General features: G+C 69.5%; 45 protein-coding genes and 1 riboswitch (2 of these 46 only partly in view). Of the genes, 34 read left to right on the forward strand and 11 right to left on the reverse strand.

Features of this window, described 5'->3' with window-relative positions:
- From ABZS61_RS28335 to ABZS61_RS28355, 5 genes are all read left to right on the forward strand, one after another.
- A protein-coding gene (locus ABZS61_RS28335; RefSeq protein ID WP_356427147.1) for a diaminobutyrate--2-oxoglutarate transaminase family protein crosses the window boundary here: on the forward strand, positions 1–1,033 show its 3' portion. It extends 368 nt beyond the left edge of the window; the window shows 1,033 of its 1,401 coding nt (coding positions 369–1,401); its start codon lies off the left edge, out of view; the stop codon is at positions 1,031–1,033.
- A 29-nt stretch (positions 1,034–1,062) separates the two neighbouring features.
- Positions 1,063–3,057: an IucA/IucC family protein gene (locus tag ABZS61_RS28340; RefSeq protein ID WP_356427150.1), complete on the forward strand. Its 1,995-nt coding sequence runs from the start codon at positions 1,063–1,065 to the stop codon at positions 3,055–3,057.
- Between the two features lie 94 nt (positions 3,058–3,151).
- Positions 3,152–3,826, forward strand: coding sequence for a GNAT family N-acetyltransferase (locus ABZS61_RS28345; RefSeq protein WP_356427340.1), 675 nt, complete (start codon positions 3,152–3,154; stop codon positions 3,824–3,826).
- Between the two features lie 60 nt (positions 3,827–3,886).
- Positions 3,887–5,743 carry an IucA/IucC family siderophore biosynthesis protein gene (locus ABZS61_RS28350; RefSeq protein WP_356427153.1) on the forward strand — a complete coding sequence of 619 codons (1,857 nt, stop codon included), beginning with the start codon at positions 3,887–3,889 and terminating at the stop codon, positions 5,741–5,743.
- Positions 5,744–5,793: 50 nt separating this feature from the next.
- On the forward strand, positions 5,794–7,761 hold the full coding sequence (locus ABZS61_RS28355) for an ATP-dependent DNA helicase (RefSeq protein WP_356427155.1): 1,968 nt from the start codon (positions 5,794–5,796) through the stop codon (positions 7,759–7,761).
- A 62-nt stretch (positions 7,762–7,823) separates the two neighbouring features.
- Here ABZS61_RS28355 and lexA read toward each other — a convergent pair whose 3' ends face one another.
- On the reverse strand, positions 7,824–8,621 hold the full coding sequence (gene lexA, locus ABZS61_RS28360) for a transcriptional repressor LexA (RefSeq protein WP_356427158.1): 798 nt from the start codon (positions 8,619–8,621) through the stop codon (positions 7,824–7,826).
- Positions 8,622–9,190: 569 nt separating this feature from the next.
- On the opposite strand from lexA, the gene nrdR reads away from it, so the two are divergent.
- Complete coding sequence (nrdR, locus tag ABZS61_RS28365; RefSeq protein WP_356427162.1) at positions 9,191–9,706, forward strand: transcriptional regulator NrdR; 516 nt, start codon at positions 9,191–9,193, stop codon at positions 9,704–9,706.
- Positions 9,707–9,863: 157 nt separating this feature from the next.
- Positions 9,864–12,773, forward strand: a complete 2,910-nt coding sequence (locus tag ABZS61_RS28370) for a vitamin B12-dependent ribonucleotide reductase (RefSeq protein ID WP_356427165.1) — start codon at positions 9,864–9,866, stop codon at positions 12,771–12,773.
- A 305-nt stretch (positions 12,774–13,078) separates the two neighbouring features.
- Here the strand turns inward: ABZS61_RS28370 and ABZS61_RS28375 are convergent, their stop codons facing one another.
- The gene (locus tag ABZS61_RS28375; RefSeq protein WP_356427168.1) at positions 13,079–13,615 is read right to left on the reverse strand and encodes a TerD family protein; all 537 of its coding nucleotides are present in this window, start codon (positions 13,613–13,615) and stop codon (positions 13,079–13,081) included.
- A 201-nt stretch (positions 13,616–13,816) separates the two neighbouring features.
- Between ABZS61_RS28375 and ABZS61_RS28380 the strand changes: the two genes are divergently transcribed.
- The 4 genes from ABZS61_RS28380 to ABZS61_RS28395 all read left to right on the forward strand — a co-directional run bounded on the left by ABZS61_RS28380 (position 13,817) and on the right by ABZS61_RS28395 (position 18,070).
- On the forward strand, positions 13,817–14,422 hold the full coding sequence (locus tag ABZS61_RS28380) for a YdbC family protein (RefSeq protein ID WP_356427171.1): 606 nt from the start codon (positions 13,817–13,819) through the stop codon (positions 14,420–14,422).
- 96 nt (positions 14,423–14,518) lie between these two features.
- Complete coding sequence (locus tag ABZS61_RS28385) at positions 14,519–15,178, forward strand: histidine phosphatase family protein (protein ID WP_356427174.1); 660 nt, start codon at positions 14,519–14,521, stop codon at positions 15,176–15,178.
- Between the two features lie 12 nt (positions 15,179–15,190).
- The gene (locus ABZS61_RS28390) at positions 15,191–16,099 is read left to right on the forward strand and encodes an ADP-ribosylglycohydrolase family protein (RefSeq protein WP_356427177.1); all 909 of its coding nucleotides are present in this window, start codon (positions 15,191–15,193) and stop codon (positions 16,097–16,099) included.
- A gap of 192 nt (positions 16,100–16,291) precedes the next feature.
- Positions 16,292–18,070, forward strand: a complete 1,779-nt coding sequence (locus tag ABZS61_RS28395; RefSeq protein ID WP_356427180.1) for a DUF4153 domain-containing protein — start codon at positions 16,292–16,294, stop codon at positions 18,068–18,070.
- A 99-nt stretch (positions 18,071–18,169) separates the two neighbouring features.
- Here ABZS61_RS28395 and ABZS61_RS28400 read toward each other — a convergent pair whose 3' ends face one another.
- On the reverse strand, positions 18,170–19,723 hold the full coding sequence (locus ABZS61_RS28400; RefSeq protein WP_356427183.1) for an MFS transporter: 1,554 nt from the start codon (positions 19,721–19,723) through the stop codon (positions 18,170–18,172).
- 195 nt (positions 19,724–19,918) lie between these two features.
- Here ABZS61_RS28400 and ABZS61_RS28405 point away from each other — a divergent pair, with 195 nt between their 5' ends.
- From ABZS61_RS28405 to ABZS61_RS28415, 3 genes are all read left to right on the forward strand, one after another.
- Positions 19,919–20,536, forward strand: coding sequence for a TetR/AcrR family transcriptional regulator (locus ABZS61_RS28405; RefSeq protein ID WP_356427186.1), 618 nt, complete (start codon positions 19,919–19,921; stop codon positions 20,534–20,536).
- A 126-nt stretch (positions 20,537–20,662) separates the two neighbouring features.
- Complete coding sequence (locus ABZS61_RS28410; RefSeq protein ID WP_356427190.1) at positions 20,663–21,373, forward strand: ribonuclease HII; 711 nt, start codon at positions 20,663–20,665, stop codon at positions 21,371–21,373.
- A 55-nt stretch (positions 21,374–21,428) separates the two neighbouring features.
- Complete coding sequence (locus ABZS61_RS28415) at positions 21,429–22,088, forward strand: hypothetical protein (protein WP_356427193.1); 660 nt, start codon at positions 21,429–21,431, stop codon at positions 22,086–22,088.
- Between the two features lie 60 nt (positions 22,089–22,148).
- On the opposite strand, the gene ABZS61_RS28420 is transcribed toward ABZS61_RS28415, so the two are convergent.
- Together ABZS61_RS28420 and ABZS61_RS28425 are read right to left on the reverse strand one after the other, a co-directional pair.
- Entirely contained in the window at positions 22,149–22,790 is a 642-nt protein-coding gene (locus tag ABZS61_RS28420) for a hypothetical protein (protein WP_356427196.1), read from the reverse strand.
- 216 nt (positions 22,791–23,006) lie between these two features.
- Positions 23,007–25,178: a RecQ family ATP-dependent DNA helicase gene (locus ABZS61_RS28425; protein WP_356427199.1), complete on the reverse strand. Its 2,172-nt coding sequence runs from the start codon at positions 25,176–25,178 to the stop codon at positions 23,007–23,009.
- Positions 25,179–25,288: 110 nt separating this feature from the next.
- Here ABZS61_RS28425 and ABZS61_RS28430 point away from each other — a divergent pair, with 110 nt between their 5' ends.
- From ABZS61_RS28430 to ABZS61_RS28455, 6 genes are all read left to right on the forward strand, one after another.
- A complete protein-coding gene (locus tag ABZS61_RS28430; RefSeq protein WP_356427202.1) occupies positions 25,289–26,626 on the forward strand; it encodes a DUF4192 domain-containing protein in 1,338 nt (445 codons plus the stop codon).
- Between the two features lie 192 nt (positions 26,627–26,818).
- Complete coding sequence (locus ABZS61_RS28435; RefSeq protein WP_356427205.1) at positions 26,819–27,583, forward strand: NUDIX domain-containing protein; 765 nt, start codon at positions 26,819–26,821, stop codon at positions 27,581–27,583.
- 136 nt (positions 27,584–27,719) lie between these two features.
- Positions 27,720–29,468, forward strand: coding sequence for an ATP-binding cassette domain-containing protein (locus tag ABZS61_RS28440; protein ID WP_356427208.1), 1,749 nt, complete (start codon positions 27,720–27,722; stop codon positions 29,466–29,468).
- 181 nt (positions 29,469–29,649) lie between these two features.
- Positions 29,650–30,516 carry a FadR/GntR family transcriptional regulator gene (locus tag ABZS61_RS28445; protein WP_356427343.1) on the forward strand — a complete coding sequence of 289 codons (867 nt, stop codon included), beginning with the start codon at positions 29,650–29,652 and terminating at the stop codon, positions 30,514–30,516.
- Between the two features lie 323 nt (positions 30,517–30,839).
- Positions 30,840–32,384, forward strand: coding sequence for an RNA polymerase sigma factor (locus ABZS61_RS28450; RefSeq protein ID WP_356427211.1), 1,545 nt, complete (start codon positions 30,840–30,842; stop codon positions 32,382–32,384).
- A 132-nt stretch (positions 32,385–32,516) separates the two neighbouring features.
- Positions 32,517–33,350, forward strand: a complete 834-nt coding sequence (locus ABZS61_RS28455) for a serine protease (protein ID WP_356427214.1) — start codon at positions 32,517–32,519, stop codon at positions 33,348–33,350.
- Positions 33,351–33,456: 106 nt separating this feature from the next.
- On the opposite strand, the gene ABZS61_RS28460 is transcribed toward ABZS61_RS28455, so the two are convergent.
- Complete coding sequence (locus ABZS61_RS28460) at positions 33,457–33,690, reverse strand: hypothetical protein (protein ID WP_014153643.1); 234 nt, start codon at positions 33,688–33,690, stop codon at positions 33,457–33,459.
- Positions 33,691–34,122: 432 nt separating this feature from the next.
- Between ABZS61_RS28460 and ABZS61_RS28465 the strand changes: the two genes are divergently transcribed.
- From ABZS61_RS28465 to ABZS61_RS28490, 6 genes are all read left to right on the forward strand, one after another.
- The gene (locus ABZS61_RS28465) at positions 34,123–36,249 is read left to right on the forward strand and encodes a DNA topoisomerase IV subunit B (RefSeq protein WP_356427217.1); all 2,127 of its coding nucleotides are present in this window, start codon (positions 34,123–34,125) and stop codon (positions 36,247–36,249) included.
- A gap of 138 nt (positions 36,250–36,387) precedes the next feature.
- Entirely contained in the window at positions 36,388–36,915 is a 528-nt protein-coding gene (locus ABZS61_RS28470; RefSeq protein WP_356427220.1) for a DUF1453 domain-containing protein, read from the forward strand.
- Positions 36,912–38,075: a histidine kinase gene (locus tag ABZS61_RS28475; RefSeq protein WP_356427223.1), complete on the forward strand. Its 1,164-nt coding sequence runs from the start codon at positions 36,912–36,914 to the stop codon at positions 38,073–38,075. The genes ABZS61_RS28470 and ABZS61_RS28475 overlap by 4 nt, the downstream gene beginning before the upstream one ends.
- Complete coding sequence (locus tag ABZS61_RS28480; RefSeq protein WP_356427226.1) at positions 38,072–38,740, forward strand: response regulator transcription factor; 669 nt, start codon at positions 38,072–38,074, stop codon at positions 38,738–38,740. The genes ABZS61_RS28475 and ABZS61_RS28480 overlap by 4 nt, the downstream gene beginning before the upstream one ends.
- A 98-nt stretch (positions 38,741–38,838) precedes the next feature.
- Positions 38,839–39,315, forward strand: a complete 477-nt coding sequence (locus ABZS61_RS28485; protein WP_356427229.1) for a DUF485 domain-containing protein — start codon at positions 38,839–38,841, stop codon at positions 39,313–39,315.
- Positions 39,312–40,904, forward strand: coding sequence for a cation acetate symporter (locus ABZS61_RS28490; protein WP_356427232.1), 1,593 nt, complete (start codon positions 39,312–39,314; stop codon positions 40,902–40,904). The genes ABZS61_RS28485 and ABZS61_RS28490 overlap by 4 nt, the downstream gene beginning before the upstream one ends.
- 25 nt (positions 40,905–40,929) lie before the next feature.
- On the opposite strand, the gene ABZS61_RS28495 is transcribed toward ABZS61_RS28490, so the two are convergent.
- Both ABZS61_RS28495 and ABZS61_RS28500 read right to left on the reverse strand, forming a co-directional pair.
- Positions 40,930–41,607, reverse strand: a complete 678-nt coding sequence (locus ABZS61_RS28495; RefSeq protein WP_356427235.1) for a response regulator — start codon at positions 41,605–41,607, stop codon at positions 40,930–40,932.
- Entirely contained in the window at positions 41,604–43,277 is a 1,674-nt protein-coding gene (locus tag ABZS61_RS28500) for a sensor histidine kinase (RefSeq protein WP_356427238.1), read from the reverse strand. The genes ABZS61_RS28495 and ABZS61_RS28500 overlap by 4 nt, the downstream gene beginning before the upstream one ends.
- A gap of 198 nt (positions 43,278–43,475) precedes the next feature.
- On the opposite strand from ABZS61_RS28500, the gene ABZS61_RS28505 reads away from it, so the two are divergent.
- A complete protein-coding gene (locus tag ABZS61_RS28505; protein ID WP_356427242.1) occupies positions 43,476–44,495 on the forward strand; it encodes a LacI family DNA-binding transcriptional regulator in 1,020 nt (339 codons plus the stop codon).
- Between the two features lie 6 nt (positions 44,496–44,501).
- Here ABZS61_RS28505 and ABZS61_RS28510 read toward each other — a convergent pair whose 3' ends face one another.
- Positions 44,502–45,890, reverse strand: a complete 1,389-nt coding sequence (locus ABZS61_RS28510; protein WP_356427245.1) for a citrate synthase — start codon at positions 45,888–45,890, stop codon at positions 44,502–44,504.
- A gap of 132 nt (positions 45,891–46,022) precedes the next feature.
- Here ABZS61_RS28510 and ABZS61_RS28515 point away from each other — a divergent pair, with 132 nt between their 5' ends.
- Positions 46,023–47,186: a citrate synthase/methylcitrate synthase gene (locus tag ABZS61_RS28515; RefSeq protein WP_356427248.1), complete on the forward strand. Its 1,164-nt coding sequence runs from the start codon at positions 46,023–46,025 to the stop codon at positions 47,184–47,186.
- Positions 47,187–47,208: 22 nt separating this feature from the next.
- Positions 47,209–48,273: a GTP-binding protein gene (locus tag ABZS61_RS28520; RefSeq protein WP_356427251.1), complete on the forward strand. Its 1,065-nt coding sequence runs from the start codon at positions 47,209–47,211 to the stop codon at positions 48,271–48,273.
- Between the two features lie 28 nt (positions 48,274–48,301).
- Here the strand turns inward: ABZS61_RS28520 and ABZS61_RS28525 are convergent, their stop codons facing one another.
- Positions 48,302–50,752 (reverse strand): DNA topoisomerase IV subunit A, encoded by a 2,451-nt coding sequence (locus ABZS61_RS28525; protein ID WP_351170594.1) that lies wholly within the window; start codon positions 50,750–50,752, stop codon positions 48,302–48,304.
- A gap of 248 nt (positions 50,753–51,000) precedes the next feature.
- Between ABZS61_RS28525 and ABZS61_RS28530 the strand changes: the two genes are divergently transcribed.
- The 4 genes from ABZS61_RS28530 to ABZS61_RS28545 all read left to right on the forward strand — a co-directional run bounded on the left by ABZS61_RS28530 (position 51,001) and on the right by ABZS61_RS28545 (position 55,863).
- A complete protein-coding gene (locus ABZS61_RS28530) occupies positions 51,001–52,365 on the forward strand; it encodes a pitrilysin family protein (RefSeq protein ID WP_356427255.1) in 1,365 nt (454 codons plus the stop codon).
- A gap of 26 nt (positions 52,366–52,391) precedes the next feature.
- Entirely contained in the window at positions 52,392–53,774 is a 1,383-nt protein-coding gene (locus ABZS61_RS28535) for a pitrilysin family protein (RefSeq protein ID WP_356427346.1), read from the forward strand.
- A gap of 192 nt (positions 53,775–53,966) precedes the next feature.
- A riboswitch (cyclic di-AMP (ydaO/yuaA leader) is annotated at positions 53,967–54,134 on the forward strand.
- A gap of 12 nt (positions 54,135–54,146) precedes the next feature.
- On the forward strand, positions 54,147–54,935 hold the full coding sequence (locus ABZS61_RS28540) for a M23 family metallopeptidase (RefSeq protein WP_356427258.1): 789 nt from the start codon (positions 54,147–54,149) through the stop codon (positions 54,933–54,935).
- A gap of 223 nt (positions 54,936–55,158) precedes the next feature.
- Positions 55,159–55,863, forward strand: coding sequence for a GntR family transcriptional regulator (locus ABZS61_RS28545; protein WP_356427261.1), 705 nt, complete (start codon positions 55,159–55,161; stop codon positions 55,861–55,863).
- Positions 55,864–56,033: 170 nt separating this feature from the next.
- On the opposite strand, the gene ABZS61_RS28550 is transcribed toward ABZS61_RS28545, so the two are convergent.
- The gene (locus ABZS61_RS28550) at positions 56,034–56,315 is read right to left on the reverse strand and encodes an HPr family phosphocarrier protein (RefSeq protein ID WP_329206688.1); all 282 of its coding nucleotides are present in this window, start codon (positions 56,313–56,315) and stop codon (positions 56,034–56,036) included.
- Positions 56,316–56,476: 161 nt separating this feature from the next.
- Between ABZS61_RS28550 and ABZS61_RS28555 the strand changes: the two genes are divergently transcribed.
- A protein-coding gene (locus tag ABZS61_RS28555) for a GNAT family N-acetyltransferase (RefSeq protein WP_356427265.1) crosses the window boundary here: on the forward strand, positions 56,477–57,671 show its start. Its footprint extends 1,808 nt past the window's final position; the window shows 1,195 of its 3,003 coding nt (coding positions 1–1,195); its start codon is at positions 56,477–56,479; its stop codon lies off the right edge, out of view.

The following is a 57,671-nucleotide window of genomic DNA, read 5'->3' on the forward strand; positions in this document are numbered from 1 at the left end:
CGGCCCCGCGGGAACGGACGCGGTGGAGGCGGCGTTCAAGCTCGTGCGTGCCGCGACGGGACGCAGCGAACTCCTCGCCTTCACCGGCGCGTACCACGGGATGACGGCCGGCGCTCTGGCAGCGTCGGGCGGAGCCCCGGACGTACGAGTGACGCGGCTGCCCTTCCCGCAGGACTACCGCTGCCCCTTCGGAGAGGGAGGGGAACGGGGCGCGGACATCGCCGCTCGCTGGACCGAGAGCCTCCTGGACGATCCCAAGGGCGGTGTTCCCGCTCCTGCCGGAATGATCCTGGAACCCGTCCAGGGCGAGGGCGGAGTGAATCCGGCTCCCGACGGCTGGCTGCGCCGGATGCGGGAGATCACCGAGTCCCGCTCCATCCCGCTCATCGCGGACGAGGTACAGACCGGCGTCGGCAGGACCGGGACCTTCTGGGCGGTCGAGCACAGCGGCATCGTGCCCGACGTGATGGTGCTCTCCAAGGCCATCGGAGGCTCGCTGCCGCTCGCCGTGATCGTCTACCGCTCCGAACTCGACGTCTGGCAGCCGGGCGCCCACGCGGGTACCTTCCGGGGCAACCAGCTCGCCATGGCCGCAGGCGCCGCCACCCTCGCCCACGTACGGGAGAACGGGCTCGCCGAGCGTGCCGCGACGCTCGGGGCGCGCATGCTCGCCAGCCTCCGGGCGCTGAGCGCGGATCACCCCAACATCGGTGACGTCCGAGGCCGTGGGCTGATGATCGGGATCGAGCTCGTCGACCCCGAAGCCGCACCTCTCGCCCGCACCGCGGAGATCGGTTCGCCCCCGATCCCGCCCCCGCCGGACCCGGCACTCGCCGCCGCGGTCCAGCAGGAATGCCTGCACCGGGGCCTCATCGTCGAACTCGGTGGGCGCCACGATGCCGTGGTCCGACTCCTTCCTCCGCTCACCCTCACCGACGAACAGGCAACGGCCGTGGTCGACCGCCTCGCCGACGCGCTGAGGGCCGCAGAGCGCTCGCCGTACCGTCGGGCCGCTGCCGGGCCGACCCGCTGATCCCGGACCCCTCACCAAGGAAGACCGCCGTGAACCCCACCCCTGCGCCCGAGGCCGACGGCCCTCCCACCAGCCAGCAGCGAGGACAGAACCTGCCGGACGGCCCTCTCGCCTTCGAATCGACGAGCGTGCCCAGGCAGAAGGTCGGGCCACACGGAACCCGGCACACTCCGGCCGCCGGCACCGCAGGCACGCTCCCGGAAGACCTCCCCGACGCCCCGGACGCCCTGACCCGGCCTGATGCGTCCGGTCTGCCGGACCCCCTCGGGCACCCGGACCCCCTCGGGCACCCGGACCCCCTCGGGCACCCGGACCCGCTCGGGCACCCGGACCCCCTCCAGGCCGCGGACGCGGCGGGCACGGAGAACCTGCTGCGCTGCTGGGTCAGGGAGAACGACCTGCCCCGGCCGAAGGGCAGCACCCTGCGCGTCCCCCTGCCCGCCAGTGGTACGGCACTCCTCGCCCCCGTCATCCACTGGTCCGCGACGGGGTGGCACCGTTTCGGCACGCCCACCCTGGAGAACGCGCCCGGAGCCGCAAGCGTCGATGCCGTCACCGTGGCCGCACTCATGGGACGTGAGACCTGCAGGAACGCCGGCGTGGACATGGTCGCCCGAGTGGCCGACTCGGTCAGGCGCACAGCCGACTTCATCGCGGACCGGCGCCGCGAACCCGCAGCTCACCCCGGGGCCGACCTCTTCCTCACGGCGGAACAGTCACTCCTCCTCGGCCATCCGCTGCATCCCACGCCGAAGAGCCGTGAAGGTCTCTCCGACTCCGAGACCCGCCTCTATTCACCCGAGTTGCGCGGCTCCTTCCCTCTTCACTGGATGGCTGTGGACCGGTCCGTGCTGGCCACCGGCTCGTCCTGGACCCAGAGCGGGCGTCCGGTGTCCGCGGAGGAACTCCTGGCACCCCACTTCGAAGGGCTGCGCCTCCCCAGCGGAACCACGGCGCTCCCGCTCCACCCCTGGCAGGCCGCGGAACTCAAGCGCCGCCCCGAAGTCGCCGCACTGTGCGAGAAGGGGCTGCTGCACGACCTCGGCCCGCACGGGGAGGAGTGGCACCCCACCTCCTCCGTACGCACCGTGCACCGGCCCGGTGCCGGGATCATGCTGAAGCTCTCTCTGGGAGTACGCATCACCAACTCCCGTCGGGAGAACCTCCGCAAGGAACTCCACCGCGGAGCAGAGGTCCACCGGCTGCTCGGCACCGGACTGGGTGACCAGTGGCGGAAGGCCCACCCGGGCTTCGACATCGTCCGGGACCCCGCATGGCTCGCCGTCGACGCCCCGGACGGCAGCCCGGTCCCGGGCCTGGACGTGATGCTCCGCCACAATCCGTTCGGCCCGGCCGACGACGCCGTCTGTATCGCCGGACTCACCGCACCGCGCCCCTGGCCGGGCCGTGCGGGCATGCACTCACGACTCGCGGAGATCGTGGCCCGCCTCGTCTCCCGTACCGGAAGGACGCCCCAAGCCGTCTGTGCCGAGTGGTTCCTGCGCTATCTCGACCGCGTCGTCCTCCCCGTTCTCTGGTTCGATGCGACCGCCGGTGTGGCCCTGGAAGCCCACCAGCAGAACACTCTCGTCCTCCTCGACCCGGACGGCTGGCCGGTTGGCGGCAGGTACCGCGACAACCAGGGCTACTACTTCCGTGAGTCCCACCGCGCCGCACTCGAGCACCGGCTTCCCGGTATCGGCGCGGTCAGTGACACCTTCGTCTCCGACGCTGTCACCGATGAGCGCCTCGCGTACTACCTCGGCATCAACAACGTGTTCGGACTCATCGGAGCCTTCGGGTCCCAGCGGCTCGCCGAGGAACAACTGCTCCTTGCCGCGTTCCGCCGGTTCCTGGAGGCGGCGGTGCCCCTGGGGTCGCCACTGCCCGCATATCTGCTCGGAACCCCGCAACTCCGCTGCAAGGCAAATCTGCTGACCCGACTGCACGGTCTCGACGAACTCGTCGGCCCCGTCGACACCCAGTCCGTCTACGTCACCATCGCCAACCCCCTCCGCGCCTGACAGGCAGGACCGTCCGAAACCACGAGAGGAGAGCGTCACGGTGCCTCCCGCCGATGCGCACGCAGATGCCGGAACCGGTGCCGCCCCACCGGGTGTGACGAGTGCCGAGGACACCCTGGACCTGCGGCTGACCGAAGAGCTCCTCGCCCTGCTCGGCGACGAACAACCGGCAGCAGTCGTCCGGCCCCCCGACGTCTCCGATCTACTCGGCAGCCCTGCCGCATGGCGCCCGGTCACCACCTCCGCCGGTGTGTTCCAGCTGGTTCCCGTCCAGCCGGCACGCGATCTCGCGATGATCAGCCGCTGGATGAACGACCCCGCGGTCGCCGCCTTCTGGGAACTCGCGGGACCGGAATCGATCACTGCCGGTCATATCCGTCGCCAGCTCGACGGAGACGGCCGCAGCGTCCCCTGCCTCGGAGTACTGGACGGCAGGCCCATGAGCTACTGGGAGATCTACCGCGCGGACCTGGACCCACTGGCCCGTCACTACCCCGCCCGGCTCCATGACACAGGCATCCACCTCCTCATCGGCGGTGTGGACAACCGAGGCCGGGGCATCGGCACCACACTGCTCCGCGCCGTCTCCGACCTCGTACTCGACAACCGTCCCCTGTGCGCACGCGTCGTCGCAGAGCCCGATCTGCGCAACACCCCTTCCGTCTCCGCCTTCCTGAGCGCTGGTTTCCGCTTCTTCGCCGAAGTGGAACTACCTGACAAGCGAGCCGCCCTGATGGTTCGCGACCGAGCCCACCGTGCACAGCTGTGAACAACTCGCTGCCTTACCTACACCGCTCGAACCCCATCGGTTCCCACCCGAGGAGTCCCCGTGCAGACATACCCTGCGAGCCACAACTCAGCGGAGCCTCAGACGCTGCTCGACGCACCGGAACTGAACCGGGCACTCTGGGACCGGGCCGCAGTGCGGCTGCTGGCGAAGATGATCAGTGAGTTCGCCTACGAGGAAGTCATCGAGCCCACAGCGCGACCGGGGAACGACGGCAGCTACGCCCTGCCGCTCGACGACGGTGGAGCACTGCACTTCCGCGCGAGGCGCGGCGTCTACGGCAGCTGGCGCGTCGACCCGGACTCGATCCGCGAGCTCCCACAGGAGGACACCCCGGCGGCCCACGGAGGAAACGACAGCGGCACGACGTTCCGTGACCCTCTGCAGTTCCTCACCCGCGCCCGTCACCTGCTCGGGCTCGACGGTGCGACGCTCGGCCACCTCATCCGCGAGCTCACCACCACGCTCGCTGCCGATGCCCGGCTCGGTCACACCGCACTCGGCGCGTCACAGTTGGCCGAGCTTCCGTACGCCGAACTGGAAGGACACCAGACAGGCCATCCCTGGCTCGTGGCCAACAAGGGGCGCCTCGGATTCTCCGCCGCCGACGCGGCCCGCTTCACCCCCGAAGCCCGGTCCGCCACCAGGCTGCCGTGGATCGCGGTCAGCACGCGCATCGCGGGGTATCGGGGCGTCAAGGCTCTCGCGACCCCCGAGCACCTTTACGCCCAGGAACTGGATCCGGCCGTCCGGGCCTCCTTCGCCACCGTTCTGCGCGCCCGCGGCCTCGACCCTCAGCACTACCTGTTCCTTCCGGTGCACCCGTGGCAGTGGGACGAGTGGGTCGTCCCGCTCTTCGCGCCGGCGATCGCGGACGGCGCGATCGTGCCCCTGCACGCCGACGACGACCTGCGGCTGCCGCAGCAGTCCATCCGTACCTTCACCAACGTCGGACGGCCCGACCGGCACACGGTCAAGCTGCCGCTGTCGATCCTCAACACACTCGTCTGGCGAGGTCTCCCGACCGAGCGCACGCTCGCCGCGCCGGCAGTCACCGCATGGGTCCAGGGCCTGTGCGACAGCGACCCCTTCCTGCGCGACACCTGCGGAGTCATCCTGCTCGGAGAGGTCGCGTCGGTGACGGTCGAGCATCCGCTCTACGACCATCTTCCCGAGGCGCCCTATCAGTTCAAGGAGATCCTCGGCGCGATCTGGCGAGAACCCCTGCAACCGAGGCTGGCACCCGGCGAGCGTGCGCGCACGCTCGCCTCTCTGCTGCACACGGACGCAGCAGGCCGTGCCTTCACCGCCGAGTTGGTCGCCCGCTCGGGGCTGACACCGGCCGCCTGGCTGACGAGGCTCTTCGCCGCGCTGCTGCCCCCGCTGCTGCACTTCCTGTACCGCTACGGCACGGTCTTCTCCCCGCACGGCGAGAACGCCATCGTCGTCTTCGACGAGAACGACGTACCGGTACGCCTCGCGATCAAGGACTTCGTCGACGACGTGAACGTCAGCGCCCAGCCGCTGCCGGAACAGGACCCGATGCCCCAGGAGGTCCGCAGCATCCTGCTGACCGAGGACGCGTCCTTCCTCACCCAGTTCATCCACTCAGGGCTCTTCGTCGGCGTCTTCCGCTATCTGTCCCCGGTCTGCGAGGAACAGCTGGATGTACCGGAGAGTGAATTCTGGTCACTCGTCCGGGCCGAGATCCTCCGGCATCACGCCCGGTTTCCCGAGCTCAAGGAGCGGTTCGAGATGTTCGACATGCTGGCGCCGAGGATCGAGCGTCTCTGCCTCAACCGCAACCGTCTGCATCTGGACGGTTACCGCGACAGGCCGGAGCGCCCGCACGCGGCCGTCCACGGTTCGGTTCCCAACCCGCTCCACCTCTCCGCGTGAGGCCGGGAGTGAACGCCGGTGTCAGTGGTGAGCCGTAGGGTGGTCGGGCTATGACGAAGCCATCTCTCCCCGAGCTCCTGCACGCCGCCGTCACCGCTGTCGGCGGTACGGAACGGCCCGGCCAAGCCAGCATGGCCTCGGCCGTTGCCGAGGCTGTCGACGACAATGCCCACCTCCTCGTCCAGGCCGGTACGGGCACGGGCAAGTCCCTCGGATACCTGGTGCCCGCGCTGGCACACGGGGAGCGGGTCGTGGTGGCCACAGCGACCCTCGCCCTCCAGCGCCAGCTGGTGGAGCGGGATCTTCCGCGGACGGTCGACGCGCTGCAGCCGCTGCTCCGCCGCCGCCCGCAGTTCGCGATGCTCAAGGGCCGGTCGAACTATCTGTGTCTGCACCGTCTGCACGAGGGGGTGCCGCAGGAAGAGGAGGAGGGGCTCTTCGACCAGTTCGAGGCCGCTGCTCCGTCGAGCAAGCTGGGCCAGGACCTGTTGCGCATGCGTGACTGGTCGGACGAGACGGAGACCGGAGACCGGGACGACCTCACGCCGGGCGTCTCGGACCGGGCCTGGGCGCAGATCTCGGTGTCCTCGCGGGAATGCCTCGGTGCGACGAAGTGTGCGTACGGTGCGGAGTGCTTCGCGGAGATGGCACGGGAGCGCGCCAAGCTCGCCGACGTCGTCGTCACGAACCACGCCTTGCTCGCCATCGACGCGATCGAGGGTGCGCCGGTGCTTCCCAAGCATGAGGTGCTGATCGTCGACGAGGCTCACGAGCTGGTCTCGCGGGTCACGGGTGTGGCCACCGGCGAGCTCACGCCCGGCCAGGTGAACCGTGCGGTGCGCCGTGCGGCAAAGCTGGTCAACGAGAAGGCTGCCGACGCGCTGCAGACCGCCTCGGAGGGCTTCGAGCGGGTGATGGAGCTGGCTCTGCCGGGACGTCTCGAGGAGGTTCCCGAGGACCTCGGCTACGCCCTGATGGCGCTGCGTGACGCCGCGCGCACCGTGATCTCTGCCCTCGGCTCCACGCGGGACAAGTCCGTCCAGGACGAGGACGCCGTGCGCAAGCAGGCCATGGCGTCGGTCGAGTCGGTCCACAGCGTCGCGGAGCGCATCACGCAGGGTTCCGAGTACGACGTGGTGTGGTACGAGCGCCACGACCGCTTCGGGGCGTCCGTGCGCGTCGCGCCGCTCTCGGTGTCGGGACTGCTGCGCGAGAAGCTCTTCGCCGACCGGTCGGTGGTCCTGACGTCCGCGACGCTCAAGCTCGGAGGGGATTTCAACGGGGTGGGGGCGTCACTGGGCCTCGCACCCGAAGGCACCGCGGGCGAGGATGTCCCGCAGTGGAAGGGGCTGGACGTCGGATCGCCCTTCGACTACCCGAAGCAGGGCATTCTGTATGTCGCCCGGCATCTGGGGACCCCGGGGCGGGAAGGCTCCCGCACCGACATGCTGGACGAGCTCGCTGATCTCGTGGAGGCGGCGGGTGGCCGGACCCTGGGGCTGTTCTCCTCCATGCGGGCGGCTCAGGCCGCCGCCGAGGACCTGCGCGGCCGGCAGGACCGGCCGATCCTGTTGCAGGGCGAGGAGACACTCGGCGAGCTGATCAAGAATTTCGCAGCGGACCCGGATACCTGTCTCTTCGGAACGCTGTCGCTGTGGCAGGGCGTCGACGTGCCCGGTTCGAGCTGCCAGCTCGTGGTGATGGACCGGATCCCGTTTCCCAGGCCCGACGACCCGCTGATGAGCGCGCGACAGAAAGCGGTCGAGGAGGCCGGTGGCAACGGCTTCATGGCGGTCGCGGCCACGCACGCCGCCCTGCTGATGGCGCAGGGGGCGGGCCGGCTCGTCCGTGCGACGGGTGACAAGGGCGTCGTCGCCGTACTGGATCCACGCCTGGCCAACGCCCGGTACGGAAGCTACCTGCGGGCTTCGATGCCCGACTTCTGGTACACCACGGACCGGAACCAGGCACGGCGCTCGCTCGCGGCCATCGACGCGGCAGCCAAACCGGCGCCGTAGCGGACATGGCAGGGCCCCGGGATCGGCGCAGGGATCCCGGGGCCCGGTCCGAACCGGCGGATTCACACCCGCCGCAGCACCGCCACGACCTTGCCGAGAATGGTCGCCTCGTCACCCGGAATCGGCTGGTACGCGGAGTTGTGCGGGAGCAGCCAGACATGGCCGTCCTCGCGCTTGAAACGCTTGACCGTCGCCTCGCCGTCCAGCATGGCGGCCACGATGTCCCCGTTCTCCGCGACGGGCTGGCGCCGGACGGTGACCCAGTCCCCGTCCATGATCGCCGCCTCGATCATCGAGTCACCGACGACCTTCAGCACGAAGAGCTCGCCGTCACCGACGAGCTGGCGGGGGAGTGGGAAGACGTCCTCGACGGACTCCTCGGCGAGGATCGGCCCGCCGGCCGCGATCCGTCCCACCAGCGGGACGTACGAAGCCGCGGGCTTCCCCGTGGTGTCCGTCTGCTGGGTGCTGGGCTGATCCGAACCCCGTACCTCGTACGCCCGGGGACGATGAGGGTCCCGGCGCAGGAAGCCCTTGCGCTCCAGGGCCATCAGCTGATGAGCGACGGACGACGTGCTGGACAGTCCCACCGCCTGACCGATCTCTCGCATCGACGGGGGGTACCCCCGGCGCTGTACGGAGTCACGGATGACCTCGATCACCCGCCGCTGCCGGTCCGTGAGCCCCGAGCTGTCCGCCCGGATTCCTGGAGGCCGGCCGGGCAACGAGCGCGCGGGGCGCGTGGGCTCCGGCCCCTCCGGGTTCGTGCCTGAGTCATTCATCGCATGCACCGGCTCAAGTCGGCTCTGGGAGCGGTGGTCCTGGGCAGTGATGGTGGCACTGTCTGCGGTGGTGGTCACGTCGGCCCCTCTCGAATGGTCTCCCTAGTTGGACAACGGTAGTAGCTTTCGAAAGGTTGCGCCAAACACACGTTCGAGTGAAAAACAAATAAAGGCCCGCCGCAGCCTCTTTGTGAGGTGTATGAGCGGACTTCCGGGCGAGGGGAATCCGGTCGGTCACGCTAGCGTCAGCGGGTCCACCGGCGGTGCCCGGGGGCCCGGTCCACCGGCGGTGCCCGGGGTCCCGCGCGGGGGTGCCGTCCGGGCTCGCGCGAGGGTGCTTCGAAGCGCGCCCAGGAGCCCCGCGCCAGTCTGCCACCCGGCGGCCCCGGATCCGGGCAGTCGTGCGTTTCCCGTACCCTCGTGCCGGGTCGTAGGCTGCGCCCGGGGCGCCCGTCGGGCGACGACACGCGCCGGGGCGAAAGTGACGCCGAACCCTAGATCTAGTGGTTGGATTGGTTCAGCCGCCCAGGACTTGTGGTCCCGGTCCTTCGGGGCTGAGTCCATCGCCTATGCTTGAGGCTGCCTCGAAGGTCCGTGACGGACCTGAACAGGCCATTCAGTCGTGCTGTGAAGGAGGGTTGGGAGCCATGCACTGCCCCTTCTGCAGGCACCCCGACAGCCGGGTCGTCGACAGTCGCACCACGGACGACGGGACGTCGATCCGACGGCGTCGTCAGTGCCCCGACTGCTCCCGCCGTTTCACGACGGTGGAGACCTGCTCGCTGATGGTGGTGAAGCGCAGCGGCGTGACCGAGCCCTTCAGTCGGACCAAGGTCATCTCGGGCGTCCGCAAGGCATGCCAGGGGCGGCCCGTCACCGAGGACGCCCTGGCCATGCTCGGCCAGAGGGTCGAAGAGGCGGTCCGGGCGACCGGCAGTGCCGAGTTGACCACGCACGACGTGGGCCTGGCCATACTGGGCCCCCTGCAGGAACTCGACCTCGTCGCGTACCTGCGCTTCGCGTCCGTGTACCGGGCGTTCAACTCGCTCGAAGACTTCGAGGCCGCCATCGCGGAGCTCCGCGAACAACGGCCTCCCGCAGAGGAATGCGGGAGCGGCGAGATCCTCGAGGTCCCCGCACCCGCCGCTGTCGCCGCAGATTGATCACGGCCGCCGACCGGCAGGAAAGACGAGGTCGACGGCGGGCGGCACCAGACCTGCTCCCGGCGCCCCACGCGGCGTCCGGAGTATTCAGACACAGACTGTGCCCTGGGAAGAACTGGGCACTTCAGGGCGTTTTTGCCCACATATGGGAGGCGGCATGACAGAGACGGCGAGCGGCCCGGCACGAGGTTCCCGCACCAAGGGAGCCAAGTCGACTGCGACCAAGCAGGGTCTGCGCATCGAGCGCATCCACACCTCTCCCGGCGTGCATCCGTACGACGAGGTCGCGTGGGAGCGCCGTGACGTCGTCATGACCAACTGGCGCGACGGCTCGATCAACTTCGAGCAGCGTGGCGTCGAGTTCCCCGACTTCTGGTCGGTGAACGCGGTCAACATCGTCACCAGCAAGTACTTCCGGGGGGCCGTCGGCACGCCGCAGCGCGAGACCGGTCTGCGACAGCTGATCGACCGGATCGTGAAGACGTACCGGAAGGCCGGCGAGGACTACGACTACTTCGCCTCGCCCGCCGACGCGGAGATCTTCGAGCACGAGCTGGCGTACGCCCTCCTGCACCAGATCTTCAGCTTCAACTCGCCGGTCTGGTTCAACGTAGGCACTCCTCAGCCGCAGCAGGTCTCGGCCTGCTTCATCCTGGCCGTCGACGACTCCATGGAGTCGATCCTCGACTGGTACAAGGAAGAGGGAATGATCTTCAAGGGCGGCTCGGGAGCCGGCCTGAACCTCTCCCGCATCCGCTCCTCCAAGGAGCTCCTCTCCTCCGGCGGCAACGCTTCCGGTCCGGTCTCGTTCATGCGGGGCGCCGACGCGTCCGCCGGAACGATCAAGTCCGGTGGTGCGACCCGCCGCGCGGCCAAGATGGTCATTCTCGACGTCGACCACCCCGACATCGAGAACTTCATCGAGACCAAGGTGAAGGAGGAGGAGAAGATCCGCGCCCTTCGTGACGCGGGCTTCGACATGGACCTGGGCGGCGACGACATCACGTCCGTCCAGTACCAGAACGCCAACAACTCGGTCCGCGTGAACGACGAGTTCATGAAGGCAGTCGAGTCCGGCGGGAAGTTCGGCCTCCGCGCCCGCATGACCGGTGAGGTCATCGAAGAGGTCGAGGCCAAGTCCCTCTTCCGCAAGATGGCCGAGGCGGCCTGGGCCTGCGCCGACCCGGGCATCCAGTACGACGACACCATCAACCAGTGGCACACCTGCCCGGAGTCCGGCCGGATCAACGGGTCGAACCCCTGCAGCGAGTACATGCACCTGGACAACACCTCGTGCAACCTGGCCTCGCTGAACCTGATGAAGTTCCTCAAGGACGACGGCGAGGGCAACCAGTCCTTCGAGGTCGAGCGCTTCGCCAAGGTCGTCGAGCTGGTCATCACCGCGATGGACATCTCGATCTGCTTCGCGGACTTCCCGACCCAGAAGATCGGCGAGAACACCCGCGCCTACCGTCAGCTGGGCATCGGCTACGCGAACCTCGGCGCCCTCCTGATGGCGACCGGTCACGCGTACGACAGCGACGGCGGCCGTGCGCTCGCCGGTGCGATCACCTCGCTGATGACCGGCACCTCCTACCGGCGCTCCGCCGAGCTGGCCGCGGTCGTCGGCCCGTACGACGGCTACGCCCGCAACGCCGATCCGCACCAGCGCGTCATGAAGCAGCACTCCGACGCCAACGGCAAGGCCGTCCACGTGGACGACCTGGACTCGCCGATCTGGGCCGCCGCGACGGAGGCCTGGCAGGACGTGATCCGCATCGGTGCGAAGAACGGCTTCCGCAACGCGCAGGCCTCGGTCATCGCCCCCACCGGCACCATCGGTCTCGCGATGTCCTGCGACACCACCGGCCTGGAGCCCGACCTCGCCCTGGTCAAGTTCAAGAAGCTCGTCGGCGGCGGCTCGATGCAGATCGTCAACGGCACGGTGCCGCAGGCCCTGCGCCGGCTCGGCTACCAGCCGGAGCAGATCGAGGCGGTCGTCGCCCACATCGCCGAGAACGGCAACGTCATCGACGCCCCGGGCCTCAAGCCCGAGCACTACAGCGTCTTCGACTGCGCGATGGGCGAGCGTTCCATCTCGGCCATGGGCCACGTACGGATGATGGCGGCGATCCAGCCGTGGATCTCCGGCGCGCTGTCCAAGACGGTGAACCTGCCGGAGACGGCCACCGTCGAGGACGTCGAAGAGGTCTACTTCGAGGCGTGGAAGATGGGCGTCAAGGCGCTCGCGATCTACCGCGACAACTGCAAGGTCGGCCAGCCCCTCTCCGCGAAGACCAAGGAGAAGGAGAAGGCGGCCGTCACCGCCAAGGCCGAGGACACCATTCGTACCGCGGTCGAGAAGGTCGTCGAGTACCGCCCGGTCCGCAAGCGTCTGCCCAAGGGCCGTCCCGGCATCACCACCTCCTTCACGGTGGGCGGCGCCGAGGGCTACATGACCGCCAACTCCTACCCGGACGACGGTCTCGGTGAGGTCTTCCTGAAGATGTCCAAGCAGGGTTCGACCCTCGCAGGCATGATGGACGCCTTCTCGATCGCGGTCTCGGTCGGTCTGCAGTACGGCGTGCCGCTGGAGACCTACGTCTCCAAGTTCACCAACATGCGCTTCGAGCCGGCCGGTATGACGGACGACCCGGACGTGCGGATGGCGCAGTCGATCGTCGACTACATCTTCCGTCGCCTGGCGCTCGACTTCCTGCCCTTCGAGACGCGTTCGGCACTCGGCATCCACTCGGCCGAGGAGCGCCAGCGTCACCTCGACACGGGTTCGTACGAGCCCTCCTTCGGGGACGACCAGCTGGATGTCGAGAGCCTGGCCCAGTCCGCCCCCGTACAGGTGGAGCCGCTGAAGGCGGTCGCGTCGCCCAAGGAGAGCGTCGCCGAGACGCCGGCTCCCAGGACGGCACACACCTCGGCCGAGCTGGTCGAGATGCAGCTCGGCATCAGCGCGGACGCTCCGCTGTGCTTCTCCTGCGGGACGAAGATGCAGCGCGCCGGATCCTGCTACATCTGCGAGGGCTGTGGCTCGACCAGCGGTTGCAGCTGACATCGGCTGACTGACGCGTGAAAGGGGAGGGGCACCGGCTGATGAGCCGGTGCCCCTCCCCTCTTGCGTGCCAGGCCCCGCGCGTCGGCTCCGCCGGGCTACGAGGCGGAAGCGCTCGTTGCGGAGGAGGAGGAGGAGGGCCTTCCCCCGCCGGGGATCACCGGGCGGGGGATGCGGGTGCGCTACTCGTCGATCAGGTCACACCGCAGGAAGGAAGGAGGGAGACCGGCGGATCGGCATCTGCGGTGGGCCGGAAGCGGGCCGTCAGCTGCGGGTGACCTTCCCGGCAGGGAGGGCCCTCGCTCTCAGCTCCCGGGGAGGCGGTTTCCCATGACCGCGGCGAACGAATCAGGGTCACCGTCGTATCCGCGAACGGCCGCGTGGAAGCCCCAGGACCCCGAAGCGTTCCGGGTGAATTCCGCGACGACCGCGGCCGTGGCCGCGGAGACTCCCGAGAAATCGTCCTCGTCCAGATTGGTGTAGCCCTCGCGGATCTGCACGGCCGTGTGCTCTATCTGGCCGAAGGTCTTCCGTCCGTCGCGCTGCTGGATGGCCACCCCGACGACGACCCTGGTGTACACGTCCGAGAGCCGGTCCAGCTCGATGGTCATCACCTCGTCGAAGCCGAAACCCTGGCCTGTCCTGCTGTCCCGGTTCAGGGTGATGGTGCCGTCCGGCGAGCGGCTGTCGAAGTGCACGAGATAGGCGGGGCTGCCGTACGGGGCTTCCGACTCGTACGTGGCCGCGATGATGTCGAGGTCGTTGGCGGGCTCGCCGGTCTCGCTCGGGTCCCACTTGACCCTCACTTCGACCTTCTCGATGTCCTTGTTGGGAGTGCTCATCGGACTTCCCTCCTTGCTGCTGGGCCGACGGACCTCTTCCACCCCGATGATGTCCGTAACTGTCCGTGGATCCAACCACGTTGGGTCGGCAGGGCGGATTCGGGCCATCGCCTGGCCGAGGATGTCCGGTGCCGTGGCCGGCCGGCCGGACGACCGCCCGGAGCGTGACTCGCGCCACCTTCGGCGCCGTACGATGGCCCGGTGCTGGTCAAGTGGATTCGTTGCACCGTGGTCGACCGTCGCGGTTTCGAACGGGGGCAGCGGAAGTGGGCGGGGCTGCTCGGTGAGCCGGGGTTCAGGGGGCAGAGCGGTGGGTGGAGCCGGGGGAAGCCCGATGTCGCCCATGTGTTCGCATTCTGGGAGAACCGGGTCTTCTACGACTCCTTCATGGCCCGGGAGCACGACCGGCTGGCCGCTTCCCAGTCCGGGATGTACAAGGACATGCAGGTCAAGCTCTTCGAGTGCCGGTTCGACGTGAAGACCGGCTTCGAGCCGCTCTTCACCGATGCGGACGTGCTGAGAGTGGCGCACAGCCGGGTGTTCGAGGACCGCGTCGAGCATTTCGCACTCACACAGAAGCAGGTGTGGAACCCGGCGATGGCCGGTTCCCCCGGCATGCTCCGCGGGGTCTTCGGAGAAGCGCCGGGGTGTGAATTCCTGGTGCTGTCGATGTGGCAGTCGAGTGCCGAACGTGGCAAGTACCGGCCCGAGAGCCTCGCGCGGCTGTCCGCACTGGCGCAGACGGAGACGGACGTCAAGGCGCTCACCGGGGACGTGGTCCAGCTCGAGGCGTCCTGGACGGTGTGACCGTGCCTCCTCGCGACCGGCGTTCCCCCGGTCACATACGCCGGATGGAGCCGGTACGACTGCTCGGTCACGCCGGACGGCAATTAGGGTCGGTACATGGCGCGACCGCAACGCATAGTTCTCGTCCGGCACGGCGAGTCGGAGGGCAATGCCGACGACACGGTGTACGAACGTGAGCCCGACCACGCGCTGAGACTCACGGCTACCGGTCTGCGCCAGGCACGGGAGACCGGAACGGAGCTGCGCGAGCTGTTCGGGGACGAGAAGGTCAGCGTCTACGTCTCTCCCTACCGGCGCACCCACGAGACGTTCCGGCTGTTCGGTCTCGACGTGCGCCAGGTACGCATCAGGGAGGAACCACGGCTGCGCGAGCAGGACTGGGGCAACTGGCAGGACCGGGACGACGTCAGGCTGCAGAAGGCCTACCGCGACGCGTACGGGCACTTCTTCTACCGCTTCGCGCAGGGCGAGTCCGGGGCTGATGTGTACGACCGGGTCGGAGCGTTCCTGGAGAGTCTGCACCGCAGCTTCGAGGCCCCCGACCACCCGGAGAACGTTCTGCTGGTCACCCACGGACTGACCATGAGGCTCTTCTGCATGCGCTGGTTCCACTGGTCGGTCGCCGAGTTCGAATCGCTGTCCAATCCCGGCAACGGTGAGTCCCGCACGCTGCTGCTCGGCGAGAACGGCCGGTACACGCTCGACCGGCCCTTCGAACGGTGGCGCACTCCCGAGCCGTACGGCCGTACCGGATAGAGTGGTGGAGCGATGACCGTTGACTCCGCTTTTGACCGGCGCTTCGAACGCGCTCTGGCCAGCCTGCGTGGACTGTCCGTGGGAGATGCCCTCGGCTCCCAGTTCTTCGTCCCGGCCAACTACCCGCTCCTCAAGAGGCGAGCCCTGCCGCCCGGTCCCTGGCAGTGGACCGACGACACCGAGATGGCATGCTCGGTGCTCGCCGTCCTGGCCGCGCACCAGCGCATCGACCAGGACGCGCTCGCGCACTCCTTCGCCGAGCACCACGACTTCGACCGGGGCTACGGGCCCGCGGTGAACCGCCTGCTCAGACTGGTCCGGGAGGGCGGTGACTGGCGTGAGCTGGCCTCTGCCCTCTTCCAGGGCCAGGGGTCCTGGGGGAACGGGTCGGCCATGCGCATCGCACCGCTCGGCGCCTGGTACGCCGACGACCCGGAGCAGGCCACCCACCAGGCCGAGATCTCCTCGTACACCACGCACCAGCACCGCGAAGCCGTCGTGGGCGCCATGGCCGTCGCGGCAGCCGCCTCGCTGGTCGCCTCGCCGGACGGGCCGCCGACGCCCGAGGGCCTGCTCGACGGCGTCGTCGCGCTCGTCCCGCGCAGTGCGGTCGGTGCCGGGCTGCGCCGTGCACGCGACATGCTCGACTACCGGGACGCCGGGACGGTCGCGGCCGTCCTCGGCAACGGCCGCCGTACGAGTGCGCACGACACCGTTCCGTTCGCTCTCTGGTCGGCGGCACGCAGTCTCGGCGACTTCGAGCGGGCTTTCTGGGTGACTGCGCAAGCAGGCGGCGACGTGGACACCACCTGCGCGATCGTGGGCGGCGTCGTCGCCGCGGGCGAGGCCGGCAGACCTCCGGCCGACTGGCTGGCCCTGACGGAGGAGCCGCCGCGCTGGCTGAGCGGGGCTCACGTCTGACGGCCGACCGGCTGCCTCCACTTGTCACGGTCCTGCCACAGCAGCCCCCCGGATGCCTTGAGACGCCGGGACGGGGCTAATCTTTCGGCCACGCCGCCCTCATTGATCTTGAAGGGCGTGCGCCGATGAGACGCCGGGGCCGGCGCGCCGCCACGTGGCCGTGCGGAAGGACCCCGGTGGGGGAGGGGTCCCATGTCCGATCAACCGTCCGAGGCAGCCCGCCGGTCCGAGGCTTCACCGGCGCCCGGGGGCGTCCAGGCAGCCGGCACCGTGCCCGAGCCGGCCGACGCAGGGGCTCCCGAGGATCCCGGCAGACAGAAGCCGGATCCTCAGGAGCCCGCGCGGACACGGGCAGGGGTTCCGGCCCAGGATTCCGGCCCGGAGCCGCCGGTGCGGCCCGCCTACCTCCAGGGGCCACCACCGCCCGCCGACCCCTGGCAGCGCCGCACGCAGAAGTCGTCGCCGGGCGTACTGGCCGGGCTCCGGCCCTCATCGCCGTCCGCGATCAGGGCCGCGACGCTCTGGTCGGTCCTCGCCACGGCCCTGCTCAGTGCGCTGCTGCTCGGCGACGGCCTGGGACCGAACCTTCTCCTGGTCGCCGTGCCCGCGACCCTGGCGGCGTTCTTCGCGGCACAGGCGGCAGGGCGCAGGTTCCGCCCGTGGACCGTTACGTGGGCTGTCGGAGGCCTGGCGCTCCTGGCGGTTCCCGCACTCCGGGACGCGGGCTGGCCCACCTTCCTCGCCGTCGTGTCGGCACTTGCCCTGGGCTCGCTCGCGCTGCACGGCAGCCGAAGCTGGCTGGGGGTCCTGATCGGATCGCTGGGGCTGTTCCACTCGGTTCCGGCGGGCCTGCGCTGGGGTGTGCGCGGCGTGCGCGACCGTGCCGACGATTCCAAGGGCCATGTGCGTACGGCGGTACGCAGCGCGGTGGTGGCCGTCGTCCTGCTGATCGTGTTCGGGGCACTCTTCGCCAGCGCCGACGCGGCATTCGCGGATCTTCTGGGCAACCTCCTGCCCGACCTGTCTCTCGGCGACGCGCCGTGGCGGGTCTTCCTGTTCGTGCTCGGGCTCGTCGGCGCACTCGCTGCCGCGCACACCGCGGCCGCCCCGGTGCGCTGGGACGGCATCACCGTCCGTCCGGGACCGGCCCGCGGCAGAGTCGAGTGGGCGCTTCCGCTGATCGTTCTCAACCTGCTCTTCGCCGCCTTCATCGCGCTTCAGCTCGCCGTCCTGCTCGGCGGGTACGACAAGGTGCTCGAGGAGACCGGACTGAAGCCGGCCCAGTACGCACGCCAGGGCTTCTGGCAGTTGCTCTGGGCCACGGTCCTCACCCTGATCGTCATCGCACTCGCGCTGCGCTGGGCGCCGAGGGGCAGGTCGGGTGACCGGACCCTTGTCAGGGGTGTCCTCGGTGCCCTGTGCGTGCTCACGCTTGTCGTGGTGGCCTCGGCGCTGCGCCGCATGGACCTCTACGTGGACTCCTTCGGCCTGACCCGATTGCGGATCTCCGTCGCTGCCGTGGAACTCTGGCTCGGTGTGGTGCTGGTCCTCATCCTCGCGGCGGGCGTATTCGGCGCCAGGCTGCTGCCGCGCGCGATCGCAGTGAGTGCCGCTGCCGGTGTGCTGGCCTTCGGGCTGATCTCGCCCGACGGGCTGATCGCGGAACACAGCGTCCAGCGCTACGACGACAACAAGAACATCGACATCGACTACCTCGCGGGCCTCTCGGCCGACGCCGTACCGGCTCTGGACAAACTTCCTGAGCCACTGCGGTCCTGCGCGCTGGAAAGGATCCGACGCGATCTCGTCACCTCGGACGCTCCCTGGTACGCCTCCAGCTGGGGCGAGGCCAGGGCCCGGGACATCCTTGAGGAGCGCACGGTCAGCGACCGTGAGAGCGAGTGCTACGAGCTCGGCAGGGACACCAGTGAGCGGGGATACGAGGAGGAGGACTCCTACGACCCGTACTGATGTCGCTCGCTGACCCCGTTCACTGATTCCGTTCGTACCGTGCGGGCCGGCTCCCCCAGGAGCGGCCCGCACGGTGCTGTTCGGGTCCGGCGGGCGGCGCTACGCGCCGGGCCCCGCTGCTGCGGACGTCCCGCTCAGTGCCTCCAGGTCGCTCTTGCGTACCCGGATCACCAGCACAGCGGTCAGCAGAGCGAGTGCGACCATGGCGACCGCCGCCGTGAAGGCCGTGGAGATGCCGTGGGTGAGCACGTCGTGTCCCCAGGGCGCAGGCAACTCGTGCGTCCTGGCGAACTCCGCCTTCTGCTCGGGCGTCGCCTGCGCCATGAACGACGGAAGCTGCTTCTCCGCCTCGTTGCGGCCGGCGGTGCCGAAGACGGTCACCAGGATGGACAGGCCCAGCGAACCTCCCACCTGCTGGCTCGCATTGAGAAGGCTGGACGCGGCTCCGGCCTCGTGCTGAGCGACGCCCGAGACCGCCGTCAGGGTGAGGGTGACGAAGTTCAGCCCCATGCCGAATCCGAAGAGGAACATCGGGCCGAGCACACCGCTCACGTACGAACTGTCCGGTGAGATGAGGGTCAGCCAGAAGAGTCCGATCCCGGTGATGGCCGACCCGGTGACCATGAACGGTTTCGGCCCCAGCACCGGGAGCAGCCGCTGGGAGAGCCCCGCACCCATGATGATCGCGACCGTGACGGGCAGGAACGCCAGCCCCGACTCGATGGGGCTGTAGTTCAGGACGTTCTGGACGAACAGCACGATGAAGAAGAACATGCCGAACATGGCGGCAGCCAGGCTGAGCATGATCATGTAGGTGCCGGAGCGGTTGCGGTCGGCGAACATCCGCAGCGGGGTGATCGGTTCCTTCGCACGCGACTCGATGAGCACGAACGCGGCGAGGAGCACCACGGCGGCACCGAAGGACGACAGTGTCAGGGTGTCCCGCCAGCCCGCCTCCGAGGCGCGGATGAATCCGTACACCAGCGAAGCCATGCCGAGCGTCGAGGTCAGGGCCCCGGAGATGTCGAAACGCCCCGGGTGCTTCTCCGACTCGTTGATGTACATCGGTGCCAGGACCGCGATGAGCACACCGATGGGTACGTTGACGAAGAGGACCCAGCGCCAGTCGAGCCATTCGGTGAGCATGCCACCGGTCAGCAGTCCGATCGCGCCGCCGCCCGCCGATACGGCGGCGAACACGCCGAACGCCCGGTTACGTTCGGGCCCTTCCGGGAACGTGGTGGTGATCAGGGCGAGGGAGGTGGGCGACGCGATGGCGCCCCCGACGCCCTGCAGCGCGCGTGCGGCCAGCAACTGCCAGGGCTCCTGGGCGAGTCCGCCGAGGAGCGAGGCAAGTGTGAAGAGCAGGATTCCGGCCATGAAGACCCGGCGGCGCCCCAGGATGTCGCCCGCCCTGCCGCCCAGCAGCAGCAGTCCGCCGAAGGTGAGCGTGTAGGCACTCAGCACCCAGGAGAGGTCGGTCGTGGAGAAGCTGAGTGCGTCCTGGATGTGCGGGAGCGCGATGTTGACGATCGTGGCATCGAGTACGACCATCAGCTGACATGCGGCAATGACGGCGAGGGCGATCCCCGGTCGCCCTGCCCGGCGCGCTGCGCCAGGTTTGCTCTGTGTTTCTAACTGAGATGTTGTCACTATGGATCCCCCACAAGTGAGTTAGTGAACGAACGCGTTCACTGTCCCGCCAACGGTAGTGAGTCCCCATTAGTGAACGCAAGCGTTCACTGGCACTGCTGTCGGCGGGATGCGATCGGGGGTGCACATCCTCGGTGCCGGGTCCGCTCAGGCCCGCGACGATGTGCGCTTCCCTGTTCCGATGGAGAACTGCTGATGACCTCTTCGCGTCCCACGGCCGCCGCCCGGCCCGGGCCGATGTCCCTGCGCCGCCGCGGGCCGGTGCTCGAACGGGCCATCCTCGATGCCGCTCTCGAGCAGCTGAGCACGGTGGGATGGGGTGGGCTGACGATGGAAGGCGTCGCGGCCGGCGCCAGGACCGGCAAGGCCGCGGTGTACCGGCGGTGGCCCTCGAAGGAGGATCTGGTCGCTGACGCGCTGCGCGCCGGCCTGCCGACCCTCGACGAGGCACCCGACCGGGGCGGGGTCCGCGAGGACCTCTACGAGGTGTGCCGCAGGATGCGCGACGCGATGCTCTCAGGACCCGGCATCGCCCTGCGATCGGTCCTGCACGAGTGCGACGTGAACGCGGCCGAGCGGTTCCAGGCGGTGATCGTCAACGGCATGATCGAACCCTCCACCGAACTCTTCCGGGAAGTCGTCGCCCGCGGTGTCGCCCGGGGCGAGGTGCGACCGGACGCCATGAGCGGAATGGTGCTGGACGTGATTCCGGCCATGATGATGTACCGCACCAAGGTGAGCGGAAGCGAGTGGCCGGATGACGAGATCGCACAGATGATCGACGAAGTCATGGTGCCGCTGTTCCGATCCTGACCCCCTCGGCCGACGCGGGGCCACGGCGTCCGCCCCGTACCGGCGTCGGCCGGGTGCGGGTCCGCCCGCTGTCCGGTGCCCCCGGGGTGTTCTTGCCGTGCCCACCGGCGTACCCTGACAGGCGTCATGCCGTACGAACCGCCCACGCACACCGTCGAGCGCTCACTTCGCGCTACCTCCGGTGCCAGGACCGTCGCAGGTGTCGATGAGGTCGGACGCGGAGCGTGGGCCGGCCCCGTCACCGTGTGCGCGGCCGTCACCGGTCTCCGCAGACCCCCCGAGGGCCTCACCGACTCCAAGCTGATCAGCCCCAAGCGCCGGGCGGAGCTGGCCCCGTTGCTCGAGGACTGGGTCACGTCCTACGGGCTGGGTCACGCCTCGCCGCTGGAGATCGATGAGCTCGGTATGACCGCAGCGCTCCGTCTAGCTGCGGTCAGGGCCCTGAATGAGCTGCCGGTGCGTCCGGACGCCGTGATTCTCGACGGCAAGCACGACTACCTCGGACAGCCCTGGAACGTCCGTACGGTGATCAAGGGCGACCAGTCCTGCATCGCCGTCGCCGCGGCGTCGGTGATCGCGAAGGTCCGCCGGGACGCGATGATGGCCGAACTGGGAGCGGAATCAGGCGAGTACGCAGACTTCGCCTTCTCCGCCAACGCCGGCTATCCGTCACCGGTGCATCGGGCCGCGCTGGAAGTGATGGGGCCCACGCCTCATCACCGCCTCAGCTGGTCCTACCTCGACGCGCTGCCGAGGTGGCAGCACCTGAAGAAGGTCCGACTCTCCGCCGAGGCGGCCGCACTGGAAAGCGGGGGCCAGCTCGGCTTCGAATTCTGATCGCGCAGGCGTATCTCCCCGGCATGCCGCCGGTGTTCGACAAACAACCACTCACGTGTCCTATCCCCTCCATGAGGAGCCTCAGATTCCCGAGAGCGTCCAGGGTCCCCGCGCCACTCAGGCCGCCGGCCGCACCGCGCCGACCCCCCGTCCCGTACCTGGTCCGCGTTCCGCGGCCACGCCGCGTCCCGGACATCCGGGCCCCGGCCCTGCGCGGCCCGCGCCCCCGGCGCAGCGCCCGCTTCCCACATCCACGCGTCCTGCTGCCCCCGCCGCTGTCCCGGCTCCCGCCCCGGCCGAGCGCAAGCGGCCGGAGAATCGTTCCGCGGCGCAGCTCCAGCTGATCCCGGCCCCGGCCGACGGCGCGCTCGACGCAGCCGACGAGGCCGTCGATCTGCTCCTGGACTCCGGGCGGGCGCCCGGCGACATCCTGGTTCTCACCACGGGTGAGAACCACCCCTGGGCCACACACGAACTCTCCTTCGGAGAGCCCGCGTACTGGGCCCACCACGATGCCGGTGACGATGTCTTCTTCGCCCGCACGGCGTCCGTCGACCGCTGTGCTTCCCGGCCTGTGGTCATCGTCGCCGCCAACGGGGACATCGATGACAGTGCCGCCCGTGCTCTCCCCATCGCCCGGGACCGCGCGGGCGCGCTGCTGATCGTGTGCGGAGACCCGGAGAAGATCAACTCCGCGCTCGGTGCGGGCGTCTGAGCCGTACGTCCGTGGGTCCCGGGAGTCCGCAGGAAGGACTCCCGGGACCCATGTTCCGCTTTACCGGGCGGCGGTCCGCCTCAGTGCCTCCGCCGCTCCGCCACCCGTGCGCAACGGGACCGGATCATGACCGGCGGATGTGTCGGCGAGAGGTGACGGCTGGGACAGCGAACTGGGACGGCGGCCACCCCGGCCCTCGCCCAGGACCTGCCAGCCTCCACGCGTCAGGGTGATGTAGGCGCCGCAGCGAAGTCCGTGCAACGTGCAGGCATCCCTCAGTCCCCACATCCACGCTCCGTCCTCCTCCGTCCACCGTTCGTCACCCTCGCGGCAGTAGAGCAGCACCGCGGTACGTACCGGGGTGCGACGGCGGAGATCGTGCGGGATCACCCGGCGCAGATGGGCGAGCACCTCGTTACGGAACTCCCATCCGTCCGCCGTCACCGAGGTGCGGCGGGCGAACGAAGCGCTGGCTGTGAGCCGTTCCTCATGATCGAGGACGGCGACGACGGCAGTGGCCGGGGTCGGCCGGTGCCGTGCGTGCAAGCCGCTGACGACCTCGCGCGGGCTGCGCAGCAGAGGTATGCCGGCCGCCGCCCACTCGGCCGGTTCGAGCATCCTGGCAAGGTGGTTGACGGAGTCTGCGGATACCGGGGACGCCGACAGCGATGTGGCTGCGGACGGAGCGAATCCGAAGGTCACGGTCCTCCCTTCGCTACGCGCCCACGGTGCGGGCAGGGTCGAATGAGGGCGCGCCGCGGCACAGCCCTTGCGGGCCCGCGAAAGGACCGTGCGGGGAGCGAGTTCAATTCTTCCTGCCGCATCGGCAGGCGGCAACGAGCAATTGGTGAGCCTGACGGGTATCAGCCGGAATGACACGGATATCCCTGCCCATACGACGCCGGATGAAGCCTCGGGTCATGCCTGGATGGCGAGGACCAGCGGAAACACACCCTCTGCGCCGGCCCGGCGGAGCAGCCGAGCCGCTACGGCGAGCGTCCAGCCGGTGTCGGAGAGATCATCCACGAGCAGGACGGGCCCCTTTGCGGCGGCCAGGGCCTCGGCGAGGGCGGGTTCCACGACGAGCGCCTCGTGCAGCGCCTTCACCCGCTGTGCGCTGTTGGTCTGCGAGATGCGGAGGTCCTCGGCGCCGGGCGCGTAGGTCACGGTTCCCAGCAGAGGCATCCGGCCGACCTCGGCGATACGGCTTCCGAGCGACTGCACCAACTGTGGCCTGCGGCGCGAGGCGACCGTGACGACGCCGACCGGTCTGGCGGCGGCGTCCGGAGCCCCGGAAGCCCAACCACCCGGCCCCTTGGCCCAGTCGGTGATGACCGTGACCACCGCGTTCGACACATCGTCCGGAACAGTGGTGTCGGGGGCCTGTGCTGCGAGCATCGGGCGGAGCCGGTTGCCCCAGCCGATGTCGGAGAGCCGTCCGAGTGCGCGTCCGGTGAAGGACAGGTCCCCTGCCGGGATCCGGCCCTTCAGGTCGACCCCGACCGCTGCCAGCCCGGTGGGCCACATCTTGCGCGGCTCGACCTCCACGCCCGGACGACCGAGCTCGCCCCGTGCACCGTCGAGTGCCGCGGTGGAGACCTTGTCGTCGAACCGGGCGCCTGCGCAGTTGTCGCAGCGGCCGCACGCCCTGGCCTCGTCGTCGTCCAGCTGGCGCCGGAGGAACTCCATGCGGCAACCGGTCCCCGATGCGTAGTCGCGCATGGCCTGCTGCTCGGCGGACCGCTGTCCGGCGACCCAGGCGTAGCGCTCCGCATCGTAGATCCATGGCCGGCCCGTGGAGATCCAGCCGCCCTTCACCCGCTTCACGGCGCCGTCGACGTCCAGCACCTTGAGCATCGTTTCGAGGCGGGTGCGCCGCAGATCGACCAAGGGCTCCATGGCCGGCAACGACAGAGGCCGGCCGGCCTGGGCGAGGACATCGAGCGTTCGGCGCACCTGCTCCTCGGGAGGGAAGGCGACCGAGGCGAAGTACTGCCAGATGGCTTCGTCCTCCTTGCCCGGGAGCAGCAGCACCTCGGCATGCGCGACGCCACGCCCCGCGCGTCCCACCTGCTGGTAGTAGGCGATGGGGGAGGACGGCGAACCCAGGTGCACGACGAAACCGAGGTCGGGTTTGTCGAATCCCATACCGAGTGCCGATGTGGCGACCAGGGCCTTGACCCGATTGGCCAGCAGATCGTCCTCCGCCTGCTGCCGGTCGGCGTTCTCCGTCCGGCCGGTGTACGACGCGACCGTGTGCCCGCCCTGGCGCAGGTAGGCCGTGATCTCCTCGGCGGCCGCGACGGTGAGCGTGTAGATGATCCCCGAGCCGGGAAGCTCCCCGAGATGGTCGCCCAGCCACGCCAGACGATGCGCGGCATTGGGTAGTTGGAGCACGCTGAGACTGAGGCTCTCCCGGTCCAGCGGGCCACGCAGGACCAGCGCGTCCGTGCCCGCACCCGTCCCGAGCTGCTCCGCGACGTCCGCGGTCACACGGGCATTGGCGGTGGCCGTGGTGGCGAGGACGGGGACGCCCGCGGGGAGGTCCGCGAGCATGGTCCGCAGGCGCCGGTAATCCGGCCGGAAATCGTGCCCCCAGTCGGAGATGCAGTGTGCCTCGTCCACCACCAGCAGACCCGTCGCGGCGGCGAGTGCCGGCAGCACCTGGTCGCGGAAGTCGGGGTTGTTGAGCCGCTCCGGGCTGACGAGCAGCACATCCACCTCTCCTGCGGCGACCTCCGCCTGCACGGTTTCCCACTCCTCGGTGTTCGAGGAGTTGATCGTGCGGGCCCTGATGTCCGCCCGCGCCGCCGCGGCGACCTGGTTGCGCATCAACGCGAGCAGGGGCGAGACGATCACCGTCGGGCCGCTGCCCTGTGCGCGCAACAGCGAGGTCGCCACGAAGTACACAGCGGATTTTCCCCATCCCGTCCGCTGTACGACCAGGGCTCTGCGCTTGTCGGCGACGAGGGCCTCGATGGCCCGCCACTGGTCCTCGCGCAGGCGGGCAGCGCCGGTGGTGTCCCCGACGAGTCGGGCAAGTACGGAATCGGCCGAGGCTCTGAGCTCTGCGCGGTCTGCGTTGGTCATGCCCCCATGCAACCCGATGCCTGTGACAACCGCGAACGACCGTGCGGCGCCTGTGGATAAAGTTATCCACAGGGGTCGCGGAAATCGGCTGCTCGCGGGACGGTCGAGCCATGAACAAGCACCACGATTCCACCGGACCGGCCGACGAGCAGCAGATCACCCTCCGCGGCCCCGCCGAACTAGCCGATGCCCTGCCGTACCTCATGGGCTTCCATCCGAACGACAGCGTGGTCATGGTGGCCCTCCACGGTGGGCGGGGCCGCTTCGGAGGGCGGCTGAGGCTGGGCATTCCGCAGTCGCCGACGGAGTGGGCGCCGGTCGCCGACCAGCTCGCGCAGAGCCTGATCTCCGGCAGTGAGCGGCGTGACACGCGTCCGGACGCGATCGTCGTCTTCCTCTGCCAGGACCCGGCCGACGGAGAAAACGGCAATCAGATCATGGAGCGGCTGAGGCCCCTCGCGCAGTGTCTGCGCAGGGCCTGCGGGGCACTCGATGTTCCGGTGCTGGAGGCACTCTGCATCTCCGACGGTCGCTACTGGTCGTACTGCTGCCCCGATGAGCGGTGCTGTCCGGCCGAGGGGAATCCACTGGCACTTCCTGGTACCACCGTGATGGCGGCGGCAGCCGCTTACGCCGGCATTCAGGTGCGCGGCTCGCTGCGGGAGATGGAGGCGCGGCTCTCGCCGTGGGGTTCCGCGGCTGCGGCCGCGGCGGAACAGGAGCGGGCTCTTGACTCTGCGGGAGCTGCGCTGATGTCCAGGATCCTCGACGCCGTGGGGCGGCGTGAGGTGGCCGGGGAGACTCTGGCACTCGCGCGTGCCCTCATGGACCGCCTCGGAAGTGCGCCGGTGCCCGCTCCGTCGGACGGGGAGAGCCGTGATGACGGTCTGATCAGCGCGGACGAGGCCGCCGCTGTGATTCTCGGGCTTCAGGACAGGGAGACGCGGGACAGGGCGGCGGAGTGGATGGAAGGCCGAGAGGCTGAGACCGCACTGCGTCTGTGGCGGGCACTGGCTCGTCGATGCGTCGGCCCGTACGTGGAACATGCGGCTGCGCCGCTCTCGCTGGCCGGCTGGGTTTCCTGGTCCTCGGGCGATGAACCGGCTGCGAGGGTGGCGCTGGGGCTCGCGCTGCGGGCCGACCCGGACTACGCCTTCGCCCAGTTGCTGCACCAGGCGTGCAACGAGGGCCTGGACCCGGAGACACTGCGCCGGTGTCTGCGCAGCGAGCGCAGGGTGCGCTCCGGACAGGGCGGCGGCCGCAGGGCCGGTGAACAGATCGCGCGGCGTACGGAGCGACGCCCTCGGCCGCAGCAGGCGCGCAGCTCGGCCGCACGGCGCAGGAGGGCGTCCCCCGGCTCCACGCGCCCTGGACAGGCGGCGGCATCCCGGCGTCGGGTCCGGGACCTCCAGAAGCAGGGCCGACGTGAGACCAGGAGCGGCCGTTGACGGGCGCCCGCCGGGCGGGGGCCGGGGTACAGCCCGGAGCGGATCAGGGACCGGCGACGGGGTGCGGCGGCTGGGCCCGGGCATCGGCCGGCCCCAGGCGGACGCGGGCCCGGGCGACGGCCGTGGCCGAGTGACAGCCCCCGGCACGGCGAAGGGACTGTTTATCGTCAGGCAGACGACTATGATCTCGGCATGCCGCGCTACGACCCGTCGACCTTCCCGCCCTTCGCTGTCACCGTCGACCTGGTTGTGCTCACGGTCCGCCGTCACGCGCTCTGTGCGTTGGTGGTGCGCCGCGGCGAGCAGCCTTTCCAGGGCAGGTGGGCGCTACCGGGCGGATTCGTCAGAGCCGATGAGGACCTCGCTGCCGCGGCAGCGCGTGAACTCGTCGAGGAAACCGGGCTCTGCGCACAGGATCCGGCAGTCCCCGCCGTCGGAAACGGTGCCCACCTGGAACAGCTCGCCACGTACGGAGATCCGGAGCGCGACCCCCGGATGAGGGTCGTCAGTGTCGCGCACCTCGCACTGGCGCCCGATCTTCCCGCACCTCGCGCCGGTGGTGACGCGAACAGTGCCCGCTGGGCCCCGGTCGAGGATCTGCTCGGCGCCGAAGGCGGCTTGAGCCGTGAGGGCGAACAGTCCGAGCCGCTCGCCTTCGATCACGCAAGGATTCTCGACGACGGGGTGGAGCGGGCCCGATCCAAGATCGAGTACTCGTCGTTGGCCACGGCGTTCTGCCCGCCCGAGTTCACTGTCGGTGAGCTGCGACGGGTGTACGAAGCGGTGTGGGGTGTCGTCCTGGATCCTCGCAACTTCCACCGCAAGGTCACCGGCACGCCCGGATTCCTGGTTCCTTCCGGAGGGACGACGACCCGTCAGGGCGGGCGCCCCGCGCAGCTCTTCCGGGCAGGAGCGGCCAATGTGCTCAATCCGCCGATGCTGCGGCCCGAGGTCTGACGACGCGGACGTGTGAAGTCCGGGGCGGCGGAACGCCCACCGCCTCACCGCTGCGCAAAAAGTCTGAAATGTCGCGTTATCTTGCTGGGGTACCCAACCCTGCCGCCGAGCGGTCTCACACTCCGCGAGAGAAGCGATGCTCCAGGCCATCGGACTCACCAGCACCCCCCGCCGCGACCTTTCCCCCGCCGTGGACGACCTGACCTTCGAAGCCCCGCCCGGCCGCGTCACCGTACTTCTCGGCGCTCCGGGATCCGGCAAGACCACTGCTCTGCGTCTGATGCTGGAGCTCGAATCCGGGCGCGGTGTCACCTATTTCCGGGGCCGGCCCCTGCATCGCATCGGCCACCCCGCCCGCGAGGTCGGCGTGCTGCTCGGCGACGTACCGGGCCATCCCGCACGTACCGCCCGCGGGCAGCTCCGAATGCTCTGCGCCGCCGCCGGCGTCCCCGCGTCACGGGCCGACGACCTGCTCGAGGTCGTCGGTCTCGCCGGACTGGGGGATCAGCGCCTCGGCACGCTCTCGGTCGGTATGGACCGCCGCCTCGGCCTCGCGTCGGCACTGCTCGGCGATCCGCACACGCTCGTTCTCGACGACCCCGCCGAGGGGCTCTCCCCTCGGGAGAGGAGCTGGCTGCACGGGCTGCTCCGGGCGCACGCGACCGAGGGCGGCACCGTTCTGCACACCACCAGCGATCCGAAGGAGGCCGCCCGCACCGCCGACCGAGTCGTGACCATCGATGACGGGCGCCTCGTCGCCGACCAGGACGTCGCCGACTTCTCCCGCACCAGACTCCGTCCCCGCGTCGCCGTGCGGACTCCGCATGCGGCCAGACTGGCCTCGGTGGTCAGGCGGGAGGCGAGGGCCGCTCAGCGTTCCGTCGAGGTGGTCGCCGAGGAGAGCAACCGGTTGTCGGTGTACGGCAGCAGCTGCGCGGAGATCGGTGACACGGCATACCGGCACGGGGTCCCCGTGCACCAACTCGCAGACGAGACGGGGGATACGGGTCCGGGATCTGCTTCCGCCGGCGGACCCGGTGTAAGAGCCGCACCGAGGCCCGCCTCGGCCGTGGCGATCTCGGAGCTCCCCCCTCCGATCCCCGTACGACCAGCCCGTGGGCCCTTGCGTCCTCTGCGCTACGAGTTGCGCCGCCTTCTGGGCGTCCGGACAACGACCATGATCATGGCAGCCGTTCTGACTGTCTCCGTGGGGCTCTCCGTCCTGCTGGCCCGCTCGGGCCGGACGCCTTTGCCCGATCTGCTGGTTGCCTGGCCCGACCTGCTGCCTCTTCCCCCCGCCGCGCTCGGCGCAGGTCTGCTCGGTGCACTGTCCTTCGGCGATGAGTTCCGCTACCCCGCCCTCGCGGCGGGGCGCGGGACAGTCCCGCGTCGCGTCGGGCTCCTGGTCGCCAAGCTGGCTGTCTCCGCAGGCGTGGCGCTGTTTCTGGCCGCGGCATCTGTGCTCGCGGATGCCGAAGTCCTGCGCCTCGTCTACGGCGGAGACTTGGTCGAGGTCCCCGCAAACGCCGCACCGCTGGCAGCGAGTTGGGCCGGTCTGGCGGTCGGCTGCGCCTGGGCAGGGCTGCTGGCGGCCGGCGTCTTTCGCCTGACGGGCGCCGGAGTCGCCGCCGTCCTCGCCGTTCCTGTCCTTGTCGTTCCACTGGTGCAGTGGCTGCTCTCGGGTCCGTCCGCCCGTTCGATCGCCGGACTCCCGGGCAGGCTGCGGGAGCTCGCCTGGCTGCAATGGCCCTATGAAACGGACAAGTGGGCGATGGCTGCCGTGCGCGTGGTGACTCAGCCCGTGGGAGTAGCTCTTTCCTTGTCGTTGTCGGCCCTCATCTGCGCGTATGTGTTCACCAGCCTTCGAGGCAGGGCCCGTTGGTGATCACGGCGATTCTCACTGGAGGCGAGTTGGGGGCAACTCTCCAGAAAATGTGCGATTTCAGACGATAAGGCGTCAATTGCGAGGTGGGTGCCGATCACCCTTTCGTGTGCTTTTCACCAAAGACCTCAAGGGTCGGCTGAGCCACGCCGACAAAGGATGCGTGAGTACCCTTGCGCACACCATGATGACCGCCGCCCGCTCCGCCGATTCCGGCCTCGCCGGCCCGGGCGAACTCGACCGATACCCCTACGGGGAGGCGCCGGCCGGCGAGCGCGCCCCGCTGCGTTCCTGGGGCGGTGGCGATTCCGATTTCGGGCGTACGAGCCGGCGCGGCACAGCCAGTCGGGGCCGTGGGCTCCATGGCCAACTGGTCCAGCAGCTGGGCCAGATGATCGTTTCCGGCGACCTCGGCGCCGACCGGCCGCTCGTCCCGGAGGAGATCGGTCAGCGATTCGAGGTCTCCCGCACCGTCGTGAGGGAGTCCCTGCGCGTTCTCGAGGCCAAGGGACTGGTCAGCGCCCGTCCCAATGTGGGCACCCGCGTCCGGCCGGTCAGCGACTGGAACCTTCTGGACCCCGACATCATCGAATGGCGGGCCTTCGGTCCTCAGCGAGACGACCAGCGCCGGGAGCTGGCCGAGCTCCGCTGGACGATCGAGCCACTGGCCGCCCGGCTTGCCGCGGGTCATGGGCGGGAGGACATCCAGCAGCGCCTCGGCGACATGATCGAGATCATGGGGCACGCGATGGCGCAGGCGGACGGAATCACCTTCTCCCGGGCCGACGCGGAGTTCCATTCCCTGCTCATTCAAGCGGCGGGCAATCGCATGCTCGAGCACCTCTCCGGGATCGTCTCGGCGGCCCTGCAGGTCTCCGGTGGCCCCGTCACGGGCTGTGACCGGCCCGGCGAAGTGTCGCTCGGTCACCATGCGCGCATCGTCGAGGCGCTCGCGTCGGGTGACTCCGCCGGGGCCGAAGCGGCGATGCGGCAGTTGCTCGTCGTCCACCTGGACGTGGAGCGGGTGGTACCCGCGCCGCGCGAGCACTGACTGCCGTACTGCCGGGGTAGGGGGACCGTGTGCCGCCGGCCCTCATGGTCCGGCGGCATAATTATACGGAGATATGACCCTTCGGTATGTTTGTCGGTAATGAGGTGTGACTCGGGCCACGCGGATTGGGCGTAACACTCCTCGAAACAGTGCGATGACTTAAGAGGTGACCGCCGCGGAAGGAATACAGCAGCCACGTAGTGCGCTGTGCAGTTCTGAGGCCAAGCCCGCGCCGTCGGCAACATCCCCAGCCGCCGGTCGTCGGTTCCAGCCCTCTCCAGGGCGGGGCCGGAAGCCGTTTCCATCGTTCCGAGAGGTTGTTCGTGTCGGCCAGCACATCCCGTACGCTCCCGCCGGAGATCGCCGAGTCCGAGTCTGTGATGGCGCTCATCGAGCGGGGAAAGGCTGATGGGCAGATCGCCGGCGACGACGTGCGTCGGGCCTTCGAGGCTGACCAGATTCCGCCAACCCAGTGGAAGAATGTTCTGCGCAGCCTCAACCAGATCCTCGAGGAAGAGGGTGTGACGCTGATGGTCAGTGCCGCGGAGTCGCCGAAGCGCGCCCGCAAGAGCGTCGCAGCGAAGAGCCCGGTCAAGCGCACCGCCACCAAGACTGTCGCCGCCAAGACCACCGTGACGCGCACCGTCGCGGCCACTGCCGCCCCGGCGGCCGAAGGTGTGGACCCGGCGGCTGACGACGCCGTGGCCGCCCCGGCGAAGAAGACTGCCGCGAAGAAGACAGCGGCCAAGAAGACTGCCGCGAAGAAGACCGTGGCCAAGAAGACCGCGGCGAAGAAGGCCGGCAAGCAGGACGAGGAGCTCCTCGACGGCGACGAGGCGGCCGAGGACGTCAAGGCCGCCAAGGGCGACGAAGAGGAGGGCGAGGGCGAGAACAAGGGCTTCGTCCTCTCCGACGACGACGAGGATGACGCGCCTGCCCAGCAGGTCGCCGTCGCCGGTGCCACTGCCGACCCGGTCAAGGACTACCTGAAGCAGATCGGCAAGGTTCCCCTCCTCAACGCCGAGCAGGAGGTCGAGCTCGCCAAGCGCATCGAGGCCGGTCTCTTCGCCGAGGACAAGCTGGCGAATTCCGACAAGCTCGCGCCGAAGCTCAAGCGTGAACTGGAAATCATCGCCGAGGACGGCCGCAGGGCCAAGAACCACCTGCTGGAGGCCAACCTCCGGCTCGTGGTCTCGCTGGCCAAGCGCTACACCGGACGCGGCATGCTCTTCCTGGACCTCATCCAGGAGGGCAACCTCGGCCTGATCCGCGCGGTCGAGAAGTTCGACTACACCAAGGGCTACAAGTTCTCCACGTACGCCACCTGGTGGATCCGTCAGGCGATCACCCGAGCCATGGCCGACCAGGCCCGCACCATCCGTATCCCGGTGCACATGGTCGAGGTCATCAACAAGCTCGCGCGTGTGCAGCGCCAGATGCTCCAGGACCTGGGCCGGGAGCCCACCCCGGAGGAGCTGGCCAAGGAACTCGACATGACCCCTGAGAAGGTCATCGAGGTCCAGAAGTACGGTCGTGAGCCGATCTCCCTCCACACCCCGCTGGGTGAGGACGGCGACAGCGAGTTCGGAGACCTGATCGAGGACTCCGAGGCGGTCGTGCCGGCCGACGCGGTCAGCTTCACGCTGCTCCAGGAGCAGCTGCACTCCGTGCTCGACACGCTCTCCGAGCGTGAGGCGGGCGTGGTGTCGATGCGTTTCGGTCTCACCGACGGCCAGCCGAAGACGCTGGACGAGATCGGCAAGGTCTACGGCGTGACGCGCGAGCGCATCCGTCAGATCGAGTCGAAGACGATGTCGAAGCTGCGTCACCCGTCGCGCTCCCAGGTGCTGCGCGACTACCTCGACTAGATCGCGGGCAGACGCGGACGCGGGGCCCGGAACCTTCTCAGGTTCCGGGCCCCGCGTCCGTGTGCAGGTGCGGGCGACTGCGGTGCGGATGACGCTGAGTAGGCATCGTTCACCCCGGAGTCAGGAGTCTTCATGCCCCGCTTTGTCGTCCGTGCCGTGCCCGTGGCGTTTGCCCTGGCGGCTGTTGCGGCCGTGATACCGCTCGCCCCCCAGGCCCCTGCCGTGGCGGACAGCATCGTTGTCGGCGGCCGTCCTGCCCGCATCGCGGACAGTCCTTGGGTCGTGGCACTGTCCAGCCGTGACCGGTTCGGAGGAACCCGCGACGGTCAGTTCTGCGGTGCGGTGGCGATCGCGCCCGCGAAAGTGCTGACGGCGGCGCACTGCCTGAGGCAGGACGTCCTGGGCGTCGGCGTCTCCGAGGTCCGCGATCTGCGGATCATCGCGGGCCGGGACGAGCTGAGCGGACCCGGCGGCAAGGAGATCCCGGTGCGTGGGGCGTGGATCAATCCCGGTTACGACCCGCGTACGAACGCCGGCGATCTGGCGGTGCTGACTCTGGAGGGGAAGCTGCCGGCGAGCAGCGTCATCCCGATGGCCGGAGCCGGGAACGCCGCCTACGAGCCGGGCACCGGTGCCAAGGTGTACGGCTGGGGGGACACGACCGGCTACGGCGCCTATGCGTCTGTTCTGCACGCCGCCCAGGTGCGTGTGCTGCCGGACAGTGCCTGCGTGCGTGCCTACCCCGGCGGCCTGCACGGCACGTACGACGCCTCATCGATGCTCTGCGCCGGTGAAACGGCCGGCGGGCGGGATGCGTGCCAGGGCGACTCCGGCGGCCCGCTGGTGGCCCGTGGGCGGCTCATCGGCCTCGTTTCCTGGGGCAGCGGCTGCGGGAGCCCGGGGAGCCCCGGTGTGTACACACGTGTCTCCACGGCGATCCGGTGGATGGCCGCCGGTCAGGACTGACGGCGCGGGCACCCCGGAGGTACGAGAACGGGCGGCTTCCCCTCGCGGGGAAGCCGCCCGTCGGCCGGTCCTGGACAGGCCCCTGGCTCGTCGTGGATGCGAGGTGTCAGTGTTGTTCCTCGTCGGCTGCACTTGCCTGTACGGCGGTGAGCCGATCTGTCTCATCCTGTATTTCCGCGGCGATCTTCTTGAGTTCCGGCTCGAACTTGCGTCCGTGGTGGGCGCAGAAGAGCAGTTCACCGCCGCTGATCAGGACGACGCGCAGATATGCCTGGGCGCCGCAACGGTCACAGCGGTCAGCTGCGGTCAGCGGGCTCGCGGGGGTCAGAACAGTAGTCACGTCGCCTCTTCTCTAGCTCGACGAGCTGTCGTACCAGGGTCAACATCCAACCAGGCCGAAAACGTTCCCGCTCGTGGCTTTTCTTCGAAACTTCTTCTCAAGATGGCTGTCTGTTGCCGGTTGGCGGCGAATGTGCCGTATTGCGGAGCGCTACGGTTTCGCGTTGCTTGCGGTGGTGGGTCCGCCGGCTGGCTTGCCGGTTGTTCATGAGGACGTGCCCGGAGCCTAAATGGTTCATGCCTCGAAGGGAACGTGATGTGCACGTCACTCAAACGAATGATCGAACGCGTATGCGAGGCTGGACTAGCATAATGATTCCCCCTGGGTGGCGTTACAACCGCTCTACCAGGCCTCGGTAGGCTCTCAGCGGCTACCGAGGCCGAGCCCGCTACCCACTGGGCCCCCAATGAAATTCAGCGAGGAGCGAACCGCGTGACCGCCGATTCCGTGCCGTCCACTGCGCTGCTGACCGGAGCAGGCGGCGCAGACAGGGACAGCTCCAACTACACCGCGCGGCACCTTCTCGTTCTCGAGGGGCTCGAAGCGGTCCGCAAGCGCCCCGGAATGTACATCGGGTCCACGGACAGTCGCGGACTCATGCACTGCCTCTGGGAGATCATCGACAACTCGGTCGACGAGGCTCTCGGCGGGTACTGCGACAGCATCGAGGTCATCCTCCACGACGACAGCTCCGTCGAGGTCCGCGACAACGGGCGGGGTATCCCCGTCGATGTCGAGCCCAAGACGGGGCTCTCCGGCATCGAGGTCGTCATGACCAAGCTCCACGCCGGCGGAAAGTTCGGCGGTGGCTCCTACGCGGCGTCGGGCGGCCTGCACGGCGTGGGCGCTTCGGTGGTCAACGCGCTCTCCGCCCGTCTCGACGTGGAGGTCGACCGTACGGGTGCGACCCACTCGATCAGCTTCCGGCGCGGCGTTCCGGGCATGTTCACGGAACAGGGGCCGGACAGTCCCTTCGATCCGTCGAACGGGCTGCGCAAGGGGAAGCGAGTACCGAAGAACCGCACCGGTACCCGGGTGCGGTACTGGGCGGACCGGCAGATCTTCCTCAAGGACGCCAAGCTCAACCTGGAGACGCTGTACCAGCGAGCACGGCAGACGGCCTTCCTGGTGCCGGGCCTGACCATCGTCGTACGGGACGAGCGTGGCATCGACGGCGAAGGAAAGACGGAGGAGACGTTCCGCTTCGACGGCGGAATCAGCGAGTTCTGTGAGTACCTGGCACAGGACAAGGCGGTCTGCGACGTCCAGCGCCTGACCGGGACGGGGACCTTCAAGGAGACCGTGCCGGTCCTGGACGACCGCGGGCACATGACGGCGACAGAGGTCACCCGTGAGCTGGGCGTCGACATCGCGCTGCGCTGGGGCACCGGGTACGACACCAACGTCAAGTCTTTCGTCAACATCATCGCCACCCCCAAGGGCGGCACCCACGTGTCGGGCTTCGAGCGCTCCCTGACCAAGACCGTCAACGAGGTGCTCCGGTCGGCCAAGCTGCTGCGCGTCGCCGAGGACGACGTCGTCAAGGACGACGCCCTGGAGGGCCTCACGGCGGTCGTCACCGTACGGCTCGCTGAGCCGCAGTTCGAGGGTCAGACCAAGGAGGTGCTCGGCACCTCGGCGGCCAACCGGATCGTCGCCAACGTGGTGGCCAAGGAACTCAAGGCGTTCCTGACCTCGACGAAGCGGGATGCCAAGGCACAGGCCCGGTCGGTGCTGGAGAAGGCGGTGGCGGCCGCCCGCACCCGCATCGCCGCCCGCCAGCACAAGGACGCACAGCGCCGTAAGACCGCACTGGAGTCCTCCTCCCTGCCCGCGAAGCTCGCCGACTGCCGCAGCGACGACGTCGAGCGCAGTGAGCTCTTCATCGTGGAGGGAGACTCGGCGCTGGGTACGGCCAAGCTCGCCCGGAACAGTGAGTTCCAGGCGCTCCTGCCGATCCGCGGAAAGATCCTCAACGTTCAGAAGTCGTCCGTCTCGGACATGCTCAAGAACGCCGAGTGCGGCGCCATCATCCAGGTCATAGGAGCGGGGTCCGGACGGACCTTCGACATCGACGCCGCACGCTACGGCAAGATCGTCCTGCTGGTGGACGCCGACGTCGACGGCGCCCACATCCGGTGCCTGCTGCTCACGCTCTTCCAGCGCTACATGCGGCCCATGGTCGAGGCCGGGCGGGTCTTCGCGGCGGTGCCCCCGCTGCACCGGATCGAGCTCGTCCAGCCCAAGAAGGGCCAGGACAAGTACATCTACACGTACTCCGACAACGAACTGCGGCAGACGCTGCTGGAGCTGCAGCGGAAGAACGTCCGGTACAAGGACTCGATCCAGCGCTACAAGGGTCTCGGCGAGATGGACGCGGACCAGCTGGCGGAGACCACGATGGATCCGCGCCACCGCACACTGCGCCGGATCAACATCGGTGACCTCGAATCCTCCGAGCAGGTCTTCGATCTGCTGATGGGCAACGAGGTCGCGCCCCGAAAGGAATTCATCACCAGCTCGGCGGCCACCCTCGACCGCTCGCGCATCGACGTCTGACCGAGTCCACGGCTTCCCGAGTCCACCCGTGGGTGGAGACAGCTTCTCCACCCACGCTCAACCCCTGAGCCGATCCCGTGATCTCCCCGCTTCCGTAGCGTCGAAGGCCTCAATCCTTCCCGCCCGTCGGAGGCACCCATGTCCGCGCTCTTCCATGTACTGGTGATCGCTGCGGTCATCGCGCTCGTCGTCGTGCGCCAGTTCACGGCGCAGCGCATCGGGGACGACAAGCGGTGGTGGGTCCTGCCGGCGATCCTGCTGATCATTTCCGCGCGCAACGACGGAGCCCTTGACCCGCAGAACGAGGCGCTGTCCGCACTGATCCTCGGAGCCGGGCTCGTGGTGGGGCTGGTCACCGGTGCCGGTTGGGGCTGGACCGCCGGGCTGTGGAGCGAACCGGACGGCTCTGTGTGGAGCAGGGGCACCAAGGCCACCGTCATGGTGTGGGCGGGAGGACTCACGATCCGCGCCGCGCTGGCGGGTGCCGGGGTGCTGTGGGGTATACACCAGGGGGCAGCCGCTCTCACGATGTCGCTCGCGGCCATGCTGCTCGCCCGCAGCGGTGTGCTGAGCCTGCGGGCGCAGAGCCTGCGCACGCAGCACGGTGGTTCGGCCGACGGGATGTCGTTGCGGCCCACACGTGCCGGGTGGAAGGGGCACGCGTGAACCGCAGCACGTGGACGAGCTGGCCGTCCAAGGAGGCCCTCGCCAGAACCGCGCACACACGCCCGCGGGCCGCCATCGGACGAGTCGTATGGACCGCTGTGCTGGTCGGCCTCCTCTGGCGCGCCCTCGCCGAAGGGGGATTCGCTCCCTGGCAGGTCGCGGTGCTCCCGGTGGGTGTGGCCGGCTGCACGGCGGCGGGCGTCGCGTTCTTCCGGAGCACCCTGGCACATCGTCTGTGGCCCTCCCTGGGACTGCTGGTGCTGCTGATGGCCGCGGCGTTCGGGGCGCAGGAGGCGGGCGCCGGAGCCCTCGCCGTCGTGCTGTGGGGCGGGTGCGCCATCACCGCCCTGGAGCGGCTCCCGCTCTTGGTAGCCGTGCCGCTCACCGCTGTGGCTCTCGCCGCCTACGCGATCGTGGAGAGCGACGGGTGGCTGACCACGGTGATCACCACCGGAAGCCTGTGCCTGGGGGGTTATGTTCTGCGACTCGATGCCGAGGCCCGGGGCAGCGCGAGGCGCCTGCTCGACCAGGAGCGGGCGGCGAGGGTGGCGGAGGCCGGGACGGCCGCGCTGGCCGAGAGGTCCAGGATCGCCCGTGAGATCCACGATGTGCTCGCCCACAGCCTCTCCGCACAACTGGTGCACCTGGAAGCGGCCCGGCTGCTGATCGAACGAGAGCCTGCGGGGGAGTTCCGCGACCTCGTGCTGGAGAGAGTCGTCGCAGCGCGCTCCATGGCGCGTGAGGGGCTTGCTGAGACGCGTCAGGCTTTGTCCGCGCTGCGAGGGGAGATGACGCCTGTGGAGGACTTCCTGCGGCAGTTGGTGGCCGGCGAGGCTGCCGAGGTGCTCGTGGCGGGGGAATGCAGACCGCTTGCCGCGGACGCCTCCCAGACGGTACGGAGGGTCGCACAGGAGGCGATGACCAATGCCCGGAAGCATGCTCCGGGGGCCGCGGTCCTGGTCCGGCTCGAGTACCTGCCGGACTCCGTCGCCCTGGAGGTGCGGGACTCCGGCGGACGCCGCTCGGACGGAGAGCTCGCTGTCAGTGGCTCCGGCTACGGTCTGCTGGGGATGAGGGAGCGCGCCGAACTGATCGGCGGGACGCTGGAGGCGGGGCCGGGCGAGGAGGGGTTCGTGGTGAATCTTCGGGTGCCTGCGTGAGTGCGCGGGTGGTGGTCGCCGATGATCAGGCAATTGTGCGCGAAGGCATCGTCATGCTGCTGGGGCTGTTGCCCGGCATCGAGGTGGTCGGTGCGGCGAAGGACGGGCACGAGGCGGTTGCTCTCGTCGCCGAGAAGGCGCCCGATGTGGTCCTGATGGATCTGCGGATGCCCCGCTGCGACGGCGTCGAGGCAACGCGCAGGATCCGCAAGGAACATCCGCACACCCAGGTGGTGGTGCTCACGACCTTCGCCGACGACGACTCGCTCTTCACCGCGCTGCAGGCGGGCGCGCGAGGCTATCTGACCAAGGACGCGCGGGGTGAGGAGATCGTGCAGGCCATCGAGGCGGTGCTGTCCGGTGAGGCCGGACTCTCGCCGAAGGTGCAGCGCCGGCTGCTGGAGCGTGTCACCGCGGAGGCAGGCGCCCCGGCGCCGTCCGAGCTGCCCGACGGTCTCACCCCACGAGAGGCCGAGGTGCTCGTCCTGATCGCCGGGGGATTGTCCAACGCGGAGATCGCACGCACGCTGCACGTCTCCCGGGCCACGGTGAAGACCCACATCAACAACCTCTTCGCCAAAACGGGAGCGCGTGACCGGGCACAGGCCGTGCGCTATGCGTACGGCCGGGGACTCGCACACCCGCCCGGCACTTCCGTCACCTGAAATGGTGAAGCCGGGCGAATGAAGTGCCCGGGATCTTCCCGATCTGCCCATTCTTGGCTACGCGACCGAAAAGGCTCGCGGACAAGGGAGTTGTTCGGGTGGAGAAGGAAGCAGGGCCGGAAGTCGCAGCAGTGCGGCTCGACGACCCGTGGTACGACGCGCTGGCTCCCGGATGGGGCGAGCTGGACGGTACGGGAGGCATTGCGCCCCACGGGCCGCCCGTCCCCGTGGCGCCACAGCACAACCCCAGTGCTGCCGATATCTATTGCGAGGTGCAGCAGAGCGCGGCCTTCCGCGAAGTGCGCCGCCGCTACCGCAGGTTCGTGGTCCCTGCGGCGGTCGCCTTCCTCCTCTGGTACTTCGCCTATGTCGTCGCCGCGACCACGGCACACGAGCTGATGGCGCGCCCGGTTGCCGGTGCGCTCAACGTGGCGATGGTCGCGGGGCTCGGACAGTTCGTCACCACGTTCCTGCTCACCTGGGCGTACGCGCGTCATGCCCGGCTGCGCAGGGACAGGGATGCGCTGGAACTGCGCTGGGACACCCAGGAGATGACGAGAGGGACCGACCGGTGAGCGGGGACCACCAGACGCTGGCGCTGCTGCTGTTCAGCGCGTTCATCGCGGTGACGCTCGGCATCACCACCTGGGTGAGCCGGAACAGGCAGGGTTCGCCGGAGGAGTTCTACGCGGGCGGGCGGCTCTTCTCCCCCATGGAAAACGGATTCGCCATCGCAGGGGACTACATGTCCGCAGCCTCGTTCCTCGGGATCTCGGGGCTGATCGCGCTCTTCGGCTACGACGGCATGCTCTACTCGGTCGGTTTCCTCGTCGCCTGGCTGGTCGTCCTGCTCCTCGTCGCGGAACTCGTGCGCAACTGCGGGCGGTTCACGCTCGCCGACGTGGTCGCCGCCCGCATGGCGGAGCGTCCCGTTCGCACCGCGCTCGGTACCTCGTCGGTCACCGTGTCGGTGCTCTACCTGGTGGCACAGATGGTGGGTGCGGGCAGTCTCGTCGCGCTCCTGCTCGGCGGGACGAGCGACACCGCCCGGTCGTGGACCGTCGTCGGGGTCGGCGCACTCATGGTGATCTACGTGTCGCTCGGCGGTATGCGCGCCACGACCTGGATCCAGATCGTCAAGGCCGTCCTGTTGATGGCCGGTGCTCTCGCGCTCACCGTGCTGGTGCTCGTGCACTTCCACGGCAACGTCAACACACTCCTCAACACGGCCGCAGAACGCAGCGGTCACGGACGGGAGTTTCTCTCGCCCGGACTCAAGTACGGAGGAAGCTGGACGGCGCGCTTCGACTTCATGAGCCTGGGCCTGGCCCTCGTGCTCGGCACGGCCGGTCTGCCGCACATTCTGTCGCGCTTCTACACCGTGCCCACGGCCCGGGCGGCGCGGCGCTCCGTCGTCTGGTCCATCGGACTCATCGGCAGCTTCTACCTGATGACGATCGTGCTCGGGTTCGGAGCCGCCGCCCTGGTCGGCTCGGCGGACGTACGCGCGTCGAACGCTTCGGGGAACACCGCGGTCCCGCTCCTGGCACTCGTTCTCGGAGGTGGCGAAGGATCCACCGGCGGCACGGTGCTGTTCGCCGTGGTGGCGGCCATCGCCTTCGCGACCATTCTCGCCGTTGTCGCCGGGATCACGCTGGCCTCCTCCGCCTCGGTCGCGCACGACCTCTACGCCTCGTTCCGCCGCCGGGGTTCCAAGCAGCGCAGCGAGGTGGCCGTGGCCAGGACGGCCGCGGCGGGTGTCGGCGTCGTCGCGATCGCACTGGGACTCCTCGCCCAGGATCTCAACGTCGCATTCCTGGTGGGACTGGCCTTCGCGGTCGCAGCCTCGGCCAACCTTCCGGCGCTTCTGTATTCGCTGTTCTGGCGGAACTTCACCACGCGGGGGGCGGTCTGGTCCGTCTACGGCGGGCTGATTCCCGCGCTGCTGCTCGTCCTGCTCTCGCCGGTCGTCTCGGGGAGTCCGACCTCGCTCTTCCCGGGCGTGGACTTCCAGCTCTTCCCCTTGGACAACCCGGGGCTCGTGTCCATCCCCGCCGGTTTCCTGGCCGGCTGGATCGGCACGGTCACCTCCACGGAGCCGCCCGACGCGGCCAGGCACGCGGAGGCGGAGGTCCGGTCGCTGACGGGCGCGGGTGCGGCCTGAGGATCCGTATGCTCCTGCCGCGGGTTCAGGCGCCCGAGGCCCAGGTGTACCGGTGTTCGGGGCGGCCCGTCTCGCCGTACTTCAGGGACAGCCGCACCCGTCCCGTCCGCTCCAGCAGTTTCAGATAGCGCTGGGCGGTCTGCCGGCTCATTCCGGCGCTCTCCGCGATCTCCTGCGCGGAGAGCGGCCCGTCGGCGGTGCGCAGGGCCTGACGGACCAGCTCGGCGGTGGTCGGCGAGTGCCCCTTGGGAAGGTCGGGCTCCCCGGTGGCCCACAGGGCCCCGAAGAGCCGGTCCACCTCTGTCTGCTCGGCCTCGCCGCCGCCCTCGAAGGTGTGCCGCAGAGCTGCGTACGCCTCCAGCTTGGTGCGCAGCCCTGCGTACGTGAACGGCTTCACCAGGTACTGGAGGGCTCCGTGGCGCATCGCCGCCTGAACGGTCGCGACGTCGCGTGCGGCCGTCACCATGATCACGTCGGTGTGCCGGCCGAGCCCTCGTAGTTCCCGGACCAGGGTCAGACCGTTGCGGTCCGGCAGGTAGTGGTCGAGCAGGATCAGGTCGACGGGTGTCTCACTGATCCGGGCGAGTGCCTCGGTGGACGAGTGGGCCTGGCCTGCCACGTGGAAGCCGGGCACCTTGGAGACGTACGCCGCGTTGATCTGCGCGACCCTGATGTCGTCGTCCACGATCAGGACCTCGATCACGGGGTCTCTCCTGCCGTTGCCGGTCGTGCGGGTGTCGCGATGCCGTCCGGGGCCCGTTCTTCGAGGGCCTCGGGCAGGACGACCGTGAACACGGCCCCGCCCTCCGGGGAATCCGACACGGAGACGCTGCCGCCCTGCCGTTCCGCCAGCCGCCGCACCAACGGCAGGCCCAGCCCGCGTTTGCCATGGGCAGGGAGCTCCTTGGTGGACCAGCCTTCGATGAAGATCGAGTCACGGCTGCCCGCGGGTATGCCCGGGCCGCTGTCGTACACGCGCAGGACCACCGTACGGCCGTCGGCCCGCAGGTCCACCTCGACCCGGGCGTCCACCGTTCCCGCCGCGGCGTCCAGGGCGTTGTCGACGAGGTTGCCGACGGCCGTGACGAGATCGCGCGGGTCCACCAGCCGGTCCGGCAGGAGCGTGCCGGGCGCCATGCGAAGGGCGACACCACGCTCCGCGGCCACCGTCGTCTTGCCGACGAGCAGCGCGGCCAGCAGCGGGTCGTGGACCTTCTCGGTGACCTGCTCGGCGGTCGCCCGGTGGACGCCGACGACTTCGGTGACGAATTCCATCGCGTCGTCGTGCATCTCCAGCTCCAGGAGCCCCAGGAGGGTGTGGAGCCGGTTCGCGTGCTCATGGTCCTGGGCGCGGAGGGCGTCGATCAGGCCGCGGGTGGAGTCGAGCTCACGGCCGAGGTTCTCGAGCTCGGTCCGGTCGCGGAGGGTGGCGACCGCACCGCCGTCGTCGGTCGGCATCCGGTTGGCGAGCAGCACACGGTTGCCGCGGACCGTCACCAGGTCGTGCCCGACGACCCGGCCCGCCAGTACATCGGCGGTCCGCCCGGCGCCCAGGGCGTCGTCGAGCGGGCGGCCCGCAGCATCGGGACCGAGGCCGAGGAGTCGCTGGGCCTCGTCGTTCAGCAGCCGGATGCGTCCCGTGCGGTCGAGGGCGACCACACCCTCACGGATGCTGTGCAGCATGGCCTCGCGCTCCGTCAGCAGCGCGGAGATGTCGGAGAACGCCAGGTCGTGGGTCTGCCGCTGCAGGCGGCGGGAGATCAGGTAGGCGGCGAACGCCCCCACGGCCAGCGCCCCGCCGGCGTAGGCGAGCAGCCCTGGGATCGTCGCGAGCAGCCGAGCGCGGACGCTGTCGTACGCGATGCCGACGGAGACGGCGCCCACGATCCGGTCCGCCCCGTCGCGCAGCGGCACCTTGCCGCGGGCGGAGCGGCCGAGCGTGCCGCTGTCGATCTCCATGACGGACCTGCCCGCGAGCGCCGTGCTGGGGTCCGTGGAGACGACTGCGCCGATCCGGGAGGTGTCGGTGTGCGACCAGCGCACCCCGCGCCTGTCCATGACCACGACGTACTCGGCGCCGGTGGACCGCCTGATCCGCTCGGCCACGTTCTGGACGGGACCGTCCGGGGCCGGGTCCGTGGAGAGCAGCGAAGAGGCGATCTGCGGCTGTGCCGCCGTGCTCTGCGCGATGGCGAGGGCCCGGCGCATCGCCTGGTCGTCGAGCTGGTCGCTGAGCGGCGCCAGGAAGAGGCCGGTGACCAGCGCGGTGACACCGGTGATGATGGTCAGCTGCATGAGGAGGACCTGCGAGAAGACCCGCTTCGGCCAGCCGAACCGGCGGGGCCCCCGGACGGTGGTCGATGGGGCGCTCATCGTACGAACGGTAGAGGGCACTCCGGGCCTTTTCGAAATCCGTTGCTGTTGTTCTTCCGCCGACGCACCGGAACGTCTGAGCTGGAGGGCTTGCCTCGGGGCTTGCCTCCGGGCGCTCGATCTGTGAGCGTGCAGTGGGTTTCGGTGATTTCCACCGCAGCGCAATCTTTTTGCGGTTCTTGCGCTAATCTTGCGTTCATGACGCGACGACTTGCTCAGGTTGCCCAGAAGGTAGGAGTCAGCGAGGCCACGGTCAGCCGCGTGCTGAACGGTAAACCGGGCGTCTCCGACGCCACGCGGCAAGCCGTCCTCTCCGCGCTGGACGTCCTTGGCTACGAGCGCCCCACGCAGCTGCGCGGCGAGCGGGCCCGGCTGGTCGGGCTCGTCCTTCCCGAACTTCAGAACCCGATCTTCCCGGCCTTCGCCGAAGTGGTCGGCGGCGCGCTCGCCCAGCAGGGGCTGACTCCCGTGCTCTGCACCCAGACCAAGGGCGGCGTCTCCGAAGCCGACTACGTCGAGCTCCTGTTGCAGCAGCAGGTGTCCGGAGTCGTGTTCGCCGGTGGGCTCTATGCCCAGGCCGACGCCCCGCACGATCACTACAAGGTGCTCGCCGACCGCAAGATCCCCGTGGTCCTGATCAACGCGGCCATCGCTCATCTGGGATTCCCCGCGGTTTCGTGCGACGACTCCGTGGCTGTCGAGCAGGCGTGGCGTCACCTCGTCTCGCTCGGTCACGAACGGATCGGTTTCGTCCTGGGCCCGTCCGATCACGTGCCCTCGCAGCGGAAGCTCGCTGCCGCCCGCGCGCTCGCCGAGGAGGCGGGGACCACGGTGCCGGACGAGCGGGTGTCCCGGGCCATGTTCTCGCTCGAGGGCGGGCAGGCCGCTGCCATGCGGCTGCTGGACCAGGGGGTCACGGGGATCATCTGCGCCAGCGACCCGCTCGCCCTGGGCGCGGTGCGTGCGGCGCGCCGCCGCGGACTGTCCGTGCCCGCGGACGTCTCGGTCGTCGGCTACGACGACTCGGCCTTCATGAACTGCACCGAGCCGCCGCTGACCACGGTCCGCCAGCCCATCGAGGCCATGGGCCGGGCCGCGGTGGAGCTGCTCTCGGTGCAGATCGCGGGGCGCGCGGTGCCGTCCGACGAGCTTCTCTTCGAGCCGGAACTCGTGGTACGCGGCTCCACGGCCCAGCCGCCACGTGAAAATTCCCGCTGATTGTAGCTAATTTGCAGGATCGGCCCGAGGCGGCGGTGCGGCCCCTGACAGCGGTGCGGGCTGGGGCAGCGGTGCGGGCGGCAGTGCCGGCGCGGGCAGTGGCTGTGGCGGTCGAGGGCCTGTGTACTGCCCGGTGGGCCGCATCCGCAGGGGCCTCTCCGTGTACTCCTCCAGTGCGTGGGCGATCCAGCCCGCTGTGCGGGCCACGGCGAACACCGTCTCGCCCGCCTCCGCGGGCATGCCGCAGGCGACCGACAGGACGGCAAGCGCCAGGTCGACGTTGGCGTGCAGGGGAGTGTGGCGGGCGGTGGTGGCGACCACGTCGCGGGCAGCGGTCAGCGCCCGGGCAGCCTGCGGTACGTCCTCCAGCAGGTCGAACAGCACCTGTGCCCGTGGATCCACACCCGTGTACAGGCGGTGCCCCAGCCCCGGCACGCGGCGGCCCGTGCGGAGATGGTCGGCGACGACCGGGGATGCGCGGCCCCGTTCCACGACCTCGGACAGCATCCGGTGGGCCAGGCCGCTCGCGGCACCGTGCAGGGGTCCTTCCAGGACCCCCAACCCTGCCGAGACCACTGCGTACGGATGGGCGTGGGCGGACGCGGCGACCCGCGCAGCCAGCGTCGAGGCGGCAAGGTCGTGGTCCGTGAGCAGCGCGAGAGCGGTGTCGAGCACGGCCAGTGACGCCGCGTCGGCCGGCCGGCCGGAGAGCCTCGGCCACAGCTGCCGTGCGAGGGTCGCGGAGACGCCGCTCGCCCCGTCGTGGCTTTCGGCAGGCGGCTGTTCCCCGACGACGGGCAACGCGGCCACCAGGGTGGGGATGAGGCCGCGTGCGCTGCTGAGGACCCCCTGGGGCGATAGGTCGAACCGCAGCGGATCGGCGGCCGCGGCCGCGGCGACCGCGACCCGCAGCCGGTCCGTCGACCCGCTGTGCGCCGGGAGCGCGGCGACCGTCTGTCGTGCGGCGGCGAGCGATTCCGGGGGTGCGGTGAAACGGATGCCGGGGCGGAGCTCGCCGGTCCAGATCCACTCCGCGACTTCCTCGTAGCCGTACTCGCGGGCGAGCTCGGTGGCGTCGACACCGCGGAAGTAGTACGCGTCGTGCTCGATGAGCGTGATGCCGGTACGGAAGACCAGCTCGCCCGCGGCAGGAACGGGCTCCCTGCGTCCGGTGCGCCGGACCAGGGCCGCGACCTCGGCGGCGTCGAACGAGCTGCCGCGCCCTCCGGCGGCCCGCCTGCTGCTGAGCTGTCCCCTGCTCACGTATGCGTACACGGTCTCGGGCTTCACCCCCAGCAGTTCCGCCGTCTCCCGTGTGGTGAGCCTGCGCGCCTCCCCTGGATCTTCGCTTCCGGCGCCTTCCGTGTCGGCTCCGCGCGCTGCCTCATGCGTCATGGCGCCCACCGTATCGATTTCCATCGGCATCCAATGACGGCTCCATATTGATTGAATCAATGTTGACATGAATTGAGTCAATCATAGACAGTCGAATCAATGTTCAATCGACTGCCGGAGGAGAGACCCGAAATGTCTGCCTTGAGGACTGGTATCGCCCCGCTCGACGTGCCCCGCGGTCTCGCCGGCGTGATCGTCACCGACACCGCGCTCGGCGATGTGCGCGGGCGCGAGGGCTTCTACCACTACCGGCACTACTCGGCGATCGATCTGGCGCGCAGCCGCAGCTTCGAGGACGTCTGGTACCTGCTGTTCCACGGCGAACTGCCCGACGGTGCCGAAGGCGCCGACTTCGCGGCCCGCACAGCCGGTCTGCGCCGTCTGCCGGACGAGGTGCGCGACGCGTTGCCGGCCATCGTCCGCGCGGGCGCGGTCTCCGGTCCGCTGGCCGGGCTGCGCACCGCACTCTCGCTGTTCGGGGCTTCGGCCGGATTCCGACCGGTGTACGACATCGGCGCCGACCGCCGCCGCAGCGACGCGCTCGCGGTCTGCGCCGCCGTTCCCACCGTGCTGACCGCCCTGCACCGGCTCGGCCAGGGCCTCGAACCGATCGGACCGCGTGAGGACCTGCCGTTCGCGGCGAACTACCTGTACATGCTCACCGGAGCCGAGCCTGACGCCGCACGGGTCAGGGCCGTCGAGCAGTACCTCATCTCCACCATCGACCACGGCTTCAACGCGTCGACGTTCACCGGCAGGGTGGTGGCGTCCACCGGCGCGGACGTGGCCGCCTGCCTGGTCGCGGCGGTCGGTGCGCTCTCCGGACCGCTGCACGGCGGAGCGCCCAGCCGGGCTCTGGACACACTGGACGCCATCGGGACTCCGGACCGTATCGACGGCTGGATCCGGGAACAGGTCCTCGCGGGGGGCCGGATCATGGGCTTCGGACACCCCGTCTACCGCACCGAGGACCCGCGGTCACGCATGCTGCGGTCGATCGCGCAGAGCTTCGGCGGACCACTCGTCGATTTCGCCGTCGAGGTCGAACGGCAGGTGGAGGCCATCCTCGCCGAGCTCAAGCCGGGGCGTGAGCTGCACACCAACGTGGAGTTCTACGCCGGGGTCGTCATGGAGCTCTGCGGTCTGCCCCGCGCGATGTTCACCCCCACCTTCTGCGCCGCGCGTGTGGTCGGCTGGAGCGCCAATATCCTGGAGCAGGCGGAGGACTCGAAGATCATCCGCCCGGCGGCCCGCTATGTGGGAACGCCCCCGCCCCAGCCCGTACCGGCACCCTGACAGACCACGAGAAAGGCCCACGTTGACCCCGTCCCGCGCCCCGCAGATCCCGGTCGTCGTCCTGGCGGGGTTCCTGGGATCAGGCAAGACGACCCTGCTCAACCATCTGCTCCGCAACCGGGCCGGCAACCGTATCGGTGTGATCGTCAACGACTTCGGTTCCATCGAGATCGACGCCATGGCCGTCGCGGGGCAGGTCGGCTCGACGGTCTCGCTGGGCAACGGCTGCCTGTGCTGCGCGGTCGACGCGAGCGAGCTCGACACCTTCCTGGAGACGCTGACCAGGCCAGCCGCCCGGCTCGATGTGATCGTCATCGAGGCGAGCGGTCTCGCCGAACCCCAGGAGCTCGTACGGATGCTGCTGGCCAGCGACAATCCGCACATCCGGTACGGGGGACTGGTCGAGGTCGTCGATGCCGCCGAATTCATGACCACGCGGGAGCGGCACCCGGAGATCGACCGTCATCTCGGGGTCGCGGACCTCGTCGTGCTGAACAAGACCGACAGGGTGGCGCAGGCGGAACTGGACGCCGTGCGCGAGGTGCTGGCGTCCGTAGGCAGCAGGGCGGCTGTCATCCACGCCGAGTTCGGGCGCATCGACCCCGAGCTGCTCGTCGATCCCGTGCTGCGGCCGGACGGTGACGACACCGCACGTCAGCTGACCTTCGAGGACCTTCTCCTGGAGACGGACCACGAGCACGACAGCCATCTGCACGCGGCGTACGAGAGCGTCTCCTTCACCGCCGACGTGCCGATGGACCCCCGGCGGTTCATCGAGTTTCTCGACTCCAGGCCCGCAGGCCTCTACCGGATCAAGGGGAACGTCGACTTCGGCGCGGGCGACCCGGGAAACAGGTACACCCTGCACTCCGTCGGAGGGTTTCTGCGCTTCGTTCCACAGGCGTGGCCGCGGGACGAGCCCAGGTGCACGCAGCTGGTGCTGATCGGTTCCGGGATCGACGCGGAGGCGCTGCACAAGGGGCTCTCCGACTGCCGGGAGCCGGAGCAGGAGGCCGGCGGAGTGCTCGAGCGCAGCATGTGGGGCATCCTGCGCTACGTACAGCAGCCGGACGACGGCGCAGCCTGAGCGGCCCCGACGTCGTCCGGCCGGGTGTCTACAGCGGGCCGGCGATCACGGAGACCGGGCTCGTCAGCGGGGTGCCCGAGCCGTCGCGCCGCGGATCCGGGGCAGGCAGCTCTGCCGGTGTGCCGTTCTGCTGTGCGGCGCGGGCCGGAACGCCGCCCGCCCACGCGAACACCAGGACGTCCTCCCCCTTGAGGAAGCGCTGGCAGCGCACCCCACCGGTTGCCCTGCCCTTGCGCGGATACTGATCGAACGGGGTGAGCTTCGAGGTCAGCTCCGAATCGTCCAGAGTGCCGTGCGACCCGGCCACCGTGAACACCACGGCGTCCAGCGCGGGATCCACTGCCGTGAACGAGAGCACCACGGCCCCCGCCGTGAGCTTGACGCCCGCCATGCCGCCCGCCGGGCGCCCCTGCGGGCGCACCTGCGCCGCCGGGTAGCGCAGCAGCTGTGCGTCGGACGTGATGAACACCAGGTCCTCCTCGCCCGTACGCAGCTCGGTCGCGCCGACGATGCGGTCACCGTCCTTGAGCGTGATGACCTCCAGCTCGTCCTTGTTGGCCGGGTAGTCGGGCACCACGCGCTTCACCACCCCCTGCAGGGTGCCGATCGCCAGGCCGGGCGACTCCTCGTCCAGCGTGGTGAGGCAGATCAGCTCCTCGCCCGTCTCCAGCGTGAGGAACTCCGAGATCTGAGCCCCTCCCGAGAGGTTGGGAGCCGCATGGGTGTCCGGCAGCCGCGGCAGATCGATCACCGACAGCCGCAGCAGGCGTCCCGTGGACGTCACCGCACCCACATCGCCCCGCGCCGTCGCGGGGACGGCCGAGACGACCACGTCGTGCTTCGTGCGCTTGGCGTCCTCGGCCGCCACGACCTGGTCGGCGTTGGCCGTACGGGCCAGCAGACCGGTGGACGAGAGGAGCACCCGGCACGGGTCGTCGGCGACCTCCAGCGGCACGGAGGCGACCTGCGAACCTGCCGACTCCAGCAGTACCGTGCGCCGGTCGGTGCCGAACTTCTTCGCCACCGCGGCCAGTTCGGCCGAGACGAGCTTGCGCAGCTCCGCGTCCGACTCCAGGATCGCCGTCAGCTTGTCGATCTCGTCGTTCAGCCGGTCGCGCTCGCTCTCCAGCTCGATCCGGTCGAACCGGGTGAGCCTGCGCAGCGGGGTGTCCAGGATGTACATCGTCTGGATCTCGCTCAGGGAGAAGCGCTCGATCAGCCGCTCCTTGGCCTGCGCCGAATTGTCGCTGTCCCGGATGATGCGGATGACCTCGTCGATGTCGAGCAGGGCGACGAGAAGACCCTCGACCAGATGCAGCCGGTCCCGGCGCTTGGTCCTGCGGAACTCGCTGCGCCGGCGCACCACCTCGAAGCGGTGGTCGAGGTAGACCTCCAGGAGCTCCTTGAGCCCCAGGGTGAGCGGCTGCCCGTCGACCAGCGCCACGTTGTTGATGCCGAAGGACTCCTCCATCGGCGTCAGCTTGTAGAGCTGCTCCAGCACCGCCTCCGGCACGAAGCCGTTCTTGACCTCGATCACCAGCCGGAGCCCGTGCGACCGGTCGGTGAGGTCCTTGACGTCGGCGATGCCCTGGAGCTTCTTCGCGGAGACGAGATCCTTGATCTTGGCGATCACCTTCTCCGGGCCGACGGTGAAGGGGAGTTCGGTGACGACGAGGCCCTTGCGGCGCGGCGTGACGTCCTCTATCGCGACGGTGGCACGGATCTTGAACGTGCCGCGGCCTGCAGCGTACGCGTCCTTGATGCCGCCGAGACCGACGATCCTGCCACCGGTCGGCAGGTCGGGGCCCGGGACGAAACGCATCAGGGTCTCGAGGTCGGCGTTCGGGTGCCTGATGAGATGGCGGGCGGCGGCGATCACCTCGCCGAGGTTGTGCGGGGGCATGTTGGTCGCCATGCCGACCGCGATCCCGGACGCCCCGTTGACCAGGAGGTTCGGGTACGCCGCCGGGAGGACGACGGGCTCCTGCTCCTGGCCGTCGTAGTTCGACTGGAAGTCGACGGTGTCCTCGTCGATCGACTCCGTCATCAGCGACGTGGCGTCGGCCATCCGGCACTCGGTGTACCGCATGGCGGCCGGCGGGTCGTCGTTGCCGAGCGAGCCGAAGTTGCCGTGTCCGTCGACGAGGGGCAGGCGCATCGAGAACGGCTGTGCCATGCGCACCAGTGCGTCATAGATCGACGCGTCACCGTGCGGGTGCAACTTGCCCATCACTTCGCCGACGACACGGGCGCACTTCACGTAGCCGCGGTCGGGGCGCAGCCCCATCTCGTTCATCTGGGACACGATGCGGCGGTGCACGGGCTTCATGCCGTCGCGGGCGTCGGGCAGGGCCCTGGAGTAGATCACCGAGTACGCGTACTCGAGGAAGGAGCCCTGCATTTCGTCGACGACGTCGATGTCGAGGATCTTCTCCTCGAAGTCGTCCGGCGGCGGGGTCTTCGTGCTGCGGCGGGCCATCGCGGCTGCGACTCCTTCACAGATTCTGTCGGGCAACCTCAGGTTCTGACGCCGACCATTGTGGACCGCCGTACTGACAACGCCGACCTCGACCCGTCCGAAGTGGTCTCAGGGGCCCCTCAGGAGCCCCTGTTTACGGCACCATCTACGACAACATTCACCGATCGGGAACTTCGCCAGGTGCCGGTGCGCTTGCTTACAGTGGCAGGTCCGGCAGGAAATCCTGTATCGCGATCGAAGGGACGTACATGCCCATGGGTCACACGGCCACAGCCCAGGCCGGTTCCGGCGGCTTGACGGCGACCGAGCACCGCCTGGCCAACGGCCTGCGCGTGGTGCTCTCGGAGGACCATCTGACCCCGGTCGCCGCGGTCTGCCTCTGGTACGACGTCGGTTCCCGTCACGAGGTCAAGGGACGCACCGGCCTGGCTCACCTCTTCGAGCACCTGATGTTCCAGGGTTCCGGCCAGGTCAAGGGGAACGGACACTTCGAACTGGTGCAGGGGGCCGGCGGTTCCCTGAACGGAACCACCAGCTTCGAGCGCACCAACTACTTCGAGACGATGCCCACACACCAGCTGGAGCTCGCTCTGTGGCTCGAAGCCGACCGGATGGGCTCGCTGCTCACCGCGCTCGACGACGAGTCCATGGAGAACCAGCGCGACGTCGTGAAGAACGAGCGCCGTCAGCGCTACGACAACGTTCCTTACGGCACGGCGTTCGAGAAGCTCACGGCCCTCGCGTACCCGGAGGGCCACCCGTACCACCACACGCCGATCGGGTCGATGGCCGATCTGGACGCGGCGACCCTGGACGACGCCCAGGCGTTCTTCCGCACGTACTACGCGCCCAACAACGCCGTGCTCTCGGTGGTCGGTGACATCGACCCGGAGCAGACGCTGGCCTGGATCGAGAAGTACTTCGGCTCCATCCCCTCGCACGACGGCAAGCAGCCGCCGCGCGACGGCACGCTGCCCGGCACCATCGGTGAGCAGCTGCGCGAGGTGGTGCACGAGGAGGTTCCCGCGCGTGCGCTGATGGCCGCCTACCGGCTGCCGCACGACGGCACCCGTGAGTGTGACGCCGCGGACCTGGCGCTGACCGTCCTCGGCGGTGGCGAGTCGTCCCGGCTGCACAACCGCCTGGTCCGCCGGGACCGTACGGCGGTGGCCGCGGGATTCGGGCTGCTCAGGCTCTCCGGAGCGCCCTCCCTGGGCTGGCTGGACGTCAAGACGTCCGGTGGTGTCGAGGTGCCGCAGATCGAGACGGCCGTCGACGAGGAGCTGGCCCGTTTCGCGGCCGAAGGCCCCACGCCCGAGGAAATGGAGCGGGCGCAGGCCCAGTTGGAGCGCGAGTGGCTGGACAGGCTCGGCACGGTCGCGGGCCGCGCCGACGAACTGTGCAGGTATGCCGTGCTGTTCGGCGACCCCCAGCTCGCCCTGTCCGCGGTGCAGCGAGTGCTCGACGTCACCGCGCAGGAGGTCCAGGCGGCCGCCCAGGCGCATCTGCGTCCCGACAACCGGGCGGTCCTGGTCTACGAGCCGGTCGAGCCGGCGGACGAGGCCGAGGATGCCGCAGGCAGCACCGACGACCACGAGGGGGCCGAGAAGTGACCGACGCCGCCGTGACTGGAGTAGCGATGGAGTACCACCCGCAGCCGACCGCAGGCGAGGCCAGGCCCTGGGCCTTTCCCGCGCCCGATCGCGGCGCTCTGCCCAATGGCCTGACCGTGCTGCGCTGCCACCGCCCCGGCCAGCAGGTCGTCGCCGTGGAGATCTTCCTGGACGCGCCGCTCGACGCCGAGCCCGAGGGGCTGGACGGTGTGGCCACGATCATGGCGCGCGCGCTGTCCGAGGGCACCGACAAGCACTCCGCGGAGGAGTTCGCCGCCGAGCTGGAGCGTTGTGGTGCCACGCTCGACGCGCACGCCGACCACCCCGGTGTCCGGGTCTCGCTGGAGGTCCCGGTCTCCCGGCTCTCCAAGGCGCTCGGCCTGGTCGCCGAAGCGCTGCGGGCGCCGGCGTTCACCGAGAGCGAGGTGGAGCGCCTGGTGGGCAACCGGCTCGACGAGATTCCGCACGAGCAGGCCAACCCCGCCCGGCGTGCCGCCAAGCAGCTCTCCAAGGAGCTGTTCCCTGCCACGGCGCGGATGTCGCGTCCGCGCCAGGGCACCGAGGAGACCGTGCGCCGGATCGACGCCGCGGGCGTGCGCGCCTTCTACGACGCCCATGTCCGCCCGTCCACCGCGACGGCCGTCATCGTCGGTGATCTCACCGGGGTCGATCTGGACACGCTGCTCGCGGACACCATCGGTGACTGGTCGGGCAACGCCGGTCAGTCGCGCCCGGTGCCTCCGATCACCGCGGACGACACGGGCCGGGTAGTGATCGTGGACCGTCCCGGGGCCGTGCAGACGCAACTGCTGCTCGGCCGGATCGGCGCCGACCGGCACGACAGCGTCTGGCCCGCCCAGGTCCTGGGCACGTACTGCCTGGGCGGCACCCTCACCTCACGTCTCGACCGCGTCCTGCGCGAGGAGAAGGGCTACACCTACGGGGTCCGGGCCTTCGGCCAGGTGCTGCGTTCGACGGCACCCGGATCCGCATCCGGGGCGACCGGCGCCGCGATGCTCGCCATCAGCGGCTCCGTGGACACGGAGTCCACCGGGGCGGCCCTGGACGACCTCTGGAAGGTCCTGCGCACCCTGGCGGCCGAGGGACTGACGGACGCCGAGCGCGAGACCGCCGTACAGAACCTCGTAGGGGTCGCCCCGCTGAAGTTCGAGACGGCGGCATCGGTCGCGGGCACCCTCGCCGACCAGGTGGAGCAGCACCTCCCGGACGACTACCAGGCCCAGCTGTACGCGCGCCTGGCGGAGACCGGCACGGTGGAGGCGACGGCCGCGGTGGTCAACGCGTTCCCCGTGGACCGGCTGGTCACGGTCCTCGTGGGGGACGCTTCGCAGATCGCGGAGCCCGTGAGGGCGCTGGGTATCGGCGAGGTGTCGGTCGTCACCGGCTGACGGAACAGGACAGGGCGAACCCCGGCGAGCACGCACTCGCCGGGGTTCTCCCTTTTGTCTGATTTGGTGCAATGCGTTCCTGTATGGCCTGTGGGATGTCCGACAAAGCGACCTGTCCGTTTGGTGATTGAAAGTCGCCCGGCCTAGCGTCGGCTCGGCTGTCCGCCAGACGTATGCCGCACCCGCGGCGCCGGACAGTCATCGCCGAGTCCCCGTCAGGCGCGAGCCTGGGGAGCCGGGGACCCACGTAGTCCCTGGGGTGAATCGGATGTCCGCGTCTCGTACGAGGCGGGGAATCCGTAGGAGACCTTCCTGCTCCGAACCCGTCAGCTAACCCGGTAGGCGAGAAGGAAGGAAAGGATCAGCCCCTCCATGGCGTTCACCCGTGCCACCGGGAAGCACCGTGCCCCGAGCCGCCTGACGCGCAGGAGCGCCAAGGTCGCCGGCATCGCGGCTCTGGCCACCACCGGCGTCATCGGCGCAACGGCCTCCCCGGCCCTCGCCGCGGACTCCGAGGCCCTCACCGTCACCGGTCTGACCCAGGCCGTTGCCATCGACACCACTCTCGCCGCGCAGATCGACGCCCAGGCCGAGGCGCAGCAGCACCAGGCCGACGTCGCGGCGAAGGCGAAGGCCGAAGCTGCGGCAAAGGCAAAGGCGAAGGCCGAGGCGAAGCGCAAGGCCGAAGCCCGCGCCAAGGAGGTCCGTGAGGCCGAGGCACGCGCCGCCCGTGCCGCCGAGCGCGCCCGGCTGAACGCCTTCCACCTCCCGGTCGCCGGCTCCTCCGTGACCACCGGCTACAAGTCCAGCGGTGCCCTCTGGTCCTCCGGCAGCCACTCCGGCGTCGACTTCCGCGCCGCGTCCGGCAGCTCCGTCGTCGCGGTCGGCGCCGGTACCGTCGTCACGGCGGGCTGGGGCGGCGCGTACGGCAACAACATCGTGCTCCGGATGACGGACGGCACCTACACCCAGTACGGCCACCTCTCCTCGATCGGCGTGTCCGTCGGACAGAGCGTCACCTCGGGGCAGCAGATAGGCCTGTCGGGCTCCACCGGCAACTCCACCGGACCGCACCTGCACTTCGAGGCGCGGACCACCCCGGAGTACGGGTCCGACATGGATCCCGTCGCCTACCTCCGAGCGCACGGTCTCCAGGTCTGAGACCTCGTACCGCACAGCTTCCCGAAGGCCCCGGCACCCGCCGGGGCCTTCGTCGTGCCGCGCCCCGGGACTGCTCCGCCGCGAACCGCCGGAGAAGTACTCGTCGGCTGGAAGATATCCATGGATTCCGCTCCGCCATCGGAAATTGCGACTGATTGCAATAGAGTCACAGAACAGGCGTCGATCGGCCGCGTTACGCGGGGATTAAGGCGGAGGTTCGGACATGCGCATTCCCGCGCATTCGGTATGCACGGCAATCCGTGACGACATCGTCTCCGGTGTCTTCGAACGCGGCAGCCGCCTCACCGAGGAGGTGCTCGCACGTCGGTACGGGGTCTCCCGCGTCCCGGTGCGCGAGGCACTGCGCACCCTGGAGTCCGAGGGGTTCGTCGTCACCCGCCGGCACGCCGGTGCCTGCGTCGCCGAGCCCACGGAGCAGGAGGCCGCCGACCTCCTGGAGATCCGCATGCTCCTGGAGCCGCTGGGCGCCGCGCGTGCCGCCCAGCGCCGTACCGAGGCCCACCTCAAGGTGCTCCGAGGCCTGGTCAGACTGGGGCAGGAGCGGGTCCGCCGGGGCGAGGGGGAGGATCTGCGCTCGCTGGGCGGCTGGTTCCACGAGACGCTGGCCCAGGCGTCGGCCAGCCCCGCCCTCATCGCGCTGCTCACCCAGCTCAGGCACAAGATCACCTGGATGTACGCGGTCGAGCATCCGGCCCGCCCCGCCGATTCCTGGGCCGAGCACGGCGCCATCGTGGACGCCGTGGCGCGCGGTGACGCGGAGCGGGCCAGGGTGCTCGCGGCCCAGCACGCCGAGCGGGCCACCGCCGCCCACCGCCTGCGGCGCACGGACCGGCCGGGCCGCACGACCGGTCCGGCCCGGGTGAGGACTTCGCAACATTCTGTAAACATCGCAGGTGTCCGGCATTAACAATGGCGCCGTATACAAAGAAGTGAATTCGGAAGGGCTTTCTTTATGCTGCCCGAATTCGGGTCTTCGTCACGGTGGTCCGGGGCTTCCCGGAAACGAGAAAGCCACGGTTCCCGATGGGGATACCGCGGCTTTGTCGAGGAAGTAATTCCTGCCCGGAGCGGGCGGAATCAGACGGTCTCCGGAAGCTCCTCGAGCCCCTCGGTGACCAGCTTCGCCAGACGGTCCAGGGCGGCTTCGGCGTCGTCCGCCTCGGACGCGAGCACGATCTCCTCGCCACCCTGGGCACCCAGGCCGAGCACCGCGAGCATGGAGGCGGCGTTCACCGGGTTGCCGTCGGCCTTGGCGATCGTCACGGGGACGCCGGAGGCCGTGGCGGCACGGACGAAGATGGATGCGGGGCGGGCGTGCAGGCCCTCGGCCCAACCGACGTTGACGCGGCGCTCAGCCATGGTTCTGCCCTTCACGTATCAATGGTTGTCTAGACCAGTCTCTCATGCAGTGCGCACTGCTGTGCCCGACCTCCTGCCCTGCCGCCACCGCCGGTCGGCTCCCTCAGACTGCCCGCGCAGCGATCCGTCCGCGACCGGTGCGGCGGCCGTAGGCTTTGCCCATGGAGCCCACGCCGGAGCAGAGTCCGCATCACGCGTACCCCGACCACTGGGAGGCGGACGTGGTGCTCCGCGACGGTGGTACCGCCAGGATCAGGCCGATCACCACGGACGATGCCGAGCGGCTGGTCAGCTTCTACGAACAGGTCTCCGACGAGTCGAAGTACTACCGCTTCTTCGCCCCCTATCCACGTCTCTCCGCCAAGGACGTGCACCGCTTCACCCATCACGACTACGTCGACCGGGTGGGGCTGGCCGTCACGATCGGCGGAGAGTTCATCGCGACCGTCCGCTTCGACCGGATCAACGAGCAGGGCAGACCGGCCTCCGCACCAGCCGACGAGGCAGAGGTCGCCTTCCTCGTCCAGGACGCCCACCAGGGCCGCGGCGTGGCTTCGGCGCTCCTCGAACACATCGCGGCGGTTGCCCGCGAGCGCGGCATCGTGCGCTTCGCCGCCGAAGTGCTGCCCGCGAACAACAAGATGATCAAGGTGTTCCGGGACGCCGGCTACACCCAGCAGCGCAGCTTCGAGGACGGTTCCGTCCACCTCACGCTCGACCTCGAACCCACCGCGGCGTCCCTCGCCGTCCAGCGCGGCCGTGAACAGCGGGCCGAGGCGCGCTCCGTGCAGCGGCTGCTGGCCCCCGGATCCGTCGTCGTGGTCGGCGCCGGACGCGCCCCGGGCGGAGTGGGCCGCACGGTGCTGCGCAACCTTCGCGGCTCGGGCTTCACCGGGCGCACCTACGCGGTGAACCGGTCCTTCGCCGCCGAACAGGCCACGGTCGACGGTGTGCCCGCGCACCGCTCCGTGGGCGAGATCGGCGAGCAGGTCGACCTCGCGATCGTCGCCGTCCCGGCCGAGCGGGTACCGGAGGCGGTGGCCGACTGCGGTGAGCACGAGGTCCAGGGCCTCGTCGTCCTCTCCGCCGGTTACGCCGAGCGCGGCGCCGAAGGCCGGGAGCGCCAGCGCGAACTCGTCCGGCAGGCCCGTTCGTACGGGATGCGGATCATCGGTCCGAACGCCTTCGGCATCATCAACACCTCCGACGCCGTCCGCCTGAACGCCTCTCTCGCACCCGAATCGCCCGCACCCGGACGCATCGGGCTGTTCACCCAGTCCGGCGCGATCGGGATCGCCCTGCTGTCCGGCCTGCACCGGCGCGGCGCGGGGCTCTCGACGTTCATCTCCGCGGGCA

The organism is Streptomyces sp. NPDC005566, assembly GCF_040605575.1.
Lineage (GTDB): Bacteria > Actinomycetota > Actinomycetes > Streptomycetales > Streptomycetaceae > Streptomyces.

Excerpts from the sequence above, each read along its gene's own strand:
- ABZS61_RS28445 (WP_356427343.1), top strand. The coding sequence starts at position 29,650 with ATGATGACCGCCGCCCGCTCCGCCGATTCCGGCCTCGCCGGCCCGGGC.
- ABZS61_RS28375 (WP_356427168.1), bottom strand. The coding sequence starts at position 13,615 with ATGAGCACTCCCAACAAGGACATCGAGAAGGTCGAAGTGAGGGTCAAG.
- ABZS61_RS28410 (WP_356427190.1), top strand. The coding sequence starts at position 20,663 with ATGCCGTACGAACCGCCCACGCACACCGTCGAGCGCTCACTTCGCGCT.
- ABZS61_RS28550 (WP_329206688.1), bottom strand. The coding sequence starts at position 56,315 with ATGGCTGAGCGCCGCGTCAACGTCGGTTGGGCCGAGGGCCTGCACGCC.
- ABZS61_RS28455 (WP_356427214.1), top strand. The coding sequence starts at position 32,517 with ATGCCCCGCTTTGTCGTCCGTGCCGTGCCCGTGGCGTTTGCCCTGGCG.
- ABZS61_RS28470 (WP_356427220.1), top strand. The coding sequence starts at position 36,388 with ATGTCCGCGCTCTTCCATGTACTGGTGATCGCTGCGGTCATCGCGCTC.
- ABZS61_RS28385 (WP_356427174.1), top strand. The coding sequence starts at position 14,519 with ATGGCGCGACCGCAACGCATAGTTCTCGTCCGGCACGGCGAGTCGGAG.
- ABZS61_RS28355 (WP_356427155.1), top strand. The coding sequence starts at position 5,794 with ATGACGAAGCCATCTCTCCCCGAGCTCCTGCACGCCGCCGTCACCGCT.
- ABZS61_RS28530 (WP_356427255.1), top strand. The coding sequence starts at position 51,001 with ATGCCCATGGGTCACACGGCCACAGCCCAGGCCGGTTCCGGCGGCTTG.
- ABZS61_RS28435 (WP_356427205.1), top strand. The coding sequence starts at position 26,819 with ATGCCGCGCTACGACCCGTCGACCTTCCCGCCCTTCGCTGTCACCGTC.
- ABZS61_RS28370 (WP_356427165.1), top strand. The coding sequence starts at position 9,864 with ATGACAGAGACGGCGAGCGGCCCGGCACGAGGTTCCCGCACCAAGGGA.
- ABZS61_RS28505 (WP_356427242.1), top strand. The coding sequence starts at position 43,476 with ATGACGCGACGACTTGCTCAGGTTGCCCAGAAGGTAGGAGTCAGCGAG.
- ABZS61_RS28395 (WP_356427180.1), top strand. The coding sequence starts at position 16,292 with ATGTCCGATCAACCGTCCGAGGCAGCCCGCCGGTCCGAGGCTTCACCG.
- ABZS61_RS28405 (WP_356427186.1), top strand. The coding sequence starts at position 19,919 with ATGACCTCTTCGCGTCCCACGGCCGCCGCCCGGCCCGGGCCGATGTCC.
- nrdR (WP_356427162.1), top strand. The coding sequence starts at position 9,191 with ATGCACTGCCCCTTCTGCAGGCACCCCGACAGCCGGGTCGTCGACAGT.
- ABZS61_RS28500 (WP_356427238.1), bottom strand. The coding sequence starts at position 43,277 with ATGAGCGCCCCATCGACCACCGTCCGGGGGCCCCGCCGGTTCGGCTGG.
- ABZS61_RS28390 (WP_356427177.1), top strand. The coding sequence starts at position 15,191 with ATGACCGTTGACTCCGCTTTTGACCGGCGCTTCGAACGCGCTCTGGCC.
- ABZS61_RS28515 (WP_356427248.1), top strand. The coding sequence starts at position 46,023 with ATGTCTGCCTTGAGGACTGGTATCGCCCCGCTCGACGTGCCCCGCGGT.
- ABZS61_RS28535 (WP_356427346.1), top strand. The coding sequence starts at position 52,392 with ATGGAGTACCACCCGCAGCCGACCGCAGGCGAGGCCAGGCCCTGGGCC.
- ABZS61_RS28540 (WP_356427258.1), top strand. The coding sequence starts at position 54,147 with ATGGCGTTCACCCGTGCCACCGGGAAGCACCGTGCCCCGAGCCGCCTG.
- ABZS61_RS28510 (WP_356427245.1), bottom strand. The coding sequence starts at position 45,890 with ATGACGCATGAGGCAGCGCGCGGAGCCGACACGGAAGGCGCCGGAAGC.
- ABZS61_RS28430 (WP_356427202.1), top strand. The coding sequence starts at position 25,289 with ATGAACAAGCACCACGATTCCACCGGACCGGCCGACGAGCAGCAGATC.
- ABZS61_RS28545 (WP_356427261.1), top strand. The coding sequence starts at position 55,159 with ATGCGCATTCCCGCGCATTCGGTATGCACGGCAATCCGTGACGACATC.
- ABZS61_RS28525 (WP_351170594.1), bottom strand. The coding sequence starts at position 50,752 with ATGGCCCGCCGCAGCACGAAGACCCCGCCGCCGGACGACTTCGAGGAG.
- ABZS61_RS28425 (WP_356427199.1), bottom strand. The coding sequence starts at position 25,178 with ATGACCAACGCAGACCGCGCAGAGCTCAGAGCCTCGGCCGATTCCGTA.
- ABZS61_RS28440 (WP_356427208.1), top strand. The coding sequence starts at position 27,720 with ATGCTCCAGGCCATCGGACTCACCAGCACCCCCCGCCGCGACCTTTCC.